The following is a 55,132-nucleotide window of genomic DNA, read 5'->3' as shown; positions in this document are numbered from 1 at the left end:
CCTGATCGAGCTGTTCACCGCGGGAATCCGCGAGGGCCAACAGGATTCGTCGATCCGCGACGGTGACGCCGAGCAGATGGCGACCATGCTGCTGCTGATCGCCCAGTCCGCGGTGCAGTCGGCGGGCACCGTCGCCGCCCTACTCGACGGAGCAGCACTCGACGCCGAATTGACGCACGCTATAGACGGTTACCTTGTTCCACCGGTCGGCTCGGCCGCGGCCGACACCAGCGGTGTCGAATCGTCGGACGCCGCACATGAGCGAGCGGACATGAGCGAGCGGACTTCGGGCAGCACCGCGCTCGCCATCGCCGACGGCAGTCCCCTGACGCCCGATCCGCATCGTCAACGATCGATAACCTCCGCACCGGCGGCAGGTCCGACCTCGGAAAGAGACTGTGATGACCGCTAATTCGGCCACCGTCGGCAACTCCGCCCTGAACGCCGCCCGGCGCTCCCGCGAGCTGGCACAGCTCGGCGATGACACCGAAATCGACGTGCTGGTGATCGGCGGCGGTGTCACCGGTGCGGGCGCCGCACTCGATGCCGCCGCGCGCGGCCTGCGCACGGTGCTGGTCGAACGGCAGGACCTGGCGTTCGGAACCTCACGGTGGAGCTCGAAGCTGGTGCACGGTGGACTGCGCTACTTGGCGAGCGGTCAGGTCGGCATCGCGCACGAGAGCGCCGTCGAGCGCGGCATCCTGATCGGCACCACCGCACCGCATCTCGTACGTCCGCTGCCGCAGCTCGTGCCGCTGCTGCCGGAGATCGGCGTTGCGCAGAGCACGCTGATTCGGGCCGGTTTCGTCGCGGGTGATGTGCTGCGGCGCACCGCAGGCACCCCGGCCGCGATCCTGCCCCGTTCGCGTCGCGTCGCCACCGCGGAAGCGCTGCGGCTGGCGCCGACTGTCCGGCGCGATGGTCTGCGCGGCGGCCTACAGGCCTGGGACGGACAGCTCGTCGACGACGCCCGACTGGTGGTCGCGCTCGCCCGTACCGCGGCGGCCAACGGCGCAACAGTGCTCACCCGGGTGGAAGCCGTTGCTGTCGAAGGTAATTCGGCGACCCTGCGCGACACGCTGACCGGCGAGTCGATGACCATTCGCCCCCGCACCGTCATCAACGCCACTGGCGTCTGGGCCGACCAGGTGGACCCGAGCATCGAGCTACGCCCCAGCCGCGGCACCCACCTGGTGTTCGACGCCGAATCCTTCGGCGGCCTCACCGCCTCCCTGACGGTGCCAATTCCGGGTACCACCAGCCGCTTCGTGTTCGCATTCCCGGCCGCGCACGGCCGGGTGTATCTCGGCCTCACCGACGAGGATGCCCCCGGCCCGGTTCCGGACGAGCCGCAGCCCACCGAGGCCGAGATCTACTTCCTGCTCGACACCATCAACACCGCACTGCGCGAGCCGTTGACCCGCGCGGATATCCGCGGCACCTACGCAGGACTGCGCCCGCTGCTGAAAACCGCGGACAACGCCACCGCCGACATCTCCCGTCAGCACGCGGTCCTGCACTCCCCCACCGGCGTCATCACCATCGTCGGCGGCAAGCTCACCACCTACCGCCAGATGGCCGAGGACGCCGTTGATGCCGCTGTCGCCCACGGCGGCCTCGCCGCGGGGCCCTGCCGCACCAAGCGACTCCCGCTGGTCGGCGCGGTGTCGGGAGCCGCACGCGACCATATCGCCGCCCCACCGGTCCTCGTCGAACGCTACGGCAGCGAAGCGCCCACCGTTCTCGCTGTCGCTCGAGACAATTCGGCCGCGCTCGAGCAGGTCGCCCCTGGCATCGACGTGACTGCCGCGGAATTCGCTTTCGGCATCACCCACGAAGGCGCACTGGACACCGACGACCTCCTCGACCGGCGCACCCGCATCGGCCTGGTCGCCACGGACCGGGCTGCCGCCCTTCCCGCGGCGGAAGCCACCTTCGCCCGGGCTCGCGGTTAGTCGGACACCCAGCCCACCAGCTCCGCGCGCATGCAGGCGCGGGGCCATTGATCCAGCCCGTTGGCCGCCTCGGCGGCGCGGATCTCGCGCAGTCCCCGCGTCTCTTGCGCGGCGGTGAGGTAGCGAAAACCGAGCCGCTCATAGTAAGGGCCGTTCCAGGCGACGTCGGTGAACGTGGTCAGGGTCATGGCAGGCAGCCCTTGCGCTTTCGCCCAGTGCACCGCGTGGTCGATGAGCCGCTTGCCGATTCGGTTGCCGGCATACACGGGATCCACCGACACCTGATCGACATGTGCGTCGCCGTCGACGATTCCGAGAATGAGGTAACCGATCGGGCGGTCGGCGTCATCGGCGTACACCCACGCGCGCCCCGCGTGCAGGAACTCGCGCAGGGTGTCCAATGGCGGCGGATCGTCGTCGGCGACGGCCGTCATGCCGATGTCCGCGAACGGCTTTCCCGCCGCGCGCTCGATATCCTGCAGGACCGGCAGGTCGTTCTCGGTCGCCGGTCGAATTGCTTGCATTGCCGCTCCTCGCGCGGGGCTCACTCGGCCGGGGTAGCCAGGATGCCGTTGATCAGCACCCGCAGCGCCCATACTTCACGGTCGTCGCCGTTGCCGCTCATCATTTCTTCGCCAAGGCCGACAAGCATCGGATACCGGTCGGCAGGCAGTTCCGCGAAGTCCCGCTGGACCTCGGCGACGTAGTCGCTTTCCACGCGCCCTCCAACGTTGTAGGCGCTCTGCTCCGCGGCCTGTGCGGTGATGTGCAGGTAGAGCAGGTCGACGGCCCAGGAATTGGTCCTCTTGTCCAGACCGCCCTCGTCGAGCAGCGTCAGCATCCGTTCGATGAGCAGCAGCGCGTTCGGGCTGGTGGGAATCGAGCCGAGCGCGACCAGCGCCAGACCTTCATGCTTGCTCATGGCCGCCACGGTCGACGCGACAAGGTCGCCGAGCCGTTCGCGCCAGGTGCCACCGGCCGGCTCGGGCACCGTGCCGAGCACATGGTCGAGCATCGCGGCCATCAGATCGTCCCGGTTGGCGACATAGACGTACAGCGACGCCGCACCCGTATCCAGGTCCTGAGCGACGCGACGCATGGTGAGGGCGGACAGGCCGTCGTTGTCGAGGATGCGCAGACCGGTTTCGACGATGACATCACGGCTGAGTGGAGCCTTTGCGGGACGGGCCCGGCGGCTGACAGGTGCGGAGCTCATGACACCGAGCATACGCCGGAACGAACACCGTTTGACACGAACACTGTTCGTCCTCTAAGTTTTCAATCAACCGAACAACGTTCGTCACGATCGATGTTCGATCGATTTCTTCCTCGAAGGGGAACCTCATGTCCACCATCACGCATCCGGAAACGGCGGCAAACACCAAGGTCGGAGCCCGCATGTGGGCGATACTGGCCGTCATCCTCGCAGCCGACGTCCTCGATCTGCTCGACTCGACGATCACCAATATCGCCGCGCCGACCGTCGCGAACGACCTCGGCGGCGGTCAGTCACTGATCCAGTGGCTCGGCGCGGGCTACGCCCTCGCACTCGGCGTTCTACTCGTCGTCGGCGGCAGACTAGGCGACCGGTTCGGCAAACGCCGCCTGTTCCTGATCGGCGTCGCCGGCTTCACCGTGGCCTCGGTCGCCTGCGGCCTCGCCATCGACCCGACCTCGATCGTCACCGCACGACTTGTCCAGGGCGCGTTCGGCGCGCTGCTCATTCCGCAGGGTTTCGGCATCCTCACCCAGGTCTTCCCGCGCGAACAGCTCGGCAAAGCCTTCGGTGTGTTCGGCCCTGCCCTCGGCCTTTCCGCGGTCGGCGGCCCGATCCTCGCGGGCTTCCTGATCGACGCCGACCTGTTCGGCCTCGGCTGGCGAGCCATGTTCCTGATCAATATCGTGCTCGGCTCGCTCGCCTTCGCCGCCGCATACCGCCTGCTGCCCGCCGACGACGGCGATCGCACCGTCGCCATCGACGCGCTCGGCTCGGCCCTGCTCGGCGCGGCCATGTTCGGCTCGCTGTTCGGCCTCATCGAGGGTTCGGCCAACGGCTGGACCGCAGCACCCTTCGGCTATCTCGCCGCAGCCGCGGTGGCCTTCGCACTCTTCGCCCGCCGCCAACTCACCGCGACGAATCCGCTCATCGAGCCGTCACTGTTCGCCAACCGCGGCTTCACCTCGGGCCTGCTGCTGGGCCTGGTGTTCTTCGCCGCGGTGTCCGGTCTGCTCTACGTGCTCTCGCTGTTCATGCAGACCGGCCTCGGCTACACCCCGACCGGGGCCGCACTCGGCCTCGCGCCACTGGCCGCCGGCATCATCGTGGCCTCGGTCGCCGCACATCAACTGCTTGCGAAACTCGGCCGCACCCTCATCCTTATCGGGCTGCTGATCACCCTGGCGGGCACCGGCCTGCTGCTCGCCCTCGCGCTGACCGCCGGAACCGATATCACCGCATGGGTTCTCGCCGTACCCGTCTTCATTCTCGGTGTCGGCATGGGCACCTGCTTCGGCACCATCTTCCAGATCACCATCGGCGATATCGACCCGGCGGAGACCGGCAGCGGCAGCGGTTCCCTCTCGGCCGTGCAGCAACTGGCCAACGCCATCGGTGCGGCCGCCGTCACCACCGTCTATTTCCGCACCGTCGGTTCCGGGCAGGCGCACGCGCTGACCGTCAGCCTCCTCGTCGTCGCCGCGATCACGCTGGTCAGCTGCGGCATTGTCCAGCTGCTTCCGCGGCGAGCACCGGCCGCAGACCACTGATCGGCACGCCGATCGAACATCATCAACCGCACGACCCCACGGAGTTGTCATGATCCTCATCACCGGAGGCCGCGGCGCGGTCGCCACCAACCTGCTGTCCCTGCTGCTCGCCGACGGCCACGCCGTCCGGGTCGGCTCCGGCCGACCCGACCAGCTCGAACTCCCCGACGGGGTATCCGCCGTCACCTGCGACCTGCGGGACCCGACGACTTTCCCCGCCGCGCTGGCCGGCGTCACCTCGGTGTTCCTCTACGCCGAGCCCGCGTACATCACCGAATTCGTCACCACCGCAACCGAAGCCGGGGTCGAGCACATCGTGCTGCTGTCTTCGTCCTCGGTGCTCGACCCTGACGCCGCCACCAATCCGGTCGCGAAGTCGCACCTCGATGCCGAACTCGGACTCGCGGACGCACCGATGGCCGTCAGCGTGTTGCAACCAGGTGCCTTCGCAGGCAATGCCCGTGGCTGGTCGTTCTCGATCAAGACCGACCGCCCGGTCAGCCTGCCTTACCCCAACGCCTACGCCGACCCGATCCACGAACTCGACATCGCCGAGGCCGTCCACGCCCTGCTCACCGAGCCCGAGCACCGTGGCGCGGTCTACCACCTCACGGGCCCACAGACCCTGACCTTCACCGCGCAACTCGACCTGATCGCCGAGCTCACCGGCCGCAGCGTCACCATCGACCACGTCACCCCCGACACCTGGCGGCAGGAGATGGCCGAGTACATCCCCGCCCACTATGCCGATGGCCTGCTCGACTACTGGCGGCGTTGCGACGGGGTGCCCACCGTGATCACCGACACGGTCGCCGCCCTCACCGGCCACCCGGCACGCACCTTCGCCGACTGGATTCGTGACAACGCCGCGATATTCGCCGCCTGAACTGCGAACGCGCGCAGGATGACTCGATAGCGCCACCTCCCACACCACCGACAACAGGGCGGGCACGGACGATTCCGTGCCTGCCCATCGGTTGTTCGCCGCGCCCGTTCCGGGTGTCGTCCACGCTCTATGCTGGGGGCCGTAGTGCGCCGGGAAGGAGGGCACGGGTGCCGAAGGACCCGTCCACCGTTGGAATCGCGCCGGGCGATGGTTTGATCGCACGCTTCGGTGCGGTCGTCGTGTACTTGGCCGGCGAAACGTCTTCCACCGACCGAATACTCGGTGCGATCGAAGCCGTCGCCGATGGCGAGCATCCCGGCGCGGCGATTGTGCAACGCCTGGCCGCGGTGGTGTTCGGCGGTGGGTCGGAGCCACCGCCGTTCGGCGTGGTCGCGCCGACCGGCGATGGCACGGTCATCCTGTTGCGCGGGCCGGTGAGCGCCGAGATCCAGGGCGCGGAGGGGACCAGGCGGCTGGCCGGTGCGCGTGCGTTCACCTGGGTCGACGAGATCGTGCGCGAGCCGGTGCGGCAGATTTCGGTCGGCGCCGACACCGCGCTTCCCTTGACCACGCACCCACGCAGCAATTTGCGCGACGGCGTGGTTCCCGGAGGCGGTTTCGTGTTTCGTGTCGCGGTGCGGAAAACCGGGAAGGCCGCGCGCCCGGCGCCCGCCGCGCCGCAGTCCGCGGCCGGGGACGAGCCACCACCGACGGCTCCGGCCGGCCTGGTCGCGCTGTCGGAATCCGATACCCCGTCGAGCGACGAAGCTCGGGCAGGTGCGGAGATCGGCACCCGGGCGGGGCCACTGGCCTGGTCCGAGACATCGGACGCGACCCGGCCGACCACCTCCTCGCGACCGCAACCTGTTGCGCTGGACAAGGTTCCGACGCAGGGCGGCGCGCGACCGCGGCGCGTGCGTCCCACCGGCAGCGCACCGGCGCCGGCAACCTCGACACTCGGTCCGGCCACCGGCGCGCTCGTCTTCGAGGACGGCGCCGCCTACCCACTCGACCGCCCATACGTCATCGGCCGCAGCCCCATGTCCGACGATTCGGTGCGCACCGCCGCCGCCTCACCTATCGCCGTCCCGCGCGATCGGCATGTCTCGCGCATACACGCCTATGTCTCACTCGAACGCGGCAAGGTCTATGTTCGCGACGCATCCACTCCCGCGGGAACTTTCATCGCGGCGCCCGGCGCCGAGCAGTGGACCCGCGTCGGTACCGCACCCATCGAACTCCCGCCCGGCTGGAGTGTCCGCATCGGTGCGCGAATCGCCACCCATCGCATCGAAGATCGGCGCAAGGACGCCACGGAGATCTCCGGTGAACGCCGCGCTCACGGTTTGTCGTGACCGCCGCCGGAGGCCAGTGCGGAGAGTCGCCCGCGCGAAGGTCGTTCAGTGCGGCGCCGGGAATCTCGATTCGATGCCGCACCGCATGCTGAGCTGCGGCCAGATCGGCGGGGTGATGGCCGAGCACGGTCGCACCGACTGCCCTGCCCTCTGACAAGCCGCAGTCGCACCATCCCACGTACCGCGGCCGATCCGTTGCCGGGTGCCGCGGTCACACGTCACGCGCTGCCCAAGCCGTCCCGCGTGCCGCACTCAGGCCTTTCCACGCGCCCCAGTCGCACCTCCCTGCATACCGGATGCCGGGTCATCTTCTTGCCGCAGTCCGGGGTCATGTCACACGCACGCAATCGGGCCTTCTTGCGTGCCCCGGTTGCGGAGCGGACCTGCGGCGGGTACGCACGATCGGACAGGCTGATCTCGGGCCCCGCCGAGACAGCCTCCCTGCGGAGAGGACAATGACGACCATGCACCGTAATGGGCCGACACGCGACATCGACGAGACCGCGCTGAGCGTGACCGCACCGAAGGAGCAGGCGGCCGGGGTCACGGCCGTCGCCGTCGCACTCAAACGCGCGGTCGAGGAGATGGGCGTGGTCCGCACCGCCCGCACGCTGGCCAGGGTCAACCAGGTACACGGTTTCGACTGTCCCGGCTGTGCCTGGCCCGAGCCGTCCGGCCATCGTCGCCCTGCAGAGTTCTGCGAGAACGGCGCGAAGGCGGTCGCCGAGGAGGCGACGCTGCGCACCGTCACCCCCGAATTCTTCGCCGCGCACTCCATCGAGGAGCTGGCAGACAAGTCGGGCTACTGGCTCGGTCAGCAGGGCAGGCTCACCCATCCGATGGTGCTGCGCCCCGGCGCCACCCACTACTCCCCCATCGAATGGGCCGACGCCTACCAGCTGATCGCGGAGCAGCTGCGTGCCTTGACGACTCCGGACGAGGCGCTTTTCTACACCTCGGGGCGCACTGCCAACGAGACCGCGTTCCTGTATCAGCTGCTGGTACGCAGCTACGGCACCAACAATCTGCCGGACTGCTCGAACATGTGCCACGAATCCTCCGGCGCCGCGCTGACCAGTTCCATCGGCATCGGCAAGGGCTCGGTCTCGATCGACGACTTCGATGCCGCCGACCTCATCATCGTCGCAGGCCAGAACCCGGGCACCAATCATCCGCGGATGCTGAGCGCACTGGCCGGGGCGAAGGCAAAAGGCGCCACGATCATCGCCGTCAATCCGCTGCCGGAGACCGGGTTGCTCGGCTTTCGCGATCCGCAGACCGTCAAGGGCTTCACCAGCGGCGTGTCCATCGCCGACGACTTCCTACAGATCCGCCTCGGCGGTGACATGGCGCTGTTCCAGGGGCTCGGCCGCCTGTTGTTCGAGGCCGAGGACGCCGCGCCGGGAACGGTGGTGGACCGCGAATTCGTCGACGCACATTGCGCGGGCTTCACGGAGTACGAAAAAAAGGTGCGGGCCGTCGATTTCGACACCGTCCACGCGGCAACCGGGCTGACCGACGACGAACTCCGTCGCACCGCCCGGCTGCTGGCCGAATCGCAGAACATCATCATCTGCTGGGCGATGGGCCTCACCCAGCAGAAGCACGGCGTCGCCACCATCGAGGAGGCGACGAACCTGCTGTTGCTGCGCGGCATGATCGGCAAGCCGGGAGCGGGTGTGTGCCCGGTACGCGGCCACTCGAACGTGCAGGGCGATCGCACCATGGGCATCTGGGAGCAGATGCCCGACTCCTTCCTCGACGCGCTCGATCACGAGTTCGGCATCACCAGCCCGCGCAAGCACGGCTGCGACACCGTCGATGCCATCCGCGCCATGCGCGAGGGCACGGCGAAGGTGTTCTTCGGGATGGGCGGCAACTTCGTCTCCGCGACGCCCGATACCGAGGTCACCGAGGCGGCGCTGCGCGGCTGTGCGCTCACCGTGCAGGTCTCCACCAAACTCAACCGCAGCCACGTTGTGCACGGGCAGACCGCGCTGATCCTGCCCACCCTCGGCCGCACCGACGTAGATCTGCAAGACGGCGTGAAACAGCAAGTGTCGGTGGAGGATTCGATGTCGATGGTGCATCTGTCCACCGGACGGCTGAAGCCGGTGAGCGACCAACTGCGCAGCGAGGTCGCCATCGTCTGTGAGCTCGCGCAGAGCCTGTTCGGCGCCGACCACCCGGTGCCGTGGGCGCAGTACCAGCGCAACTACGACAAGATTCGCGACGCGATCGCGCGCGTGGTGCCCGGCTGCGCCGACTACAACGCCCGGGTCCGGCAGCGCAACGGTTTCGTGCTGCCCCATCCGCCGCGCGACTCCCGCGAATTCCGCACCACCACAGGTAAAGCCAACTTCGCGGTGAACGATCTCACCTGGACTCCGGTCCCCGCAGGCAGGCTGATCCTGCAGACGCTGCGCAGCCACGACCAGTACAACACCACCATCTACGGCTTGGACGACCGGTACCGCGGCGTGCACGGGGGCCGCAAGGTGATCCTGGTGAACGCCGAGGACATCGCCGAATTGGGTTTCGCAGACGGCGAATTGGTGGATCTGATCTCCGAGTGGACCGACGGCACCGAACGCAAAGTGACCGGCTTCCGCATCATCGGTTACTCGACCCCACGCGGCAATGCCGCCGCCTACTACCCGGAGACCAATCCGCTGGTTCCGTTGGATCATGTTGCGGCACGGTCGAATACCCCGGTGTCCAAAGCCGTGACCATCCGGCTCGAGCGGCACACGCATGTCGGGCAGCCATCGTGACCGCACAGACCGTCGCCACCGATCGCCTACCGAGAGCAGTGAGGTGCCGTCGTGAGTAGAGTGACCGCGCGCCGTCCGACGATCCGCATCACCTCCCACGGTGAGATCACAAGGCCCGACACCCTCGCGGTGGAGGAGCCGCTCGAAATCCGCCTCGACGGAGAGCAACTCACCGTCACCATGCGCACTCCGGGCAGCGATATCGACCTGGTGCACGGATTTCTGCTGGGCGAGGGCATCATCGGCGCCACCGACGATGTGGTGAGCGCACGCTACTGCGCGGGCACCGACGAAAACGGGCACAACACCTACAACGTCCTCGACGTCCACTTGCGCACGCCGGTCCCGGTGCGCGGCCGCCACGTCCTCACCACCGGCGCCTGCGGGCTCTGCGGCAAGACCGCACTCGATGATGTGCACACCCGCACCCGATTCCCGATACCCGCCGACGGCCTCCTCGTGGACATCGCTACCCTTACCACCCTGCCCGGCGAATTGCGCACCCGCCAAGGCGTTTTCGACGCGACCGGCGGTCTGCACGCGGCGGGGCTTTTCACCGCGGACGGCACCGCCCTCGCTGTCCGCGAGGACATCGGCAGACATAATGCCGTCGACAAGGTGCTCGGCTGGGCACTGCGTGAAAACCGGATCCCGGCCCACGATCTGGTGCTGATCGTCAGTGGCCGAGCCTCCTTCGAATTGGTGCAGAAAGCGGTGATGGCAGGCATCCCGATGCTCGGGGCGGTCTCCGCACCCAGCTCGCTCGCCGTCGACCTGGCAGCCGAATCAGGCCTCACCCTCGTCGGATTCCTGCGCGGTCGGACCATGAACATCTACACCGGCTCGCACCGGCTCGACCGCACGTCGGTCAGCGATGCGCCGATTGTGCCCACCAACGTTGGGACCCGCCCCTGACGGTGCGCCTATTGCCCGTTCCCGATCGTCCGAATTACGGTTGCTTCACCCGATCCAGAGTTCGGATTGAACGGAGCGCCCGATGCGGATTTCGGTGGAAGGCAAGTCCGGCGGCGTGCGCGTGCGCATGCGGTTCGAACAGTTTCGACGGCGGCTGCTGATCGTTCGGATCATGCTGGCGATCCTTGCGGTTCAGGGCGCGATCGTCGGTCTGTGGGCGGTCTTCGCACCGCACTCCTGGTACACCAGCTTCCCCGGTTTCGGCATGCACTGGATCTCGGTGGACGGGCCATACAACCATCACCTCGCAGGTGACGTCGGCGCCTTCTTCCTCGCCTTGACCGCGATCACCATCGCCGCGCTCGTCATCAACGGCACCGCGGTTGCCCGAGTGGCGGGAATCGGCTGGCTGACGTTCGGTCTACCGCACTTCATCTACCACGCCTTCCACAAACCGGCCGAGATGGGCGCGGGCAGCTTCACGCTCAGCCTGCTCGCCGCCGCCGTGCTGGTCATTCTCGGCCTCGGCTGTGTAGTCATCCCGCCGCGTGGCGACATCCCCATGTCCGACCCGGCGCCGATGGACATCCGGTTCCCGCGCCGCCGCCCGCGTTGAACGATCGGCACCACTCGTTTGCGGGCCGTTGTTGCCGAGTAGCCGAACGACTTACGGCGAGCCCCAAGCATCGATGGAGGTGAGGTGGTCCAGGGCCTTGCCGACGGCCGGGGCGCATAAATGATGGTCCGCCGGACCGAGCCACGTCATTTCCGCGATCTCCGCGGCTGGTGCTGGGTTGCCGTGGCCCGGCGCGGTGAAGCAGTGCATTTCGACGAGAGTGCCGGGACGCCCGTGGGCAGGAGCGGTGATGGTCACCACGGGCTCGATCCGATGCGCCTCCAACTCGACGCCGACTTCTTCTCGAACTTCACGAACGAGCGCTCCCGCCAGGGTTTCACCCGGCTCGGGCTTGCCGCCCGGTAGGTAAAAGGCGTCGCGTCCTCTGGTGCGGACCGCAAGCAAGCGGCCGTACTCGACGCACAACCACGCCACCGACGTGAGCGTTCGTTCCTCGATCATGGTTACCTCGACAGTTGAGACGCGATCAGGCGTCCAGTGCCTCGAGCAGTGCGGCACGCTGGCGAGCGCCGAGTCCACCGATGCGGCGGTCCTCGGGAATCTCGGCCTGGTCCAGCAGCTTGGCGGCCTTCACCGGGCCGACGCCGGGCAGGGCCTTGATCACGGCCGCGACCTTGGTCTTCTTGACCAGCTCGTCGCTATCGGCCTTCTTCAGCAAATCGGCAACCGAAACCTTGCCAGCCTTCACTTTGCCGATCAGTTCGGAGCGCGCCTTGCGGACCGCAGCCGCCTTGGCCAGCGCCTCAGTGCGCTGCTCCGCGGTCATGGTAGGCAGTGCCATGTCTCCTCCGCTTTCACTCGTCACTCGAACATCTGGTTGACCGGACCGATTCAACAGCACGTCGCCGACAGCGCAAGTCCGACACACCGGGGCGCGACCGGCGGAAATAGCGATGAGTTTCCCGAGCCCGCGCCGTCGAATCAGGTAAGAGGCCCGCGCACGGCGGGCGGCAAGGGCGAAAGAAACCCCCGCCATGGAGTTGTCATTCACCCAGTTCATCACCCTTGATGGCGTCTATCAAGCGCCTGGCGAACCACAGGAGGACCCGAGCGGCGGGTTCACCCACGGCGGCTGGTCGGCGCCCTACGGCGACGAGGACTTCGGCGCTTCCATGACCGAGGTGTTCCAACAGGTTGACGCCTTCCTGCTCGGTCGGCGCACCTACGAGATCTTGGCGGGCCACTGGCCCAAGGTCACCGACCCGACGGATCCCATTGCCACCACACTGAATTCGCTTCCCAAGTACGTAGTGAGCACCTGGACAGCGCGGGATGGGGCCCCGCCGAGGTGCTGCGCGGCGACCTGGTCAAGGAGGTGACCGCACTCGAGGAAAGCCCGGTCGCGAACGGCAGGTGCACGGGAGCGGCAATCCGGCGCAGGGTCTGCGGGCCGCGGGCCTGATCGACACCATGCACCTGCTCACCTTCCCGGTGCTGCTCGGCACCGGCAAGCGGCTGTTCACCGAGGATGTGCAGCCCACCGGATTCGACCTCACCGATTCCCGCACCACCGCTTCGGGCGTTGTCATCGCGACCCACCGCAATGCGGGTGCCCCGAGGTACGGATCGCTTGAATAAGTGACGGGCGTAACATCGAAGGCCCCGCGTACGACACCATCAACGACAGCACCCGAATGGGACGAAGGTTCAATGGCGAGCCAGGCGGATCAACGGCGATCCCCGACCCCGGGCGCGATCGAACGGCAGCAGCCGGCCGATCGTCACCGTGTCCCCGAAGGTGCTACGCACAGGGAGTTCCGGGGCCGTCGGCGCGCGCGCATCCGCGCGGCGGCCGATCCGGTAGGTATCGAGAGTGCAATCATCGACTCCGGCATCATGGACACTGCTACGCTCCGAATTAGAACATGTTCCAATTCGGCAGGAGTTTCCATGGCACAGCAGATCCGCGATGTGGTCGAGCAGTACGTCGAGCTGGTCGGCTCGGGCCCGACCGAGGAGATCGTCAACCTCTACGCCACCGACGCGACCGTCGAGGATCCCATCGGCTCCGAGGTCAAACAGGGCCACGCTGCCATCCGTGAGTTCTATGACGTGATCGCCAACCTCGATCGGGAAACCGAACTGAAGCCGGAGACCATCCGCATCGGAGGCAATCACGCTGCCTTCATGTTCAGCATCATCACCAAGTTCGGCGACCAGCGCTTCACGCTGACCCCCATCGACGTGATGGAGTTCGACGACGACGGCAAGATCATCAGCATGCGCGCATACTGGAGCCCTGACGATATGCACACCGAAGCGGTGTAGCCCGACGGGGCAATGCGTGCGGTGGATCACACCCGGCTGCCCGTCACATTCCATGATCCCTCCTCGTCCGAGTAGCAGGACAACGTTGGATCGAAGGAGAACCGTGATGGAAACAACCCGTATCCCCGCCGTCACCCCCGAGCAGGCGGGGCCACTCACCAAACTGTTGTACCGCATTGCCGAGCGACGCTTCGGCGCGGTGCCCGAACCGTTCGCGGTTACGGCCAACCACGGAAAGCTGCTGGCCGCCAGCGGTATTCACGAAGTGCTGATGGAACGAGCATGCACAAAATTGCCTGCCGCCATCCGCGAGATCGCCGTATACCGCGTGGCCTGGATCGTCGGCTGCTCATGGTGCATCGACTTCGGCGCCATGCTCATGCGGCATGGCAACCTCGATGTCGACCGCCTCGAGCACATCGCGGAGTACGAAACCTCACCGCTCTACAGCGCCGACGAACGCGCCGCGATCGCCTACGCCGACGCCCTCACCGCGACGCCGACCACCGTCACCGACGATCAGGTCGCCGACCTCGAAAAGCGTTTCGGCCGTGCGGGTGTCATCGAACTGACCTACCAGATCGGCCTGGAGAACATGCGTTCACGCTTCAACTCCGCGCTCGGAATCACGACACAGGGATTCAGCACCGATTCCTGCCGAGTTCCCTGGACCCAGGACTGACCCCCGCGAAACGACCGTGCCGCCCGTCGAACAATGTCGACGGGCGGCACGGGAAAGCCGCTATGCGGCGTCGGCTATCACTTCGGCCAGGCTGGTCACTGTCTGGAAAACCCCCACATCGCCGGCGGCGGCGAGCAATCGATCGACACAGCGTCGGCCGGTGATCAGCACGAGCTTGCCTCCCGCAGGCCCCACCACTGCCTCGGCCTCGATCAATACCCGCAGACCTGCGCTGCCGAAGAACGTCACCCTGGACAGATCGACCACCACCACAGACCCGGCGGTCCCGAGGGATCCGATCAGACTGCTCCGGAAGACATCGGCGCTGTAGTAGTCCACCTCGCCAACGAGGGCACACAGCGTGACCGAATCCGCGGGTGTCATGAGGGTGACCTGCAGGCGGTCGGACGGATCGCGACCGGACGGCCACGGCTGCGCGAAGTGAGTGGCGGATTGGCTGGAAGTAGCAACAACAGTCGACATATGGACCTCGGTCCGGTCGCGCGCGGCATGCTCGAAACACTGCCGGCGTTGAATTTCGCCCGGATGCCTCAGCTCCAGGACTGGGCTGGTTGCTCAACCCTGGATAAGGATTACCCCAACAGACAGGTCTGTACACCTCTGATATGACCTGATGTCCACAATGGGCGAGGACACGTCGCCTCTACTACCGCTGGCCTCGACTACGACGACGCAGCATGGCGTAGTAGATGTACTGCATCCCGAGCGGGTTGGTGAAAACGCTCACCAGCTCGAACCCGAAGTGTTCGTCGAGCCATTCGACACACGTTGTCAGCCTCGCCAGCAGGCCCTGCTGATCCGGGCCCGGGTCCCGGAGCATGCCGCCCTCAGTGCGCGAGAAGACCACGAGATGTGTGTGTTGATAGGTCCGCATGTCGACGGTGCCACTGAGCACGCCGCGCACATCCAGCAGCTGACCCGGCCCCGCCGGATGCAGCAGTGGCTGCGGTTGCACCCCGAATCCCCCTGCCGTTAAGCGACTACGCCGACTTCTCGCGCCGCTCGGTGCGCTGCGCCTTGCGCGGCACGATGGTGGGCAGCACGTTGTCGTTGACCGTGTCGGCGTCGACGACCACCTTGGCGACATCATCGCGGCTGGGGATGTCGTACATCACCGGCAGCAGGACCTCTTCCATGATGGCGCGCAGACCGCGTGCGCCGGTGCCACGCAGGATGGCCTGATCGGCGATCGCCTCCAGCGCGTCCGTGGTGAACTCGAGGTCGACGCCGTCCATCTCGAACAGTCGGATGTACTGCTTGACCAGCGCGTTCTTCGGTTCGGAGAGGATCTTGACCAGGGATTCCTTGTCGAGATTGGTCACCGAGGCGACGACCGGAAGACGGCCGATGAACTCGGGGATCAGACCGAACTTGATCAGGTCCTCCGGCATCACCTCGGCGAAGTGATCCGAGGTGTCGACCTCCGCCTTGGAGCGCACCTCTGCGCCGAAGCCGATGCCGCGGTGTCCGGTGCGGTCGGAGACGATCTTCTCCAGCCCGGCGAACGCACCCGCCACGATGAACAGCACGTTGGTGGTGTCGATCTGGATGAATTCCTGGTGCGGGTGCTTGCGTCCACCCTGCGGCGGCACGCTGGCCTGGGTGCCCTCCAGGATCTTCAGCAGCGCCTGCTGCACGCCCTCGCCGGAGACATCGCGGGTGATCGAAGGGTTCTCGCTCTTGCGAGCGATCTTGTCCACCTCGTCGATGTAGATGATGCCGGTCTCGGCCCGCTTCACGTCGTAGTCGGCGGCCTGGATCAGCTTCAGCAGGATGTTCTCGACGTCCTCGCCGACATACCCGGCTTCGGTCAGTGCGGTGGCATCGGCGATCGCGAAGGGCACATTGAGCATCTTGGCCAGGGTCTGCGCGAGGTAGGTCTTGCCGCAACCGGTCGGCCCGAGCATCAGGATGTTCGACTTGGCGAGCTCGACCGTCTCGCCACGGCTGTCGCGACCCTTGTCGCCGGCCTGGATGCGCTTGTAGTGGTTGTAGACAGCCACCGCGAGCGTGCGCTTGGCCGTGTCCTGCCCGATCACGTAGTTCTCCAGGAAGTCCCGGATCTCGGCAGGTTTGGGCAGCTCATCGAGTTTGACCTCGCTGGACTCGGCCAGCTCTTCCTCGATGATCTCGTTGCATAGATCGATGCACTCGTCGCAGATGTACACCCCTGGTCCCGCAATGAGCTTCTTGACCTGCTTCTGGCTCTTTCCGCAGAACGAGCACTTGAGCAGATCGCCGCCGTCTCCGATGCGCGCCATCTCGTGGGTCCCTACTTCCTTGTCCGCGTGCAACCGTCCGTCCAGGTTGCCAGCAATCCGCCACCCTCGGGTGTAATCACGAACACCTCGAGCGTTCCGGCGGGTCGAGCACTGCCGTCAACCGGGAGCAAAGGCCCCTAGGTTGACCGTACCCGGTGTGCGCGACGGAGGTCGACAACTCGAGCATGTTTCTCGCCGGGGTTGCGCGAGTTCTCACGGCACTAGAACACGTTCTCCCCGAGCTGCGGCCGAAACCAGGTCCGGCCGCCTGCCTCGTGGCCTATCCCGCCGGACACCCTTCCGGTCGGTCGGTTCCATCGAAGCAATCCGGCCGGAACGGATGCCGAGCGGCACCTGTCCCGGCCGGATTTACCTGACTAACAGCAACATACGAGCGACCGGCGCAACCCGCATCCCAGGCGTACCCAGAATCGCTGCCTGACACCTGATCGCGCGCGGAGATTACTTCTGTGCGCTGAGCTTGCGGTAGTCGAACACCGTGTCGATGATCCCGTAGTCCTTGGCCTCCGCGGCCGTCAGGATCTTGTCGCGGTCAGTGTCCTTGCGGATGGTGTCCGCGTCCTTGCCGGTGTGGTAGGCCAGCGTCGTCTCCATCAGGCGACGCATGCGCTCGATCTCGGCGGCCTGGATCTCCAGGTCCGAAACCTGCCCCTGGATGCCACCCTCCAGCGACGGCTGGTGGATCAGCACACGGGCGTTGGGCAGGCAGGCACGCTTGCCGGGGGTGCCCGCGGCGAGCAGCACGGCGGCCGCGGAGGCCGCCTGACCGAGGCAGACCGTCGCGACGTCGGCACGCACGTACTGCATGGTGTCGTAGATGGCCATCAGCGACGTGAACGAGCCACCGGGCGAGTTGATGTACATGGTGATGTCGCGGTCGGGATCGAGCGATTCCAGCACCAGCAGCTGCGCCATGATGTCGTTGGCCGAGGCGTCGTCCACCTGCACGCCGAGGAAGATGATGCGCTCCTCGAACAGCTTGTTGTACGGGTTGGACTCCTTGACACCGAAGCTCGAGTGCTCGATGAACGACGGCAGGATGTAGCGCGCCTGCGGGCTCTGCGGTGCGATACCGCCGAGGCCGGCGCGTGGGTCGATCAGGTTGGCCATCTTCGTCTCCAAAGTCTGAGTGGGTGAGCGGTTCTCAGCCGTTGCGACTGGTTGCAGGTCGCTCGAAATGGTCGGCTACTTCGCGCCGTTCCCCGCCTGATTCGCGTGGCTGATCACGTGGTCGATGAAGCCGTACTCGAGCGCCTGCGTCGCGGTGAACCACCGGTCGCGATCGGCGTCGATGGTGACCTGCTCGACCGACTTGCCGGTGTGCTGCGCCTGCAACTCGTTCAGCTCACGCTTGGTGTGCGCGAACTGCTCGGCCATGATCGCGATGTCGGCCGCGGAACCACCGATGCCTGCCGAAGGCTGGTGCATCATGATGCGCGCGTGCGGCAGCGCGTAGCGCTTGCCCTTGGTGCCCGCGGTGAGCAGGAACTGCCCCATCGAGGCCGCCAGACCCATGCCGTAGGTGGCGATGTCGCACTCGGCGAACTGCATCGTGTCGTAGATGGCCATACCCGCGGTCACCGAACCGCCGGGCGAGTTGATGTAGAGCGAAATGTCCTTGACCGGATCCTCCGCCGAGAGCAGCAGGATCTGGGCGCACAGCTTGTTCGCGATGTCGTCGTCGACCTGAGTGCCGAGGAAGATGATGCGCTCACGCAGCAGGCGCTCGTACACCGAATCACTGAGGTTGAGACCAGCAGTAGCGGCTGTCATGACCCCTGCCTGGTTGATTGTCACGGATACCTGCCTTCTCTTCTCACCGGCTTGTCACTGAAACCTACACAGCGCTGATTGCTACAGAGCCATCACCGTTCGCTGTCACAAACATTAACGAAACAGGGCGGCACCGAACTCCCGGCACCGCCCTTATTCGCTCACAGCACAATCACACAACCACTCGGCCGTCGACCACGCTGGCATTCCATGGAATTATTCGGCGCTCGCGGCGGCGGTTTCTTCGGCGTCGGCCTCGGCCGCGGAACCCTCAGGGGCGCCGAACATTTCGGCGGTGTCCACCGAGTTGCCCTCGGAGTCGGTGACCTTCACCTGGCCGACGACACCGGCGAGCGCCTTGCCGCGGCGCACATCGGCGAACACCGCACCGAGCTGGCCCGCCTGCTGCACCTGCTGGATGAACTGTTCCGGCGACAGGCCGTAACGCTGCGCCTGGAACAGGATCCGCTCGGTGAGCTCCTCCTGGCCGACCTGGGTGTTCTCCGCCTCGGCGATGGCGTCCAGCAGCAGCTGGGTCTTCACCGACTTCTCGGCGGACTCCTTGGTGTCGTTGTCGAACTCTTCACGGGTGCTGCCCTGCGCCTCGAGCGCGGCAGCGAAGGCGTCCTCGTCGTGGTCGAAGCCGTGCACGGCGTCGTGCAGCACGGCGTCGATCTCGGCCTTGACGACGGCCTCCGGCAGCGGCACCTCGACCTGCTCCAGCAGCGCCTCGAGCACCTTGTCGCGGATCTCGCCTGCCTGCTCGACCTTCTTGACCCGCTCGACGCGGGTGCGCAGGTCGGCCTTCAGCTCTTCGAGGGTGTCGAATTCACTGGCCAGCTGAGCGAAGTCGTCGTCGGCCTCGGGCAGCTCGCGCTCCTTGACCGAACCGACGGTGACGGTGATGACCGCTTCCTTGCCCGCGTGCTCGCCGGCGACCAGCGTGGAGGTGAACTCGGCGGACTCGCCGGCCGACAAGCCGGTCAGCGCCTCGTCGAGACCCTCGATCAGCTGGCCGGAACCGACCTCGTGGGACAGGCCGGTGGTGGCGGCTTCCGGCACATCCGCACCATCGACGGTGGCCGACAGGTCGATGGACACGAAGTCGCCGTCCTCGACCGGACGCTCGACACCGGTCAGGGTGCCGAAGCGCTGGCGCAGCGACTGCAGCTGCTCCTCGATGTCCTCGTCACCGATGCTGAACGCGTCGACCGACACCTCGATGCCGTCGTAGGCGGGCAGGGTGATCTCGGGACGCACGTCGACCTCGGCGGTGAACGCGAGCTCCAGGCCGTCCTCGATCTTGGTGATCTCGATCTCGGGCTGACCGATGACCTTCACCTCGGAGGTGGTGACGGCCTCGCTGTAGCGCGCGGGCAGCACATCGTTGACGACCTGCTCCAGGATCGCGCCACGGCCGACACGGGCCTCGATCAGCTTGGCCGGAGCCTTGCCCGGGCGGAAGCCGGGGATACGGACCTGGTTCGCCAGTGCCTTGTACGCCTTGTCGAAGTCGGGCTTCAGTTCCTCGAAGGGCACCTCGACGTTGATCCGGACCCGGGTCGGGCTCAGCTGCTCGACGGTGCTCTTCACGGACATGCTCCTTGTTCGTTGGTGGTTCTGGTCGACTTGCTTCTCATCGACATGGGCGCCTTGCTCTCATGGACATGGACGCAGCGCGCCCACGCGCACGCATCCCGACAAGGTTAGTTGACCGGTCGCGGCGGGTTGCGGGCAGCACCGTCCTAGACCGTCCCAGCGGCTGCTTGCGAGTCGCAGGCGAAAGATCAGCTCTTGGGAACGGTGACCGCGTCGGTGACGAAAACGAGAGTCTCGTTCGGCTTGATGCCGTTGCCACCCGCGCCGTATCCGAGGTCCGGCGGGATGATCAGCAGCCGCCGCGTACCCTGCTGGACACCGACCAAGCCCTGGTCCCAGCCGGGAATGACCTGCCCGGCGCCGAGGGGCAGCTGGAACGGCTTGCCCCGGTCGAAGGAACTGTCGAGCTTCTTCTTGTCCGACCAGGTGACCAGCGAATAGTTCATGGTGAGTTGCTGGCCCGCGACCGCGCCCGGTCCGCTGCCCTCGACCAGGTCCTTGACGATCAGCTGCTTGGGCGGGTCGCAATCGTCGGGGATGGTGATCTTCGGATTGGCGCCGAACCCACCGTCGACCTTGATGTCGTCGGCGGTGCATTCGCGCCCCTTGCTCTGCGGCGCGCCCGCCACGGACGAGGCCGTCTTCGCCGCCGCGGTGGTCGTCGCGGACGCCGAGTTGTTGTCGTCCCCCGACCCACACGCGGTCAGTGCGAACGCAGCCGCGGCGATGGCGCCGAGGCCGATGATCCTGCCGAGTATTTGCATGCGGCGCACCCTAATCCACGCGCGGCCACCGGCATCGTGCCGCCCTGACCACACGGCGGGTCGAACGCTCGATAGTCACGCAAGGACAAAGCCCGCAGTTTGGGCGGCTCCGGCGGGCACCGGAGCCGATGCCGTGCACAAACCCCTGACTTGCCGTCCGGCTGCCGGTAGCCTGACGAGGAATTCTCCATCCGGTGTTGTCGATCGTTCTTCGACAACCCTGCAGGACCCGGCGACAGCGGTTGCTCCGGTACCGCTCCCGATGCCCCGAGCGTGAGGAGAGTCGGCGTATGACGCAGATGGCCAATGCCGGGGGCGATACCTCGGCCGACAATGTCGACAGCAGTGGCGGTGCGACGATCGCGCCGCGGCCCTATCGGCTGGCGCAAGTGCCCGGTCCGCTCGACCGCGGCGAACTGGAGTCGATCGACGCGTGGTGGCGGGCGGCGAACTATCTCGCGGTCGGCCAGATTTATCTGATGAGCAATCCGCTGCTGCGGGAACCGTTGCGGGCCGAGCACGTCAAACCGCGGCTGCTCGGACATTTCGGCACCGTGCCCGGCTTGAATCTGGTCTGGGCACACGCCAATAGGGCCATCCAGCAGCGCGATCTGAACGCGGTGTTCGTCGCGGGGCCCGGGCACGGCGGGCCGGGCCCGAATGCGTGTGCCTGGCTGGAGGGCACGTATTCCGAGCTCTACAGCCATGTGCCACAGGACGGTTCGGGGATGGGTGCGCTGTTCGCGCAGTTTTCCTTTCCCGGCGGCGTGCCGAGTCACTGCGCGCCCGAAACGCCTGGCTCCTTTCACGAGGGCGGCGAACTCGGCTATTCGCTGCTGCATGCCTTCGGCGCGGCGCTCGACAATCCGGATCTCACCGTTTTCTGCGTGGTGGGCGACGGCGAGGCGGAGACGGGTCCGCTGGCCACCAGCTGGCACGCCGATAAGTTCCTCAACCCGGGCCGCGACGGCGCGGTGCTGCCGATCCTCGCGCTGAACCAGTACAAGATCGCCAATCCGACGGTCCTGGCACGCATTCCGGAATCCGAGCTGCTGATGCTGCTGCGTGGGTACGGCTACGAACCGATCGTCGTCTCGGGGGACGATCCAGCGGCCGTGCATCAGGCGATGGCCGCCGCCATGGACGACTGCTTGGACCGTATCCGGCAGATCCAGCATGCCGCGCGCGCGGGTGCCGACGGGGTGCGCCCGATCTGGCCGATGATCGTGCTGCGCACACCGAAGGGCTGGACCTGCCCACCGGTGGTCGACGGCAATCAGGTCGAGGGCACGTTTCGCGCACATCAGGTGCCGTTGCCCGCCGCGCGTACCGACGACCGGCACCGAGCGGTGCTCGAACAGTGGCTGCGCTCCTATCGACCGGCAGAGTTGTTCGACGAAGCGGGCCGACCGGTGGCGGTGCTCGGCGAGCTGGTGCCGCGCGGCGATCGACGGATGAGCGCCAATCCAATTGCCAACGGCAGCACGCTCGTTCGCGATCTTCGGCTCCCGGACTGGCGCGACTACGGCGTCGAGGTCGGGTCACCCGGCGCGAGCAGTCACGAAGCGACCCGAGTGCTCGGCGGCTGGTTGCGCGACGTCACCGTGGGCAATACAGACAACTTCCTCACCTTCGCGCCCGACGAACTGGCCAGCAATCGGCTGCAGGACATCCTGGAGGTCACCGGGCGCAATTGGCAGGCGGAGGTGGGCGAATTCGACGTCGACCTCGACCGGTTCGGCCGGGTGATCGAGGTGCTGTCCGAGCACATGTGTCAGGGCCTACTCGAGGGCTATCTGCTCACCGGCAGGCACGGAGTTTTCACCTGCTACGAGGCGTTCATCCATATCGTCGACGCAATGTTCAACCAGCACGCCAAATGGCTCGACGCCAGTGCGGAAGTTCCGTGGCGACGTCCCATCGCCAGCCTCAATTACCTTTTGTCGTCGCATGTTTGGCGTCAGGACCACAACGGATTCACTCATCAGGACCCCGGATTCCTCGACGTGGTGCTGAACAAGAAGCCATCGATCGTGCGCGTGTATCTGCCACCGGACGCGAATACGCTGCTGTCTACCTTCGACCACTGTCTACGCTCGCGGCACTACGTCAATGTGGTGGTGGCGGGCAAACAGCCACAGGCGGACTGGCTTTCGGTGCCCGATGCCGCCGTGCACTGCGCCCGCGGCGCAGGCATCTGGGACTGGGCCGGGCACAACGACGATCCCGGCACCACACCGGATGTCGTGCTCGCCTGCGCAGGCGACGTGCCGACCTTGGAAACCCTTGCTGCCGCGGCCATCCTGCGCGAGCGGCTGCCCGAGCTGCGCATCCGGGTGGTGAATGTGGTCGACCTGATGCGGCTGCAGCCGCCCGACGCACATCCACACGGCCTGCCCGATAGCGAATTCGACACCCTGTTCACTCGCGACCGTCCGGTGATCTTCGCCTTCCACGGCTATCCCTGGCTGATCCACCGCCTCACCTACCGTCGCGCGAACCATGACGAAATGCACGTGCGTGGATACAAGGAAAAAGGCACCACGACAACTCCTTTCGATATGGTCATGCTCAACGACCTCGATCGGTACCACCTGGTGATGGATGTCGTCGATCGGGTGCCGACACTGCGGGACAAGGCAGCGGGCCTGCGTCAGGAGATGGTCGACGCCCGCTGGAATGCGCGTGCATGGACCCGCGAACACGGCGAGGACATCCCTGCTGTCGCCGACTGGACCTGGCCGAAGCTCAGCCTCTGACACAGAATACGGCCGCCGGGACCGCGAAACTTCCTCGCGGCGCCTGCCCGGTTGGGCCACGATCGCAGGATGCTCTTGACGATCACCTGCACAGCACCGGAGGACGCCGCGTGGCCGGCGACCGACCTGGGCTTCTTGCTGCACAAGAACCCCGACAGGGTGCAGGCGTTCGAGCAGTCCTATGGCGTTGCGCATGTGCTGTACCCACAGGCCGACGCCGCACGGCGGCACTGGTGCTCGAGGTCGACCCGATCCGGATGGTGCGCGGACGCTCGCGCAGCACACCGGATTTCAGCCTCGGACAGTACGTCAACGATCGGCCGTACGCCGCGTCGTCGCTGCTGTCGGTCGCGCTCGGCGCGGTGTTCCGCACCGCATTGCACGGGCGCTGCGACCAGCGCCCCGAACTGGTTCGCACCGCGCTGCCGTTACGCATCGAACTGCCCGCCGTGCCGTGCAAGCTCAACAGTCAATGGCTCCTGCTGGACACCGAGTTGATGCCGTGGTCGGCCAAGGCGGTCGGCCTGCTGCGCAACCAATATGCGGCGGTAGGCGCGGCGGCACGGGCCTCGCTCGGCGCGGCCACCGAATTGCTGGCCGCAGCGGCAGGCCGTGGCCTCGACATTGCCGACCTCGCGGATCGCACTAGCGCCCGCAAGTCGGACACGGACGCATTCACCACCGCCTACGGCCGGTACTGCTGGCCGGTCGACGGGCTGGCCGGACTCCGGCTCGCCCCGTTCCAGGTCCTGGCCGCCGACGGCGTCAACTACGCGGTGCGCGACCATGATTGGCACCTGGAGCGGGTCGACCGACTGGTCGCGGCGGATAGCGATCTGTTCGCCGCGACCGCACGGATGATCGTCGACCTCGCACAGCCCGACTGCGAAGCGGCGGCCATTGCGTGGTGGTCGGAGCTGACCGCTGCGGGCGGTGAGGGCATGGTCGTCAAGCCGGTCGAGGCGCTGGTGCGCACCGCGGCGGACCGGCTGGTCCAGCCGGGCGTGAAATGCCGTGGACCCGAGTACCTTCGGATCATCTACGGCCCGGAGTACTTGCGCGAGGACAACCTTCGACACATACGCACTCGAGGCCTCGGCCGCAAGCGGTCGATGGCGCTGCGCGAGTATGCACTCGGCTTGGAGGCGCTGGATCGTTTCGTCGCGGGCGAACCGCTGTGGCGTGTCCACGAAGCCGTCTTCGCGGTCCTCGCCCTCGAAACCGAGCCGGTCGATCCTCGGCTCTGACCGCCGAAAACAAGCCGGTCGCTACCCGGTGAAGCCGGGTAGCGACCGGAATCAGTCGCTGGTCGCCGCAGCGGGGGACATCACTTCTTCTTGCGGAACACGCCCTTGACACTGTCGACGATGCGCAGGAGGCCGCGCATGGCCATCGGGAAGAAGGCCGCCTTCATGAATTCGAAGTAGTTCGGGTTATAGCGGGCGACATACGAGATCGCCGGGTCGACGGATTCGACCTGGTGCCACCAGAACATCGGGATGTAGAGAATGTCACCGGTCTCCAGAACCACGTCGTAGTACGACGCGTGCCGCAGCTTCTCGAAGCTGTTGCGATCCGGCTCGAACTCGTCGGGCAGCCCGGTGTAGGGATCCGAGGCTTTGAACGGCACCTTGCCGTACACATTGCGGTATTCGTTCGGTGGGAACAACCGGACCCGCTTGCGGCCGTGCAACTGGATCAGCAGGCCGTGCCACGGATCGTTGTGCAGCGGAGTCAGGTTGCCCTGCTGCCCGATCCACACGCTGCTGGCCGCCGTGCTCTGCGCGCGGGTGCCGACGCGCGCGGGCAGCTGATCGGCCAGGGGACGCGGATCCGCCGCGGAGCGCGAGTAGTAGTTCTTGCCCGGCTTCGGCTGGTCGAAGACGGAGTCCATGACCTCGCGGTACTCGAGCACCTCGACCGGCGAGGTTTCCTGAGTGAACACGTTGGTCGTGCTGGTCAGCGCGGCCACCTTCTCACTGCCGTACTTGCTGCGCAGCTCCTGGGGCTGGTAGTCCTCGAAGACCGACCAGGTCTTGGCGACACCACGGAAGACGACCGGGGTCTGCTTGTCGAAGACCTCCTCGAGCTGGAAGTCCTTGGCAGGCACCTCGATATTCTGTTGACCGCCCGTGGACGGCTGCACAGCATCTCGGACGCTGCGACCGAGCCAGAACGCAAAACTGGCGAAGAAAATCGGTGCCAGCGTCGCCGGCCTCTCGTCGTAACCCTTGGTCATGTCCCAATCTTCCAACAAAATCAGGTGCCCACCGCCTGTCGGCCGGCTGCTCGACGCGACTATCGGCACGCCCTCGGCCGATGCTACATCCGCTGCAGCGACGAGGACTGCGGGAAAGCCCCACTGGTGAGGACAGCAAACGCGTGATTACTCCGTGCCGGGGCGCGCGGCATCGTGCCACCGGGCGGCAGCGGTCTCGACCGCGGTTGAGCAAGCGACCATTGCCGCCCGTAAGTGACACCCGTTGCAGTTTGTGTCAGCACGCTGCTTGCACGCCAACGACGGCATGGTCGGCCACCGCCGCCTGCTGCGGCCCGAGACCACCCGCCGCATCGCCGAGATGCCGCCGAACGGCCGCTACGACTACGTCCTCGGCGCCGCACCCCATTTCGCCCTCGGCTACCACCGCGCCATCGTCGGCGCCAAACTCACCAGGCATGCGTTGGGCCACTTCGGCATCGGCGGCTCCGGCGGCATCGCCGTACCTCGACTCGGCCTATCGATCGGCTTCGTCACCAACCACCTCGGCAACCACGCCATGTCACTCGGCGACGCCCGCCTGCCCATGCTCGCCGCCATGTCCGAGCGCGCCGCCCGCTCGGCAGACACCGACAGCGCCTCCGGTCGCTTCGGCACCACCGCGGCGGCGAGCTGACCGGTCCGAGCCCGCCGCCCGCTCGGCAGACACCGAGCGCCTCCGGTCACCTCGACACCACCGCGGCGGCGAGCTGACCGGTCCGACCGTCGGCAACGACAGGACGCTGCTCGGCGTGGATACACGGTCTGCTGCGGAGGCCCCCTCCTGCGGTCGACGGCCGGTCAGGTCGGCTGTTTCGGCAGCGTGAGGCCGAGAGAGCGCACAAGGTGGCCGATTTCGTTGCGGTAGAGCTTGTCCGGGGCGTTTGTTTGTGAGCGCAGGTGGCCGAGGATCTCCAAGGAAACCAGGCCGTGCAGGTGGCCCCAGATGCGTAGCGCGATCGCGATGGCGGCCGGGGGCAATCCCGGGAAGTCCTGCGCGACCTCGCCGACGAGTTCGTCGTCGAAGTCCGACCACTCGAAGCCGCTGTCCGCGTACAGCTTTTCAGCATGCGGCCAAGCGCCTGCCGCCAGGCCGGTGAGACCCGCGCACACCCGATGCTCGGCCTCGGGGGCCGCACCGCCCGCCGGTGGCTGATAGCCGGGCACCGGATCGCCGTAGATGAGGCGGAAACCCTCGGAATTGGCCAAAGCCCATTCGCGGAAGGCGCAGGCCCAGGCCAGGATTCGGCCTGCCGGGTCGGCCGGCGGGCAGGCGTCTCGCGCCGCTTCTACGGTGTCGGCGAGTTCGCTGTACACGTCGTTGATGAGCGCGGTGACCAGGTCATCGCGGGTGGCGAAGTAGCTGTAGACCGCGTTGGCGGTCATGCCCATCTCGCGGGCGATCGCCCGCAGCGTGATCGCGCCGGGTCCGCCGTCGGCCATCAGGCGCAGGGCAACCTGCTTGATCTCGGTTGTCGTCTCGGAACGTCGCAGTTCCCGCCTACTCGGCGCCGCAGTGGCCACGGAGCCACTTTACAGCGGCGTGCAGAAACTATACGTTGCATAGAAATTTCACGGCGTATAGTTTTTACACGCCGTACCAAACAGCTCGAGGAGAACCATGTTCATCGGAATCATCGGCGCGACCGGCACTATCGGCAGGCGGGTGCACGCCGAAGCCGTAGCCCGCGGCCATCACGTCACCGCGTTCAGCAGAGATGCGAGTGGACAGGCAGCCGATCAGCCGAACGTCGCCTGGCGCAGCCTCGACGTGTTCGACAGCGCCGCCGTCGCGGCCGCCCTGCCCGGGATGGACGTGCTGATCAGCTGCTATCAGCCAGGCAACGCCGCAACGGATTTCGCGGGCACGGTGGCGACATCGATCGCCGACCCGACCGTTTACGCGACCGCGGCGCGCTCGCTGGTCCAGGCGCTCGGCAGCCATCCACGCACCCGCCTGATCGTCGTGGGCGGCGCGGGCAGCCTGGAATTCGCGCCGGGCCGGGTCACCGCCGACGACGACCAGCGCCTCACCGACACCCTCGACAGCGTCGGCCTGCCCCGGGAGTACGCGGCGGCGGTGCGCGGCCACCGTGACGCACTGACCGTGCTGCGTAGTTCGAACCGGTGGTGGACCTACTTCAGCCCCGCCGAACTGATCGCACCGGGCGAACGCACCGGCCGCTACCGCGTCGGCGGCGATCAGCCGGTGCTCGATGCCGACGGTCACAGCCGCATTTCGATCGAGGACGCCGCCATCGCGCTGCTCGATGAGGCCGAGCTGCCACGATTCGTGCAGCGACGCTTCACGATCGGCTACTGACCCAACTCCTGCGCCTTCAGCTTTCGCCACCCACCGGCGCGGTTGTTGGCGATGATCTGGCGGACCATGGTCAACAGCGCCGGAGCATTGAGGGTTTCCCCCTCGCGGATCGCCACCGTGCGCGCGGTCTTGTTGTCGTGACCTGCGGTGATGATGCCCTCGGGGTCCGGCACGATGGCGCCGTCGTAGAGGAACACATTGACGTGCAGTCTCGCCGCGAGCAGCGCGCAGATATTGCCATCCAGCACGAAGTACGGCTGGACGGTCCGCTTGACCGTCTCGACGACCTCCGGGTCCGCCTCGTGCACCAGTTCGCGAACCTCGAGACAGATCCGCTGCTGCCACTCGGGTAGCGCGTCGATATAAGCGTCGACGCGTGGGTCGGCCTTATAGGACATGCGAATAATCCAAACACAGACACCCGCCGGCGCGTGCTGTGTTGCGGCAGGCGACGGCGGGTGTTCGCGCTCAGTAGTTGTGGCAGGTGGCGGCCACGGTCTGCATCTTGTCGCGCATTTCGGTGAAGCGCGGGTCGTTGCGGCGTTCCTCGATCTTCCCGCGGTGCTCCTCGATGCGCTCCTTGACCTTGGGATCGTCGAGACGCTGCTGGATGGCGGCCTTGCGCTGCTCGGGCGGCAGATTCAGCAACTGCTCCAGCTTCGCCTTGCGCTCCGGGTTGGCGTCGAGGCGGGCAGCGAATTCGGGGGCCGCCGCGTGCAGCGCGGCATCCACCTGAGCGAAGGAGCACGTCGTTTCGGCGAGCAGGTGGCCCGGCCCGCCCGGCGCTGCCGCGGCGATTCCGGGAACCAACAGCACCGCCGATGCACCGACGGCGAACACGCCGCCCGCCACGGCGATCCGGATACGACTCGATGTGGACCTCATGTTCGAAACCTCTCCCAGTGGGTGAATCCGATGTCGATCAACGACACCTGGGATCGAACCCGCGAATTCTAAGACCAGCCTGGGAACCAGCTGCGAGCCACATCCGTATCGAACCCGAGGTCGGTAACAGATAGCTCGGGACGCCGAATACACCGGCCGCTACCGCACCGCTTCTTCTCAGCACGCCCGACAGCTACAACCGAGGGGGTGGAGTGACCCGCTGCCGGAACCGGGCGGGGTGGCCGATCACGGCAACGCCACGGCCGACAGGCCGGAGAACATTGCTGTCGAACTGTTGTCGGGGTGACAGGATTTGAACCTGCGACCCTCCGCTCCCAAAGCGGATGCGCTACCAAGCTGCGCTACACCCCGTTGCCCTCGCGGCGGTATCGGCCGCCGCGGAGGATGAATAACCCTGTGTGGAGCGGGTGACGGGAATCGAACCCGCACCATCAGCTTGGAAGGCTGAGGTTCTACCATTGAACTACACCCGCAGGCATACGACATCAATGGGATCGCCACGATGCCGTGTGCGTACCGACTGTACCGAACGTCGCTTCGGAAACGCTAATCGCCCCACGCGGACCGGTGCGCCGCAATCGTTCTCGCCGGTACGGCCCCGCGTTGACCACCGGTTGTAGGTCGCGGCTATGGCCGACGAGTAGGGTGGGTTCGCCCCTACTTCGGACCCGCTCCGGCGCGCCGTCGGCGTGTCGGTTCGCGACTTCCCAGCGAACGAGATTCGTGTGTAACGTCCGAGCAACGATGGCGATGACATATCCGATCGCCATTCGTATGGGTTCGGGAACACGTTGTAAAACAGCGTTTTTCGAAGCCGGGTGGCTTGCTAGGATCCTTTTTGCCGGACGGGGGTATCTGGAAAGGGGGCGGTGAGCGTGCACCAGGCAAGGTGGACACAGCCGCATGGCAGTGGGAACGATCGGGGTGAGGCCGGCGCCGGTGTGGGTTCAACACACTGCGCTACCGACTCGAGCTGTGCCGGGTGAGTGCGATGGCGACCGACATCGAGCCCCCGGTAGCCGCCATGGCCCGAGCCTGGGCGCGTGCTGTCTGCGCCGAGCCGGGTTCGCACGCCGCACCCAGGCAACTGGAGCCGGTATTGATCGAGATCATCGAACGACTGCTGCAACTGGCCAAGTCCGAGCCGTTCCCTGTGCCAGAGGCGCGGATGCTCGGCGCCCGGCTGGTCGAGGCCCCGTTCGAAAGGACCAGGATGCTGGCGCAGGCCACCAGGTGGCTGCTCGGCTTCCCGGCGGGCGCACCGGGATCGTTGGTCGCCACGCGCTGGCCGTTGGTCGCCAGCCAAGCCATCGACAGCTATGCCCAGGCTCTACAGGAGCGCGCACTCGCGCAGCAGGAACAACATATTTCGGCCGCGGTGTCGCTGCGGGTGCAGGAAATTGCCGCGTTGCAGCATCGGCTGCGCCACGAGGCGACCCACGATGCGCTGACCGATCTGGCCAACCGCACACTGCTGCAGGACCAGGTCCGGCTGATGGCGGCCGATCCGACCCGCGGCGTCGGCCTGCTGCTGATCGACCTGGACCGCTTCAAGCAGATCAACGATGGCTTCGGCCACGCGGTCGGTGACGAGGTGCTCGTCGAGCTCGCGCGCAGGCTGCGTGAGATCTGTCCGCCGGACACCGTGATCTGCCGCTACGGCGGCGACGAATTCGTGCTCGCCACCAATCCACATCACAACACCCTCGGCGATCTCGCGCACCAGATCGTCGGTGCGCTGCGCGACCCGGTGTGGTCGACGGCCGGGCCGGTGCCGGTCTCGGCCAGCGTCGGCACCGCCTACTGCGCACCGGGCAGCCCCTGCGATTTCACCGACCTGCTGCGCCGGGCAGATCGCGCGATGTACTCGGCGAAGACCGCGGGCGGCAAGCGGTTCGCACTCGCCGAATCCGACGAACCGGAGATCAAGACGGCCGTCGCAGGCTGAGGACGACCCGCACAGCGTTTCTACATCCGCACCGCGGCTGTGGGTCAGCCTGCTTGGCAGCTGGGGCACCAGAACAGGTTTCGCGTCTCCAGCACGGCATGCCGGATCGGAGTGCCGCAGACACGGCATGCCGAGCCGGGACGGCGGTAGACGTAGGTCCGTGGCCGGTCGACCGCGTAGGACGGTTCACCGTGGTCGTGTTCGGGCCGGACGACGACCATCTTGCCGACCCGCACACCGACCCGCATCAGCGCGACCAGATCGGTCCACATCGCGGCCCACTCGTCGGCGCTCAGCGCAGTCCCCGGCCGCTGTGGCGAAATGCCGTGCCGGAATAGCAGTTCCGCCCGGTAGACGTTGCCGACACCGGCGAGCACCTGCTGATCCATCAGCAATGCGCCGATCGGCCTGCGCGAGCGGTGGATTCGCTGCCAGGCCCGATCCGGGTCGGCGCCGCGCCGCAGCGGGTCGGGACCGAGCCGATCGGTCAGCGCCGCCACCTCGGCGTCGGTGTACACCTCGCAGGCAGTGGGGCCCCGCAGGTCGGTGCCGAAGCCGGGCTGCTCGCCCGATCCGCTCCCGAACATCCGCATCCGTACCTGCCCGACCGGCTCCCCCATCGGCACCGGCGCCTCGGTGAACTTCCCGTACAGTCCGAGATGCACGTGCACGACGAGCCCCGACTCGTAGTGGTGCAGTAGGTGTTTGCCCCACGCCTCGGCCCGCACCAGCAGCTGGCCATCGACCCGCGCGGCCCCGGCCGCGAACTTCCCCTGCGGGCTCGACACCCGCACCACACCGCCCGCGAGGCGCCGCTGATGCAGCTTCGCGAGACGGTGCAGCGTATGTCCCTCAGGCACAGTTGATGACGACCGCGCCCGGGTCAGTACGCGGGAACGGCCGGTGCGACACCGGTCTTTTCGTACTCGGCGAGGATGTCGATGCGGCGCTGGTGGCGCTCTTCATCGGACCACTCGGCCGCGAGGAAGGCATCGACGATGGCGAGTGCTTCCTCGGTGGAATGCATGCGGCCGCCGATGCCGATCAGCTGAGCATTGTTGTGCTCACGCGCCAGCTTCGCGGTCTCGACGCTCCACGCCAGAGCGCAGCGGGCGCCGGGCACCTTGTTCGCGGCGATCTGCTCACCGTTGCCGCTGCCGCCGAAGACGAGCCCGAGGCTGCCGGGGTCGGCGACGGTGCGGCGGGCCGCCTCGATGCAGAACGCGGGGTAGTCGTCGACAGCGTCGTACTCGAGGGCGCCGCAATCGACGGCCTCGTGGCCCGCCTGCTCCAGATGGGCCTTGACGAGATTCTTCAGTTCGAAACCGGCATGGTCGGCACCCAGGTATACGCGCATGGCAGCGATTGTGTCAGGCCGCTTCGGCGGGGTCGCGAGAGGGATCGGGAGACGACACGGCACGGATCAACACCCGCACCGCCCTCACGAAACCAATTCGTGCACGATGCGCGCCAGCGCCGATGGGCGCCCGACACCGCATCCGGCAAGCCCATCCGGCCGACTGGACAGAGTGGCTTCCCATGCCCAACGATCCTCGGCCACAGGCTGATCCAGCGCCCGAGCCGAGCCGGCCACCGATCGAAGCCGACCGGTCGACAGAGCCGATGGCCGGACCCGCCGACCGGATTCTGAATAGAGTTCTTCCCATGCAGCCGCACGAACCCCAGCAGGCAGGCCCGCCGGACGACCCCTACACCCCGCAGCAGGCCGGGTGGGCACAGGCTCAGGACGCGACCGCGGCACCCTACGGCTCGACGCAGTATCCGCCGCTGCCCAATCCCTATCCGGGCGTGCCCTACCCCACCGGTCCTTATCCCACGGCTCCCTACGGCCCCGCACCGTACGGCGGGGCGCCGATGCCGCCCGCAGTGCCGCCGCAACAGCAGCCGCGCGGGCTGTCGCCCTTCGGGATGCCGGCTCGGCACAGCTGGGAGATTCCGCTGCTGGTCGTCGTCGTCATGCTCACCGTTGTCACGTTCATGTTCGCGATCCTGTTCGCGGCGCTCGGCACCATCAACCAGTACATCCTGTTGTTTCTCGCCGCGCCGCTACTGGTGTGGCTGGTGCGCGGTCAGACCTTCGCGAGTCTGCGGGTCAACGGCGTCAAGATGTCGCCGACCCAATTTCCCGAGGGCTATCGGATGGTGGTCGAGGCGGCAGCCAGATTCGGTATGAAGAAGGTGCCCGACGCCTACGTGCTGCTCGGCAACGGCCAGATCAACGCCTTCGCCTCCGGGCACGGATTTCGCCGCTTCGTCACGGTCTACAGCGATCTCTTCGAAGTCGGCGGGGCGGCGCGGGAACCCGATGCGCTGGCCTTCATCATCGGCCATGAGGTCGGGCATATCGCCGCGGGCCATGTGTCCTATTGGCGGCAGCTCGGCATGTACCTGGTGCCGTTCCTGCCGATCCTCGGCAGCTCGCTGATCCGCGCACAGGAGTACACCGCCGACAATCACGGCTACTGCTACCGGCATCTCGGCGCGCCGACGGCCATGGGCACCCTCGCCGCGGGCAAGTACATGAACACCCTCGTCGGCTACGACGAGATGGCCGACCGGGCGGCGGTCGAGAAGGGCTTCTTCCTCTGGATCGTCAACGCCATGTCCTCGCACCCGGTGTTGACCTGGCGCATGTGGGCGCTGCGTGATCGCAGCAGGCACGGCAATATGTTCCTGCGTCCGAGTCGACCCGCGGGTGCTCCCCCGGCGGGCAACTACCCGAGCAGCTACGGCGAAGTCCCGGCGCTACCGCCGAAACCCGTGCCGTAACCGGGTGCGATCGGTGGCATCGCATGCTGCGCTGCCACCGATCGACGGCGAGCAGCTCGTCTAGTCGAAGGCGGGGTCTTCGGTGCGGGTGCGCTTGAGCTCGAAGAAGTGCGGGTAGGACGCCAACGCGACCGCGCCGTCCCAGAGCTTGCCCGCCTCCTCGCCGCGCGGGATCCGGGAAAGCACCGGGCCGAAGAAGGCGTTGCCGTTGATGTGAATCGTCGGGGTGCCGACGTCGGGGCCGACCTTGTCCATGCCCTCGTGGTGGCTCTTGCGCAGCGCCTCGTCGTAATCGGTGCTTTCTGCGGCCTCGGCCAGCTCGGCGGGCAGGCCGACCTCGGCGAGCGAATCGGCGATCACGGCGGCGAGGAATTCCGCCTGCGATTCCCGCTCGTACTCCGCGCGCCGGTTGTGGATGCGTGATCCCATGGCGGCATAGAGCGGCGCGAGCACCTTGTCGCCGTGCTCCTGCGCCGCGGCAATCGCCACCCGGACCGGGCCCCAGCCGGTGGCGAGCATTTCCTTGTACTGCTCCGGCAAACCATCCCGGCCCTCGTTCAGCACCGACAGACTCATGACGTGGAATCGGACCTCGATATCGCGCACCTGCTCGACCTCGAGGATCCAGCGCGAGGTGATCCAGCACCATGGGCACAGCGGGTCGAACCAGAAGTCGGCAACATCCTTTTCGGCGCTCACAGGTCGCTTCCTCTCGATCACATGCTCGTAGCGCGGCGGAAATTCGCCTCGCCGCCATTTGGGCCAACCACCCGATCGCGCGATTCGTTCCCGACTTCGGGTCCATTTTTCCGGTGGGTCGTTTTCGAGAACGACGACGACCTGTCCCAGTAGGGTGAAAGCGCAGGAGTCCGGTTCCCTCTCGACAAGGAGTCCGCAATGACCTCTGATCGGCGTTTCGTCATCGTCGGCGGCGGGCTGGCCGCGGCCAAGCTCGCGGAAGCGCTGCGAGACAACGATTTCGACGGGGCCGTCACAGTGATCGCCGCCGAGGAGCACCTGCCTTACGAACGACCACCGCTGTCGAAAGAACATCTGGCAGGCAAGAAAGCGCTCGCCGATTTCACCGTGGATCCGGCGCAGTGGTACCGCGACCACCACATCGATCTGCGGCTCGGCACCACCGTCACCGCGATCGATCCGGTGGCGAAGACCGTCACGCTGCCGGACGATTCGACACTGCCCTACACCAAGCTGGCATTGGCGACCGGTTCGACGCCACGTCGGGTGGCGATTCCGGGGGCCGAAGCCCCCAACGTCCACACATTGCGCACCATCGCCGACTCCGACACCCTCATCGACCTCTTCGGCAAGGCCCGCAGGATTGTGATCATCGGTGCGGGCTGGATCGGGCTGGAGGTGGCCGCCGCGGCACGCGCGGCCCAGGTCGAGGTGACGATTGTCGAAACCGCCGAGTTGCCGTTGCTCGGGGCGCTCGGACCGGAGATGGGCGCGGCGTTCGCGGATCTGCACCGGGCGCACGGAGTCGATTTTCGCTTCGACACTCAGGTCACCGAGATCGTCACGCACGACGAGACAGCCACGGGGGTACGGCTCGGCGACGGCAGCGTTGTGGATGCCGACGCGGTGCTGGTCGCGGTCGGCGCCCGGCCGAACATCGAACTGGCCGCCGATGCCGGGCTCGCCGTCGACGGCGGGGTGCTCGTCGATGCGAGCCTCGCCACCAGCGACCCGGATATCGTCGCCGTCGGTGATATCGCCGAGCAGCAGCACCCTGTGCTCGGGCGCCGAATTCGGGTGGAGCACTGGGCGACTGCGCTCAACCAGCCCGCCGTCGCGGCCGCGACCATGCTCGGCAAGTCCGCGTCCTACGACCGCATGCCCTACTTCTTCACCGATCAATACGACCTCGGCATGGAGTACACCGGGTACGCCGCACCTGGCGACTATGTGCGCGTGGTGGTGCGCGGCGATCTGGCGAAGCGCGAGTTCGTCGCGTTCTGGCTCGATGCCGACAACCGGGTGCTCGCCGGGATGAACGTCAATGTCTGGGATGTGACCGAACGGATCAAGGACCTGATCGGCGAACAGGTCGACCCGAAACGGCTCGCCGACACCTCCACACCCCTCTGACCAATTCTTGTGATGTGAATCATATTTCGAACATCCAGAATATGTCGAACCGGAACCGCGGGCTCCGACCTCACCGCGAAAGCGTCGCATGGACGCACCGAACGGCAAGGAGCCGTGCCATGAAGTACATGCTGCTGAAGACCTACAGCCCCGCCGCCCACTGCGACACCCCGATCACCGAGTGGACGCCCGAGGAGATCCAGGCGCACATCGACTTCCAGCGAATGCTCGGCGAGGAGCTGGCCAAGTCCGGCGAGCTCGTCGACGCGCAGGGCCTGGCCGGACCCGACCAGGCGCAGCTGGTCAGCTCGGACGGGCGGTCCGCGCCGGTGATCACTGACGGACCGTTCCCGGAGACCAAGGAGTTCCTGGCCGGGTATTGGATTGTCGACGTGGACAGCCCCGAACGCGCAGTGGAGATCGCCGCAAAGGCATCGGCAGCCCCCGGCCCCGGAGGCAAGCCGATCGGCGAGCACATCGAGGTGCGTGCGGTGATGGGCGCTCCCGCCGGCGAACAGTGACCGGACCCGGCGCGGCGGACGTCCGGATCAGCGTTGCACTAGAACCCCGCGGCGCAGACGGCACCACCCAGCGCCGAAACCGAACAACCCGACGCCAGGACCGCACGACGGGCCGAGCCGGCGACACCACTGAAAACCTCGACGCCAGGACCGCATAACCAGCCGAGCCGGGAACACCCCGCTCGGCTCACCACAGCGACTGCCGAGGGCACTTCACACCGTTGCGCACCTACCGAGCTGACAGGTGGGCTGTGATCTTGTCCCACATCGTCGCGTCGCGGACAATCGCACAGTGACCGGGACGCTGCCTGTCGGCACGGAGGATCTGTTGCACGAACTCGCACCGCAGGTCCTCGGCGTCCTGGTGCGCCGATTCGGTGACTTCGACACTGCTGAGGACGCGCTGCAGGAGGCCATGATCGCGGCGGCGACGCAATGGCCGACCGAGGGACTGCCGGACAACCCGCGCGGCTGGCTCATCCAGGTGGCACAGCGCCGGATGGCCGACGTGGTGCGCGCCGAGGTGGCCCGGCGGCGCAGGGAGACAACGGTTTTCGAGCGAGATGTGTCCGGCGCGGAAGCAGTCGATCGCGATGACACGCTTGCCATGTTCTTCCTGTGCTGCCATCCGGCACTATCCTCGGCGAGCGCGATCGCCCTGACGCTGCGCGCCGTCGGGGGTCTCACAACGAGCGAGATCGCCCACGCCTTCCTGTTGCCGGAGACCACTATGGCGCAACGTATCTCGCGCGCCAAGAAGCGGTTGTCCACTCTCGATCGTCCCTTCGCGCGACCGGGCGACGCCGAATGGCGGGAACGGCTCGGCGTGGTGCTGCACGTGCTCTATCTGATCTTCAGCGAAGGCCACACCACCAGCTCGGGTCCGCATCTGCATCGCACCGATCTGTCCACCGAGGCGATTCGCCTGAGCAGGTCCATCCACCGGCTGCTGCCCGAGGACACCGAGGTCACCGGCCTACTCGCGCTGATGTTGCTCACCGACGCCCGCCGCGCCGCGCGCACCGGGGCGCATGGCGAACTGATTCCCCTCGCCGAGCAGAATCGCGCGCTGTGGGACCGCGCGGCGATCACCGAAGGTATGACGCTGACGACCAGCACCCTCGCACGTGGCCTCACGGGCCCCTACCAACTCCAGGCCGCGATTGCCGTCCTGCACGCCGAGGCCTTACGCCCCGAGGACACCGACTGGCCCCGAATCCTCGTGCTCTACAACATGATCGAACGCATGGCCCCGAATCCGATGGTGACCCTCAACCGCGCCGTCGCGACCGCCATGGTGAACGGCCCCACCGCCGGTCTCGAACTGGCCGACACCCTCGACGACCAACTGGCGGGCAACCACCGGCTCGACGCCGTCCGTGGCCACCTCTACGAAATGGCAGGCGATGTCGACGCCGCCATCACCTCGTACACCGCCGCAGCGGGCCGCACCACCAGCACCCCCGAGCGCGACTACCTGACCATCCGCGCCGCCCGACTCCGTCGCATGCCTCCAGAGCACTGACCGGCCGAACTCGTCGGCATCACGAGCGGCCCGTCGACTTCCCGCCTCTCGATGCGGAGGGCGCAACCGCCGTGTCCGTTCGGGACGTCCCGACAGTGCACGGCAGACTGCTTGCTGTGGCAGGCAAATACAGCGCGGGAATTCTCTTGTTCCGTCGGACCTCGGGCGATACCGAGGTCCTCATCGGGCATATGGGTGGACCGTTCTGGGCGCGTAAAGACAACGGCGCCTGGTCGATTCCGAAAGGCGAGTACGCACCCGACACCGAGGACGCCGCTGCTGCGGCGCGGCGCGAGTTCACCGAGGAGCTCGGCCTGCCTGTGCCGGACGGTGAGTGGATACCGCTGGGTGAAGTGCGCTACGGCAGCGGCAAGAGCGCAAAGAACCTCACCGTCTGGGCGATCGAGGCGGACCTGGATCCGGCACAGGTGGTGCCGGGAACATTCGAGATGGACTGGCCACCACGTTCCGGTCGGATGGCGCTGTTCCCGGAAATCGACCGCGCGGCATGGTTCGACCTTGCCACCGCACAGGACAAACTGGGCACCGGCCAGCGGCCGTATGTGGACCGCCTTGCCGAACATCTCACCGGCCCACCGGCCTGAGCAGACACCTGCACACCCATCCCACCGTTCACCACGGAACTGAACGGTGCCCGCCCGCCCCGCAACTGCGCGCTACGCGCTCCAGGTCTTTCCGGTGATCAACTCGTAGGCCTGCATATAGCGCTGCCGGGTCGCTTCGACGATGTCGGCGGGGATTTCCGGGCCGGGTGGCTCCTTGTCCCAGCCGGTCGAGGTGGACCAGTCCCGGACGAACTGCTTGTCGAAGGAGCGCTGCGGTCGGCCCGGCTCCCACTCGTCGGCAGGCCAGAAGCGCGACGAGTCCGACGTGAGCACCTCGTCGCCGAGCGTCAGCGTTTCACCGTCCCAGCCGAATTCGACCTTGGTATCGGCGACGATGACACCGCGCTCGGCCGCGTGCGCCGCGCCGCGGGAGTACAGGTCCAGGGTCAGATCGCGCAGCCGCTCGGCGACCTCGCGGCCCTCCTGATTCACGACATCGTCGAAGGTCATGAACTCGTCGTGACCGGTATCGGAAATCTTGGTGGTCGGAGTGAAGATCGGCTCGGGCAGCTTGTCGCCCTCGCGCAGACCCGCGGGCAGCCGCACGCCGGAAACCGCGCCGTCACGCTGGTACTCACGCAGCCCCATGCCGACCAGGTAGCCGCGTGCGATGCATTCGACCTGCACCATCTTCAACGGCTTGACCCGGATGGCACGACCTGCGAATTCGGTGGGCACATCGGTGGTGGACAGAACATGGTTGGGGATGTCGGCGAAGAACTCGAACCACCAGTTCGACAGCTGGGTCAGCAGCTTGCCCTTGTCCGGGATGGGGGTGGGCAGCGACACGTCGTACACCGACACCCGGTCGGTGGCCACGAGCAGCAGGGTATCGCCGTCCTCGTAGAGGTCGCGCACCTTTCCCGCGTGGATGTGCTTCACGTCGCAGCTCCGATCCTGATCGATAGGGTTTATGTGAAAAAGTTCCGCGCGGGCAACCTTACCGAGGTGGCATTGTGGTCACTGTCGTGCCTGCCCGGGCACAGTTCTTCGACCAACGAAGGAGACTCATGTCTGCACCCAACCTGACTCGTGACCAGGCGATCGAACGCGCCTCGACAGTGTCGGTCGAGAATTACCGCATCGAACTCGACCTGACCGACGGGGCGGGCAAACCGGGCGAGCAGACGTTCTCCTCCCGCACCACGGTCACCTTCACCGCCACCCCCGGTGCGAGCACCTTCATCGATATCGTGGCGCGCGGGGTCGGCTCGGCCGTCCTCAACGGCCGGCCGGTCGATGTCGCCGACTACGACGAGTCCACCGGGATCACGCTGACCGACCTCGCCGAGCACAACGAGCTCGTGGTGGAGGCGGACTGCGAGTACTCCAACACCGGTGAGGGCCTGCACCGCTTCGTCGATCCGACCGACGACACCGTCTACCTGTACTCACAGTTCGAGACCGCCGACGCCAAGCGCATGTTCGCCTGCTTCGACCAGCCGGATCTCAAGGCCACCTTCGACATCTCGGTCACCGCGCCTGTCGACTGGAAGGTCATCTCCAACAGCGCTGTCGTGGAAACCCTTGCCGCCGACCCCGGTAAGCACATCTTCCGCACCACCCCGAAGATGAGCACCTACTTGGTGGCGCTGATCGCCGGACCGTACACAGCGTGGACCGATGTCTACACCGACGACCACGGCGCCATCCCGCTCGGCATCTACTGCCGCGCCTCGCTGGCCGAGTACATGGACGCCGACCGGCTCTTCACCGAGACCAAGCAGGGATTCGGCTTCTACCACAAGAACTTCGGCGTGCCGTATGCCTTCGGCAAGTACGACCAGCTGTTCGTGCCCGAATTCAACGCGGGCGCCATGGAGAACGCCGGCGCGGTGACCTTCCTGGAGGACTACGTCTTCCGGTCCAAGGTCACCCGCGCCTCCTACGAGCGGCGCGCGGAGACAGTGCTGCACGAAATGGCGCACATGTGGTTCGGCGACCTGGTCACCATGAAGTGGTGGGACGACCTGTGGCTCAACGAGTCGTTCGCGACCTTCGCCTCGGTGCTGTGCCAGTCCGACGCCACCGAATACACCAGTGCCTGGACCACGTTCGCGAATGTGGAGAAGTCCTGGGCCTACCGGCAGGACCAGCTGCCCTCCACCCACCCGATCGCCGCGGACATCCCCGATCTGGCGGCGGTCGAGGTGAACTTCGACGGCATCACCTACGCCAAGGGCGCGAGCGTGCTCAAGCAGCTCGTCGCCTACGTCGGCCTCGAGCCGTTCCTGGCCGGGCTGCGCGCGTACTTCGCCGAACATGCCTACGGCAATGCCACTTTCGACGACCTGCTGAGGGCACTGGAGAAGTCGTCCGGCCGTAACCTGTCGACCTGGGGCACCCAGTGGCTCAAGACCACCGGCCTCAATATCCTGCGCCCGGACTTCGAAGTGGCCGCCGACGGTGCGTTCTCCTCGTTCGCGGTCGTCCAGGAAGGCGCGGCGCCCGGCGCGGGCGAGCGGCGCGTGCACCGTCTGGCCATCGGCGTCTACGACGACCAGGACGGAAAGCTGGTCCGCACCGAGCGCATCGAAATCGACCTGGATGCCGCCGAGCGCACCGAGGTTCCCCAACTCGTCGGCGTTGCGCGCGGCAAGCTGGTGCTGGTCAACGACGACGACCTCACCTACTGCTCGGTGCGCCTCGACCCCGATTCGCTCGACGTGCTGGTGAACCGCATCGGCGATATCGCACAGCCACTCCCCCGCACCCTGGCGTGGTCGGCCGCGTGGGAAATGACACGGCAGGCCGAGATGCGGGCGCGCGACTTCGTCGCACTCGTCCAGCGCGGCATCGGCGCGGAGACCGAAATCGGTGTGGTGCAAAGGCTGCTGATGCAGGCCAACACCGCCATCGGCAGCTACGCCGATCCCACCTGGGCCGCGACCACCGGCTGGCCCGAGTTCGCCAACCGTCTGCTCGAGCTCGCCCGCGAGGCCGAGCCGGGCTCCGACCATCAACTCGCCTTCGTCAACGCACTCACCGGCGCCAAACTGTCCGCCTGGCATACCGAGGTGCTGGGCGAGGTGCTCGACGGCGATCCCGCCGAGGTCGACCTCCCCGGCCTGACCGTCGACACCGACCTGCGCTGGCGGATCGTCACCGCACTCGCGGCCGCGGGCGAAATCGACGCCGACGGCACGGGCACCCCGGTGATCGACCAGGAACTGGCCAACGACCCGACCGCAGCAGGCAAGCGGCAGGCCGCCGCCGCCGCGACGGCGCGACCGATCGCCGAGGTGAAAGAGCAGGCCTGGGCGACGGTGATGGGCGACGATTCGGTCGCCAACATCACCGCTCGCTCGATTGTCGGCGGCTTCGCACCGGCCGGTCAGGACGAGCTGCTGACGCCCTATGTGGACCGGTACTTCGCCGAGGTCCCCGGTGTCTGGGAGCGGCGCTCCAGCGAGGTGGCGCAAACCGTGGTGATCGGCCTCTACCCGGCCTGGGCGATCAGTGCGGACGCCGTCGCCGCGGCCGATAAATTCCTTGCGGGCGATCACCCGCCCGCACTGCGCCGCCTGGTCACCGAAGGCAAAGCAGGCATCGAGCGCTCGCTGCGCGCCCGCGCGTTCGACGTCGAGTCGTAGAGACCAACGGCGGATCGGCGAAACGAGGCGTGCTCGTCCACCACAGCGGTGGGCGAGCACGCTCGTCGGGAGCAGCGTGGAGCTTCGCGAAATCGAGATATTTTTGGTCCTGGCCGATGAACTGCACTTCGGCAGGACAGCAGAGCGGCTCGGGGTATCCCCGGGACGCATCAGCCAGGTGATCAAACAACTGGAAAGCCGGGTCGGCGCACCGTTGTTCGTGCGCACCAGCCGTCAGGTGACACCCACGCCGGTCGGACGTCAGCTGCGTGACGATCTGGCCCCCGGCTACCAGCAGATCAAACAGGCGATCGCCAAAGCGACCGCGAACGGGCACGGCATCACCGGGGTCTTGCGGGTCGGCTTCTCCGGCGCCTGGTGCGGCAACCTGATCGTCGTGGCGGGTGATCTGTTCCAGACGCGCTACCCCGGATGCAAAATCCAGATCCAAGAGGCGGTGCTCAACGACCGCTTCGGGCCGTTGCGTACCCGTGAGCTCGACCTTCAGCTCACCGAATTTCCTGCCGACGAACCTGATGTCACGACCGGCCCCGTCATCTTCTCTTATCCGCGCGCACTCACCGTTCCGGCGGCGCATCCCCTTGCCGGTCGCGAATCGGTGTCGCTCGAGGACCTTGCGGACTACCCCCTGATCACGATCGACGGGCCGCCGCAGTATTTTCTCGACTTCCACCTGCCGCGCCGCACTCCCTTGGGCCGCCCCATCCCGCGGGGCCCGGCGACCACGGCATGGCAGGAAGTCCTCTCCCTCGTGAGCGCGGGTAAAGCGGTTTGCCCCACCTCCATTCGCTCGGCCGACTACTACAGCCGCCCCGAACTCGCCTTCGTCCCTTTTCACGACGCCCCGACCATAGACTTCGGACTCACCTGGCTCACGTCGGCCGAGAACGTCTACATCCGAACCTTCGTTCAGACGATCCTGGAGGTCGCCGCGGACCTTCCCGGCGCGGTCGGCGCCGGACAGATCGTCAGCGGAACAGGTGGGCGTTAGCGGCTGCCCACCGAGCGAAGGTAGTGGCGGGAGCCCCGGTGATGTCGGCGACCGCGGTGGTCGGCTGTTGCGGATGCTCGACCATCATCTCGAGGCCGTCGACATACCATTCGGCGTACTCGCCCGTGGTCGGCGTCAGCCGCTGGATCGCTTCTGCGCGTGACACTTTCACGAAGTCGATCGGGCCGCCGATGGCTTCGGCGAGCTGCCGGACCCGGTCGGCTCTGGTCAGGGTTTCCGGGCCCGTGAGGTGGTGGATTCGGCCTTCGTGTCCGTCGGACAGCACTGTTCGCAGGTTGCCGGGCATCGCGCAAGGGGGACTTTCGCGGGTAGATACCGGGGCGTGCCCACCCCTCGTGATGAGCACGCCCCGTTCGTCTTTCGGCTCAGCCGAGCTTGCGGCCGAGGAAGTCGCGGATCAGCGCGGCGATCTCGGGGCCGTGCGTCTCCAGTGCGAAGTGGCCCGCGTCCAGCAGGTGCAGTTCGGCATCGGGCAGGTCACGCAGGAAAGCGCGGGCGCCGTCGGGACCGAAGATCTCGTCGTGCTCGCCCCAGGTGATCAGGACCGGCGGCCGGTGTTCGGCGAAGTACTTCTGGAAATCCGGGTAGCCGTCGAGGTTGAGCTTGTAATCCGCGAACAGCTGGAGCTGGATCTCCTTGTTGCCGGGGCGATCCAGGTAGTGCTGATCCAGAGTCCAGGTGTCGGGGCTGACCAGCGCCAGCCGGTCGGCCGGAACACCATGCGTGTACTGCCATTTCGTCGCGTCGAGATCGAGCAGCTTGCGCACGGCGGGTTCGTGGGTGGCCCGGTCGTTGGCGTGCGCGAAGAGCACCTCCCAGAACGGCGTGAAACCCTCCAGGTAGGCATTGCCGCTCTGGGTGATGATCGCGGTGACGCGCGCGGGGTTGCGGGAGGCGATCCGCAGCCCGATCGGAGCGCCGTAGTCCTGGATGTAGAGGGCGAACCGCTGGATGCCCAAGGTGTCCAGCAGTTCCAGGGTGATCTCGGTCAGCTTCTCGAAGCTGTAATCGAAGGCGAGCACCGACGGCATTGCCGACTGGCCGAAGCCGATATGGTCCGGCGCGATCAGATGGTAATCCGCAGCCAACTCGGGCAGCAGGTTGCGGAACATGGCCGAGCTGGTCGGAAAGCCGTGCAGCAGAACAAGTGTCGGCTTGGAAGGGTCGCCCGCTTCGCGGTAGAAGACCGGCAGGCCCTGGATCTCGACGGTGTTGTGGCGAACGTTGGTCATGTCATTCTCCTGTTGGCGTGAACTGTTTCTGATCGGGAAGGGTCTATCGGTGGGTCAGCGGGTCTCGACGACCTCGAGCCGCGTGACCGGGTGCTCGGCGGCGCATTGGCCTCGGTGGCACTCATGGATTTCCTCGGGTTCCGGCCGTCATGCCGCGCTGGCGACCAGTTCGATTTCGGGTTTCCTGGTGGGGGTGAGCAGTAATGCCGCGGCCACGCTGAAGGCCAGCCCGAGTGCGAAATAGCCTCGGTAGCTGTCGGTTCGGGCGTGAATGAGACCGGCGACCGCTAGTCCCGCGGCGGCGGCGAGTTGGTGGATCACCCAGGCGGGTGACAGTGTCCGTCCCATTCGAGCGGGGTCGAGACCACGTGAGATGACGGCCATCGTCAGTGGAACGATCGGGAAGGAGGCCGCACCGAACAGTGCGGCAACCGCAATGAGCGCGGCGGGTGCGGTGGACGAAACAGCAAGTGTCAGTGCGACTATGCGCACGAGATAGAGACTGCGGAGTAGGGTCTCCTGCGGGTGTCGACGTTGCAGCCGAACCATGGCCGCGGAGGTGATCCCGGCGGCGAGCGCGGCCAAGGCCACCAGGCGTCCGGCCCCGACCACCGACCAGCCCGCCTCGACGGCGTGCTTGGGCAGCATCAAGATCACCACGTACAGGGTTGCCGAGTGCAGTCCGAACGACATCAGCACCTTGCCCCGGCCGGCCAGTGACTCCCCGCGCCTGGCAACGGCATTGGTGACTCGATCGGCGGGCAGGATGGCCCACAGGATTCCGGTGACCGCGAGCCCGACCGCACCGAGCAGGGCATAGGTCGCTCGGACGCCGACGGGTTCGAACAGTGCGGTCGCCGCCCATGGCCCGATCAGCTGACCCAGGTTGATGCCGACCGCCGCGCGGGTGAGGGCGGGCCCCACCTGGTTTCCGTGCGATCGCCCGATCAGCGTGGTGACCGTCAACGTGGACGAGGCCGCGAAGCCGAGCCCGCCGAGCAGCATGTAGGCGACCACGAATTCCCAGGTCTCACGCACTACCGCAAGTGCGAGGTAGCTGCCCGAGATGAGCATGAGTCCGCCGATCAACACCACTGTGGAACCGACACGGTCGAGCAGCCGGCCGACGAACGGCTGAGCGAACCCTGTCACCGTGGTCCCCAATGCGGCAGCGATCGCCAGCACCGATGCGCTCACCCCGTAGGAGGCTGCGGTCGGCGCGAAGAACACACCCATCGAGAAGTTCAAGCCGAACGACACGGTCATTGCCGCCAACCCGGCCCAAGCGACCTGTTCGTGTCGCATGCTCACCACTTCCTAACTATCTAAACATTGTTTAACGGTTATGCCAAGTGGTGCGAGACCACTTGTGCGGCAATATCAATACCCTCGTGACCGCCGCGTCACAGAACGCCAGGGCCGATGCGTGCCACGCCGCAGCTCAGCGCGGCCCAGTTCGGACGCGGCGGTCCATCACTCGCAGCCGATACTCCCCCGCAGCTTCGCGTTCTCCCGTTCGAGCTCCGCGATCCGGTCCCGCAGCGATTGGACAGCGTCCAGAACTTCTTCGCGCGGATACAGCTCAGGGATGTGCTGACGACAGTTCCAGTCGAACGCCTCGACCTGGATCAACACCGCTCGCTCCACGCGCGCCTGGTAGCCGTCGACAGCCAGCGCCGCCATCAGCTCCGGATCATCCACCGCCTCGACAGCTTTGGCCCGTCCGAAGATCTTCATCCGAGCCTTGGCCGAGTAGTCCATCAGGAACAGCGCCACCCGGTCGTCATGATCGAGATTGCCGCGACTGATGTACTGCCGGTTGCCACGGAAGTCGGCAAACCCGAGCGTCGATGAGTCGATGACCTTCAGAAACCCCCTCGGACCGCCCCGATGCTGGATATAGGGCCAGCCCGTCTCGCCGACCGTGGCCAGGTAGAAGCTGTCGCGCTCCCCGATGAACCACGCCTCGTCCTGACCGATCCGGTCGGCCACCGCGGGCACCTCGGCCATCCGCTCGTAACTGCGCAGGCTGCCGTGCTTGCGCTGATGCTCACGGACGGCCGGAGTGAACGCCACCTGTGCGTAATGCCCGGTCATCTCGACGACTTTCGCTGCGGACGAATCTTTGACATGTCCGGATTCCCTTCTCGGAAGCGGTTATTCGCGCGCGTTCAGCACGGACTCGCCGCAGCGGCCGACGCTAGCTCGCGCGCTCGATCTTGACGGCGAGTGCGGTGAGCAGGCCCTGCAGCAGCTCGATGGTGGTCTCGTCGACGAGGTTGCCCTCGTCGTCGAAACGCTCGTGTGAGCGGAAGGCGATCACCTCGGGCTTCACCACGACGTCGCTCTCGGTCCACACGAACACCTGACGCAGCGCGAGTTGCGCACGCACCGAACCGAAGTTGGTCGGCGCAGCCCCGAGGATCGCGACCGGCTTGCGCAGCAGCGGCAGCCCCTCGGTCTTGGTCCAGTCGGTGCTGACCCAGTCGATGGCGTTCTTCAGCACACCGGGGATGGAGTAATTGAACTCCGGTGTGGCGATCAGCAGACCATCCGCCTCGTTGATCCGCCTGCGCAGATCCGCGACCACGGCGGGCCGGTTCTGCGGACCGTCCAGATCCATGTCGTACGGCGGGATTTCACGAAGCCCCTCGTAGATTTCGATATCCAGGCCGGTGTTGAACTTCTGCGCCGCGCGCAGCAGCGCGGTGTTGTGCGAGTCGGCGCGCAGGCTGCCGGAGATGGCAAGGATCTTGAAGGCGGTCATTGTCATTCCTTGTTCGTCGTACTTGGTCGAAAACAGCAGGCGCGCTGGGTCTCGCCTCGTGAGCAAGGTCCAGCGGGCCGATGGTCAGTGCTGGTGGTGGCGCACGACCGGCCAGTCGATATCGGTGTCGACGGCCTTGTTCAGGTAGTTGGTGAACACATTGAGCGCAACGCCTGCGATGACTTCGGTGATCTCACCATCGGTCAGACCGGCGGCCGTCGCGGATTTCAGGTCGGCCTCGTCGACACCGCCGCGGGTGCGGACCACCGCGGTGGCGAAGGCCAGCACGGCTTCGGCTTTCGGATCGGCGGACCGGCCACGCCTGCTGCGCTCGATCTCTTCGGCGTCGAGCTTGGCGATGTTGGCGCCGATGTAGGTGTGCGCCGAGAGGCAGTAGTCACAGCCGTTTTCCTCGGCCACCAGCAGCGCGATCCGCTCCCGGGTCGCGGCGGAGAGCGCACCGCCGGCCAGTGCGCTGGAGAAACCGAGGTATGCCTCGAGGACGGCGGGGCTGTTGACCATCGCCCTGGTCATGTTCGGAGTGACACCGAGCGCCTGCTGCACGCGTGCGAGCAGGGTGGCGGCCGCGCCGGCGGCGACATCGGACTGGATGAGCGGCAAACGGGACATGAGGAAACCTTTCGTCGAAGCAGAGACAGGGCGATGACCGGTTGAGCAACCAACGCAGGCTAACCACTCATAGTCATATTAAAGGTTAGAACCATCTCGTTGATTCCCATTCCGTAGAAGTTTTTTCGCACTTGCGACCGTTCGGCCGACATCCATGAATCTAGGGCTCACAGCGACCCCGCCCTGCGGACCCGAGACGCCGCGATGCGGACCGAACGCGACACGGGGCACCGAGCAGAACGCCATACGACCCCGCAACCCCAGGGCAGGTCCGGACCGAAGCGGACCCGACCGGGATGCGGACTTTTCACGCCAGATATCCCGGATCAGTTGCCCCGACGGGGCCGGATATGCTCACGCCGGTGATAGCCGGCACGGTGTCGACCCAGTTGACTCGACTGCTTCGAACGACTGCCTTGCAGGCCGGTGTCGCACCGGAAGAACTCGCCCACCTGCCGGGGCTGACCCCGGAGCTGCTCGGTGATGACCTGATGCGGGTGCCGGTCGAAACAGCATTCCGGATCTGGGAGCTGATCAGCGCCCGCACCGGGCGGGGTTCCGGTTTGCGGGTAGCGGCAGGCGCGAACATCGGCAGCCTGCACGTCTGGGACTACCTGTTCACGTCGGGGGCCACCCTCGGCGCTGGCATCCAGGCCGCATTCGACTTCCACGCCGCGATCACCGATCCCGCCGTCGGCGTGGAGGTGATCGATACCGGTCGGTTGCTCACCATCCGCTACACCGGGATCGATCCCGACTACATCGTCGCGTCGACAGAAGAGTTCGTCCTTTCTTTGCTGCTGCGGCGGATCCGCGAGGCCACCGGCCGACCGCTCGTTCCCGTCCAGGTGACCTTCGGCCATCAGGCGGACGGGAGATACCAGCACCTCATCGACGCATTCGATACCGGCCGTATCGACTTCGGCGCACAGCACACCGAACTCACGTTCCTCGACGCCGGATCACTGCCCACCGGAGCCGACCCCCATCTCGGCCGCATCATTCGACAGCACGCCGAGCTGACCATCGCCGCCGCCAAGACCGCGCCCGGCTGGCACGACAAGCTCCGCGCCGCCATGACCGACGCCCTGATCCGCGACCAGCTGAGCCTTGACGTCGTCGCGCACCGGCTGGCCATGAGCCCGCGCACGCTGCAACGCCGCCTCGGTGAGCAAGCCACCAGCTGGCGTGCAGAGGTCGAGGCCGTCCGGCACGCACACGCCACCGCACTGCTGCGCGATACCGGATTACCGATTCAGTCGGTGGCTGCCCGGCTCGGCTACACCGATGCCCGCGCGCTGCGCCGCGCCTTCCACCGGTGGACCGGTCGGAGTCCCGACGCCTTTCGCCGAGCGATCGCGACCACCGCCGACGCCTGACCGAGGGCGAGATCAGCCGGAGGCGCGCCCATCCCAGCTCCACAGAGCTCGGCGCAGGCGCGCTGGCCTCGTAGTCGACGCGCGAGGTGCCGAGACAACTCGACGAGTCTGCGATGTTCGCACGTGCGGACGCAGATCCGGCGGCTCGGCGAACCGACCTCTGTCCATCCCGAGATCTCGCGCTACGCCGAGCACCTGACGCGCCGAGCTGGAGGCGACCGTGCCGTCATTCGCCGCGCGGGCCGCGGCGCGGGTCACGAGAATCGAACGTTCCGTGTCGGCGCGGAACGGGTGAGTCGTTCCGCGCCTTCAGGATTCAGCGACCGATGGCCGCGGCCATGACGCGGACCGCGGAGACGAGACCGTCGATGAGCTCGCCCTGGCGGAAGGAGCTCAGCGCTGCGGTCACGCCGAGCTGGCAGACGCGATCGTTGGCACGGTCGGCGACATCGCTGCCGGAACGGACCTCGATCGCGCGATCGTTGGGCGAGACAGCGATGAGCACCGAAAGCGCCGCCTCGGGAGTCGTGGGGAAGATCGCGTCCACGCCTGCGGCCGGGTCCTCGCCCAGATCGCCGATGTAGACGTTGAAGCGGACCTTGGTCGCCCTGGTCGCCTCGGTGAGCACGTTGTCCACCGTCAGCCGCTCGTCATCGCTGAACGGTGCTTCCTTGAATACATCGCCCGCCTCGTGCACGCCGGAAACCCGGCCGCTCGTGGTGATGACGTACCCGTGCGGTAGATCGGCCTCGACCACCGCGGGCCAATTAGAACTTGCCACTTGCCCGGCCTCCGATCAGCTCCGCCTGTGCGGATTCGATAGCCGCATGGGAGCCATGCGGGGTCTCAGCGTGGTGACCCTGGGTGGTCACCTCGTCGGTAGCACTCCACAGCACCGGCGGCTGTGTCCACTTCTGACCGAGGTCGTAGTGGGCCGGCTTCTCGCCGGCCAGTGGCTTACCGAGAAACGACAATCCGGCGATCGCGCCGTAGATCACCAGCGGGATGCCGACGAAGATCAACACTGTCTCGAGAATGCTCACGGACCAACGGTAGACGATCGCGTGTAGTAGATCGCCTTCTGGTCGACACCGCCTGCCGTTCGTGTCGAAGTCAGACCAGCCAGGCCGCGGCGTTGGGGGGCAGCTGTCCGTTCTCCGGTGGCGCGCTCGCGAGAAGTACGTCGCCGGGCGGCAACGAGATCGGGACGGCCGAGGCGTTCAGCACACAGACCAGCCCACCAGGTCGCCGGAAGGCGAGGCAACCCGCAGGGCTGCCGTACCACTCGATCCGCGGGCCCGCGAATTCCGGTCGCACGCCGCGCAATTCGATCGCCATCCGGTAGAGCGACAGGGTGGAACCCAGTTCTTCCAGCTGCGCCTCCACCGTCAGCGCCGCCCACTGGGGTGGGATCGGCAGCCAGGATGTCGCGGCGGTGGTGAATCCGAACGGCGGTGCGCTCCCCTCCCACGGCAGCGGCACCCGGCAGCCGTCGCGACCGCGTTCGGTATGCCCGGAGCGTTCCCAGACCGGGTCCTGCAGCACCGCCTCGGGCAGATTGTCCACATTGGGCAGGCCGAGCTCGGACCCGTTGTAGATGAACACCGCACCGGGCAGCGCGAGTTCCACCATGAACATCGCCCTGGCCCGCGCCACGCCTTCGAAACCACCGCCGTAGCGGGTGACCTCGCGGGCGATGTCGTGGTTGGACAGGGTCCAGGTGGGCGCTGCGCCGACCGGCGCGACCGCGGCAAGGGAATTGTCGATCGCCACACGCACGGCATCGGCCGTGAACAGGGTCTGAGCGAGCCGGAAGTTGAAGGCCAGATGCAGTTCGTCCGCACGCACGTATTCACCGAAGCGGATGTTGTCGTCCACCCACACCTCGCCGATGGACACCGCGTCCGGATATTCGTCGAGCACCTTGCGGATGCGGCGGTGAATATCGTGCACACTCGGATTGTTGAAACGCGGGTCGCTATCGTCGTTGACCAGCAGTTTGGTCTGGATGAGCGCCATGTCCGGCAGTCCATCCGGCTTGGCCATCCCGTGCGCGACATCGAGCCGGAAACCGTCGACGCCCCGATCGAGCCAGAACCGCAGCGTCTCCTCGAAGTCGGCGGCCACCTCCGGGTTTTCCCAGTTCAGGTCCGGCTGCTCGGCCGCAAAGATGTGCAGATACCACTCGCCTGGCATACCGTCGGCCTCGATGACCCGAGTCCAGGCCGGCCCACCGAAGATGCTCGGCCAATTGTTAGGCGGCTGCGCGCCATCGAGACCTCGACCGGGACGGAAGATGTAGCGGGCGCGCTCCCGACTGCCGGGCGCGGCGGCGAGTGCCGCGATGAACCAGGGATGTTGGTTGCTGGTGTGGTTCGGCACCAGATCCATGGTGACCTTGAGGTGGCGGCCGTGCGCCTCGGCGATCAGCGCGTCCATCGCCGCGATGCCGCCGAACAACGCGTCGATATCGCGCGGATCGGCCACGTCGTAGCCGCCGTCGGCCATCGGCGAGCGCATCACCGGACATATCCACAGCGCGTCGACGCCGAGTAGTTCCAGATAGCCGAGCCGCTCACGGACACCGCCGAGATCACCGATGCCGTCACCGTCGGAGTCCGCGAAGGATCTGGGATAAACCTGGTAGAACACGGCCGACCGCCACCATGGTTGCGTGGTGCGATCCACCGGCGCCGGAACGGCTGGTGTATCAGTCACACCCGCAATAGTGCCAAAACTATGCGGCAAAATCGCTCAGGCGGAGCAGTGTCCTCGACATCGGGCAAATCACCAGCATTCACCAACGCGGGTCGAAAACCCTGCCGCCATCCTCATACTCGACAGGAACCGCCTCAGAAGGTGGCGTTCATCAGCGAATTCGCCGCCATCTCCAAGTAATCGAGCAGCGCCTTGCGATGCTCGTCGTCGAGCGTCGCGGGCTCTATCTCCGCCACGCCGATGTGCATGCAGCGCAGCCATGCGTCGCGTTCCACCGGACCGATGGTGAAGGGCATGTGCCGCATCCGCAGCCGCGGGTGCCCGCGTTCCTCGGAGTAGGTGCGTGGACCGCCCCAGTACTGCTCGAGGAACATCCGTAGTCGCCGCTCGGCCGGACCGAGGTCCTCTTCCGGGTACAGCGGGCGCAGCACCTCATCGGTCGCCACCTCGCGGTAGAACGCGGCGAGGATCCGCTGGAACGTCTCCGCACCACCGACCGCCTCGTAGAACGACTGTTGTGCCGTTTTCTGACCCGCCGCTTGCTCGCCGGAAGTCATCAGGTCCTCTCGATCGGTCCGAATCCACCGCAGTCCATTGTGCCCGCGTCACGAATACGCGGCCCTTCAACCACAGTTCATCCGACATTGTGCGAAATCACCGTGCAATAGCCGTCGTTCCATGGTCAACTGGGTGGCAGTGTCTGCCGAGATACCACATGATCTTGAAATCGACGAAATCGGGGTCCCCATGAAGCAGCGGCACGGCCGATCACACGAGGCCAGGACGCACCGACAACTCCAGCCCGCCGACGTCCACAATCGTGGGTCGGGGGCTACTCCGCTGCACATTTTGTCCGATCACTATCCGGGTGCACATCGCACCGATGAGATTCCTCATCACGGTGACCCCTCCCATCACGGTGAGCATGGTCACTATCTCGCCTCCGTCCCGAGCGACGGCACCAACTGGTTGAAGCGCCGGGTGCTGCTTCTGAACGCCACCTACGAGCCGCTCACCGCCCTGTCTGCACGCCGCGCCGTCGTCCTGCTGATCTGCGCCAAGGCAGACACCGTCCACCACGATCCCGAGGGCTCTGTAGTCCACTCCGCCGAAGCTGCCGTCAGCATTCCGTCGGTGATCCGGCTGCGCAGCTACGTGCACGTGCCCTATCGAGCCCGAGTTCCGATGACCCGCGCCGCCCTCATGCACCGCGACCGCTACCGCTGCGGCTATTGCGGCGGCAAAGCGGAGACCATCGACCACGTCATCCCGCGCAGTCGCGGCGGCGAGCATTCCTGGGAGAACTGCGTCGCCAGCTGCGCACCGTGCAATCACCGCAAGGCCGACAAGTTGCTCAGCGAACTGGGTTGGACGCTGCGCTCACCGCTGGTCTCACCGAAGGGTCCGCACTGGCGGCTGCTGTCGACCACCGCCGATCTCGACCCGGTGTGGTTGCAGTATCTCGGCGAAGGCGCGGCCTGAGCGGGAGCCGCTCGGCTCAGGTGTACTCGGCCACCAGAATTGCCCAGGTGCCCGGTTCGAGTGCCTCGAAAACGTGCGGGACATCGCCCGGGTAGGAGATGTAGTCGCCGGGATGCAGTTCCACCGGCGCGTCGATGAGGCCGACGAGCGCCCGGCCGGTGGCGAGCAACACGTGTTCGACGACACCGGGAATGTGCGGGTCGGATCGGCGTGCATGCCCCGGCTCGGCCGTGATCCGGAACAGGTCGCGGCGGGAACTGATCGGCGCCGCCGCGAGCAGAGTGGCGCGGTAGTCGGATTGTTCGGCGACCACCACCGGCCCCTCCCCCGCACGAATCACCTGAACGTTGGGGCGCGGCGGGTCGAGCAGGCGCGAGAAGGGCATATCCAATGCGACACACAACGCCCAGAGCGTCTCCAGACTCGGATTGCCGGTGCCCGATTCCAGTTGGGACAGTGTCGATTTCGCGATGCCCGCCCGGCTCGCCACCTCGGTGAGCGACAGGCCGGCCCGCGTGCGTTCCCGGCGCAACGAGGCGGCGATCACCGCCTGCGGCGTCGCCACCGTCGATTCTTCCTGCACCATGCCCGCTCCTGTCGAGTAGAAGACCGCCCAACAGAAAACCATATTGACGAACCGCTCGACCATGTTCAGTATAAGAAACATGCGTTCGATATGGCGAACACTCGATCGGGGCACGCTCTCCGGCATCGCGGCGGTGTGCGTTGCGGTCGCACTGATCGGTGTTTCCTACGGCGCAACGGCCGTGACCTCAGGTTTTCCACTCTGGCTTCCCATTGTGCTCGGTGTGCTGATTCTCGCGGGCGGCTCGGAATTCCTGTTCATCGGCATCGTCGCCGCGGGCGGCAGTCCGATCGCAGCGGCATTGGCCGGGCTGCTCGTGAATGCCAGGCATGTGCCCTACGGCTTATCGATTCCGGACGTGGTCGGCACCGGCTGGCGGCGGCCGATCGGCGTGCATGTGATGAACGACGAATCCGTCGCGCTGGCCATGGCACAGCCCGACGTCGCCCGCAGGCGGGCCGCGTATTGGATCAGCGGGCTCGGCGTGCTCTTGGCCTGGCCCAGTGGCGCCGCGATCGGCGCGGTGATCGGGACTGTGGTTCCCGACACCTCGGTGATCGGACTGGATGCGGTATTCCCCGCAGTGCTGCTTGCACTGGTCGTTCCTGCGCTGCGGGCCAGAGCGGCGACCATGCGCGCGGCATTGTTCGGTGCGGCTGCCGCCGTGCTCAGCTCGTTGTTTCTGCCCGCGGGCATGCCGGTACTCGTCGCACTGATCGGCGTCGTCTTCGCCGCGTGGGACCGGGGCGAAGCCGACGCGCCGGAACCGAGCATCGAATGAGTGCACCTTCGGCACACTCGCGTTCGACCCGAACCTGTTGGATAACAATAGCTTTCGACAGCGCGCGGCTCGATAGGCGGATGTGCACATGATGTCGCCGTTATTGCTTGCTGCCGCACTCGTGCTCGCGGTGGGAACCTACGCGTTCCGGTGGGCCGGGCCTGCGTTGCGGACTCGGATCCGATTCCCCGCTCGGGCAACGGCATTGCTCGATACGGGCGCGGTTGTTCTGCTCACCGCACTGGTGGCGATCACCACCCTGCCCGTCGGATCCGGCCACCTCGGGTTCGCCCTGCCCGCAGGGGTTCTCGTCGGTGGCCTGCTGGCCTGGCGCAGCCAACCCATGCTCGTGGTCATCCTCGCGGCGGCGGGCACAACCGCCCTGCTTCGCTTGGTGGGCGTCGGCTGATATGAGTCAGCTGGGGGTGAGCGGGATGGCGCCGCCCATGCGACGGGCGACCGAGCCATAGCGGGCATCGATCCGCAA

The 55,132-nt window shown here is 66.6% G+C and carries 58 protein-coding genes, 2 tRNA genes and 2 pseudogenes (2 of these 62 only partly in view); 29 read left to right on the top strand and 33 right to left on the bottom strand.

The window, feature by feature from the left end; translation table 11 throughout:
• Both ACLMAL_RS14660 and ACLMAL_RS14655 read left to right on the top strand, forming a co-directional pair.
• Positions 1 to 196: pseudogene (locus tag ACLMAL_RS14660) on the top strand (TetR/AcrR family transcriptional regulator) (its annotated part extends 386 nt beyond the left edge of the window); the annotation flags it as partial.
• Between the two features lie 205 nt (positions 197 to 401).
• Positions 402 to 1,955: a glycerol-3-phosphate dehydrogenase/oxidase gene (locus ACLMAL_RS14655; protein ID WP_411999566.1), complete on the top strand. Its 1,554-nt coding sequence runs from the start codon at positions 402 to 404 to the stop codon at positions 1,953 to 1,955.
• On the opposite strand, the gene ACLMAL_RS14650 is transcribed toward ACLMAL_RS14655, so the two are convergent.
• Both ACLMAL_RS14650 and ACLMAL_RS14645 read right to left on the bottom strand, forming a co-directional pair.
• Positions 1,952 to 2,479 carry a GNAT family N-acetyltransferase gene (locus ACLMAL_RS14650; protein WP_411999565.1) on the bottom strand — a complete coding sequence of 176 codons (528 nt, stop codon included), beginning with the start codon at positions 2,477 to 2,479 and terminating at the stop codon, positions 1,952 to 1,954. The two genes, ACLMAL_RS14655 and ACLMAL_RS14650, sit on opposite strands and share 4 nt — an antisense overlap.
• Positions 2,480 to 2,499: 20 nt before the next feature.
• Positions 2,500 to 3,171 carry a TetR/AcrR family transcriptional regulator gene (locus tag ACLMAL_RS14645; protein WP_328410447.1) on the bottom strand — a complete coding sequence of 224 codons (672 nt, stop codon included), beginning with the start codon at positions 3,169 to 3,171 and terminating at the stop codon, positions 2,500 to 2,502.
• A gap of 128 nt (positions 3,172 to 3,299) precedes the next feature.
• On the opposite strand from ACLMAL_RS14645, the gene ACLMAL_RS14640 reads away from it, so the two are divergent.
• The 6 genes from ACLMAL_RS14640 to ACLMAL_RS14615 all read left to right on the top strand — a co-directional run bounded on the left by ACLMAL_RS14640 (position 3,300) and on the right by ACLMAL_RS14615 (position 11,267).
• Positions 3,300 to 4,721 (top strand): DHA2 family efflux MFS transporter permease subunit, encoded by a 1,422-nt coding sequence (locus tag ACLMAL_RS14640; protein ID WP_411999564.1) that lies wholly within the window; start codon positions 3,300 to 3,302, stop codon positions 4,719 to 4,721.
• Between the two features lie 49 nt (positions 4,722 to 4,770).
• The gene (locus ACLMAL_RS14635; RefSeq protein ID WP_411999563.1) at positions 4,771 to 5,607 is read left to right on the top strand and encodes an SDR family oxidoreductase; all 837 of its coding nucleotides are present in this window, start codon (positions 4,771 to 4,773) and stop codon (positions 5,605 to 5,607) included.
• A 167-nt stretch (positions 5,608 to 5,774) separates the two neighbouring features.
• Positions 5,775 to 6,962, top strand: coding sequence for an FHA domain-containing protein (locus ACLMAL_RS14630; RefSeq protein ID WP_411999562.1), 1,188 nt, complete (start codon positions 5,775 to 5,777; stop codon positions 6,960 to 6,962).
• A gap of 464 nt (positions 6,963 to 7,426) precedes the next feature.
• A complete protein-coding gene (locus ACLMAL_RS14625; protein WP_411999709.1) occupies positions 7,427 to 9,736 on the top strand; it encodes an FdhF/YdeP family oxidoreductase in 2,310 nt (769 codons plus the stop codon).
• A 51-nt stretch (positions 9,737 to 9,787) separates the two neighbouring features.
• The gene (gene fdhD, locus ACLMAL_RS14620; RefSeq protein WP_411999561.1) at positions 9,788 to 10,651 is read left to right on the top strand and encodes a formate dehydrogenase accessory sulfurtransferase FdhD; all 864 of its coding nucleotides are present in this window, start codon (positions 9,788 to 9,790) and stop codon (positions 10,649 to 10,651) included.
• A gap of 82 nt (positions 10,652 to 10,733) precedes the next feature.
• A complete protein-coding gene (locus tag ACLMAL_RS14615) occupies positions 10,734 to 11,267 on the top strand; it encodes a hypothetical protein (protein WP_328410436.1) in 534 nt (177 codons plus the stop codon).
• Positions 11,268 to 11,318: 51 nt separating this feature from the next.
• On the opposite strand, the gene ACLMAL_RS14610 is transcribed toward ACLMAL_RS14615, so the two are convergent.
• Positions 11,319 to 11,729: an NUDIX domain-containing protein gene (locus ACLMAL_RS14610; RefSeq protein ID WP_328410434.1), complete on the bottom strand. Its 411-nt coding sequence runs from the start codon at positions 11,727 to 11,729 to the stop codon at positions 11,319 to 11,321.
• Between the two features lie 25 nt (positions 11,730 to 11,754).
• Positions 11,755 to 12,069, bottom strand: a complete 315-nt coding sequence (gene mihF / locus ACLMAL_RS14605; protein ID WP_328410432.1) for an integration host factor, actinobacterial type — start codon at positions 12,067 to 12,069, stop codon at positions 11,755 to 11,757.
• A gap of 193 nt (positions 12,070 to 12,262) precedes the next feature.
• On the opposite strand from mihF, the gene ACLMAL_RS14600 reads away from it, so the two are divergent.
• The 4 genes from ACLMAL_RS14600 to ACLMAL_RS14585 all read left to right on the top strand — a co-directional run bounded on the left by ACLMAL_RS14600 (position 12,263) and on the right by ACLMAL_RS14585 (position 14,238).
• A complete protein-coding gene (locus ACLMAL_RS14600) occupies positions 12,263 to 12,607 on the top strand; it encodes a dihydrofolate reductase family protein (RefSeq protein WP_411999560.1) in 345 nt (114 codons plus the stop codon).
• Positions 12,608 to 12,641: 34 nt separating this feature from the next.
• A complete protein-coding gene (locus ACLMAL_RS14595) occupies positions 12,642 to 12,866 on the top strand; it encodes a dihydrofolate reductase family protein (protein ID WP_411999559.1) in 225 nt (74 codons plus the stop codon).
• Between the two features lie 312 nt (positions 12,867 to 13,178).
• Complete coding sequence (locus ACLMAL_RS14590) at positions 13,179 to 13,556, top strand: nuclear transport factor 2 family protein (RefSeq protein WP_411999558.1); 378 nt, start codon at positions 13,179 to 13,181, stop codon at positions 13,554 to 13,556.
• A gap of 106 nt (positions 13,557 to 13,662) precedes the next feature.
• Positions 13,663 to 14,238, top strand: coding sequence for a carboxymuconolactone decarboxylase family protein (locus tag ACLMAL_RS14585; RefSeq protein WP_328410428.1), 576 nt, complete (start codon positions 13,663 to 13,665; stop codon positions 14,236 to 14,238).
• 60 nt (positions 14,239 to 14,298) lie between these two features.
• On the opposite strand, the gene ACLMAL_RS14580 is transcribed toward ACLMAL_RS14585, so the two are convergent.
• The 7 genes from ACLMAL_RS14580 to ACLMAL_RS14550 all read right to left on the bottom strand — a co-directional run bounded on the left by ACLMAL_RS14580 (position 14,299) and on the right by ACLMAL_RS14550 (position 20,677).
• Entirely contained in the window at positions 14,299 to 14,721 is a 423-nt protein-coding gene (locus ACLMAL_RS14580; protein WP_411999557.1) for an STAS domain-containing protein, read from the bottom strand.
• 184 nt (positions 14,722 to 14,905) lie between these two features.
• Positions 14,906 to 15,214, bottom strand: coding sequence for a hypothetical protein (locus ACLMAL_RS14575; protein ID WP_411999556.1), 309 nt, complete (start codon positions 15,212 to 15,214; stop codon positions 14,906 to 14,908).
• A 25-nt stretch (positions 15,215 to 15,239) separates the two neighbouring features.
• A complete protein-coding gene (gene clpX / locus ACLMAL_RS14570; protein WP_328410422.1) occupies positions 15,240 to 16,520 on the bottom strand; it encodes an ATP-dependent Clp protease ATP-binding subunit ClpX in 1,281 nt (426 codons plus the stop codon).
• A gap of 462 nt (positions 16,521 to 16,982) precedes the next feature.
• Positions 16,983 to 17,651 carry an ATP-dependent Clp protease proteolytic subunit gene (locus ACLMAL_RS14565; RefSeq protein ID WP_328410420.1) on the bottom strand — a complete coding sequence of 223 codons (669 nt, stop codon included), beginning with the start codon at positions 17,649 to 17,651 and terminating at the stop codon, positions 16,983 to 16,985.
• A gap of 75 nt (positions 17,652 to 17,726) precedes the next feature.
• A complete protein-coding gene (locus ACLMAL_RS14560) occupies positions 17,727 to 18,314 on the bottom strand; it encodes an ATP-dependent Clp protease proteolytic subunit (RefSeq protein WP_366528059.1) in 588 nt (195 codons plus the stop codon).
• Positions 18,315 to 18,530: 216 nt separating this feature from the next.
• Positions 18,531 to 19,907, bottom strand: coding sequence for a trigger factor (gene tig, locus ACLMAL_RS14555; RefSeq protein ID WP_411999555.1), 1,377 nt, complete (start codon positions 19,905 to 19,907; stop codon positions 18,531 to 18,533).
• A gap of 194 nt (positions 19,908 to 20,101) precedes the next feature.
• Positions 20,102 to 20,677 carry an FKBP-type peptidyl-prolyl cis-trans isomerase gene (locus ACLMAL_RS14550; protein WP_411999554.1) on the bottom strand — a complete coding sequence of 192 codons (576 nt, stop codon included), beginning with the start codon at positions 20,675 to 20,677 and terminating at the stop codon, positions 20,102 to 20,104.
• A 290-nt stretch (positions 20,678 to 20,967) separates the two neighbouring features.
• Here ACLMAL_RS14550 and ACLMAL_RS14545 point away from each other — a divergent pair, with 290 nt between their 5' ends.
• From ACLMAL_RS14545 to ACLMAL_RS14535, 3 genes and pseudogenes are all read left to right on the top strand, one after another.
• Positions 20,968 to 23,436 carry a phosphoketolase gene (locus tag ACLMAL_RS14545; protein WP_411999553.1) on the top strand — a complete coding sequence of 823 codons (2,469 nt, stop codon included), beginning with the start codon at positions 20,968 to 20,970 and terminating at the stop codon, positions 23,434 to 23,436.
• Positions 23,437 to 23,505: 69 nt separating this feature from the next.
• Positions 23,506 to 23,852 (top strand): annotated as a pseudogene (locus ACLMAL_RS14540) (3' terminal RNA ribose 2'-O-methyltransferase Hen1); the annotation flags it as partial.
• A gap of 81 nt (positions 23,853 to 23,933) precedes the next feature.
• Positions 23,934 to 24,683 (top strand): hypothetical protein, encoded by a 750-nt coding sequence (locus tag ACLMAL_RS14535; RefSeq protein WP_411999708.1) that lies wholly within the window; start codon positions 23,934 to 23,936, stop codon positions 24,681 to 24,683.
• An 80-nt stretch (positions 24,684 to 24,763) separates the two neighbouring features.
• On the opposite strand, the gene ACLMAL_RS14530 is transcribed toward ACLMAL_RS14535, so the two are convergent.
• Complete coding sequence (locus tag ACLMAL_RS14530) at positions 24,764 to 25,675, bottom strand: cupin-like domain-containing protein (RefSeq protein WP_411999552.1); 912 nt, start codon at positions 25,673 to 25,675, stop codon at positions 24,764 to 24,766.
• A 244-nt stretch (positions 25,676 to 25,919) separates the two neighbouring features.
• Between ACLMAL_RS14530 and ACLMAL_RS14525 the strand changes: the two genes are divergently transcribed.
• Entirely contained in the window at positions 25,920 to 26,330 is a 411-nt protein-coding gene (locus ACLMAL_RS14525; protein ID WP_411999551.1) for a hypothetical protein, read from the top strand.
• A gap of 164 nt (positions 26,331 to 26,494) precedes the next feature.
• Here ACLMAL_RS14525 and ACLMAL_RS14520 read toward each other — a convergent pair whose 3' ends face one another.
• Positions 26,495 to 27,217 carry a TetR/AcrR family transcriptional regulator gene (locus ACLMAL_RS14520; RefSeq protein ID WP_411999550.1) on the bottom strand — a complete coding sequence of 241 codons (723 nt, stop codon included), beginning with the start codon at positions 27,215 to 27,217 and terminating at the stop codon, positions 26,495 to 26,497.
• A 97-nt stretch (positions 27,218 to 27,314) separates the two neighbouring features.
• Here ACLMAL_RS14520 and ACLMAL_RS14515 point away from each other — a divergent pair, with 97 nt between their 5' ends.
• The gene (locus ACLMAL_RS14515) at positions 27,315 to 28,016 is read left to right on the top strand and encodes an NAD(P)-dependent oxidoreductase (RefSeq protein WP_328410407.1); all 702 of its coding nucleotides are present in this window, start codon (positions 27,315 to 27,317) and stop codon (positions 28,014 to 28,016) included.
• Here the strand turns inward: ACLMAL_RS14515 and ACLMAL_RS14510 are convergent.
• From ACLMAL_RS14510 to ACLMAL_RS14495, 4 genes are all read right to left on the bottom strand, one after another.
• Complete coding sequence (locus ACLMAL_RS14510; protein WP_411999549.1) at positions 28,010 to 28,414, bottom strand: DUF1801 domain-containing protein; 405 nt, start codon at positions 28,412 to 28,414, stop codon at positions 28,010 to 28,012. The two genes, ACLMAL_RS14515 and ACLMAL_RS14510, sit on opposite strands and share 7 nt — an antisense overlap.
• A gap of 70 nt (positions 28,415 to 28,484) precedes the next feature.
• Complete coding sequence (locus tag ACLMAL_RS14505; protein WP_411999548.1) at positions 28,485 to 28,901, bottom strand: hemophore-related protein; 417 nt, start codon at positions 28,899 to 28,901, stop codon at positions 28,485 to 28,487.
• Positions 28,902 to 29,199: 298 nt separating this feature from the next.
• Positions 29,200 to 29,273 (bottom strand) — tRNA-Pro (locus ACLMAL_RS14500).
• Between the two features lie 48 nt (positions 29,274 to 29,321).
• Positions 29,322 to 29,395, bottom strand: a tRNA-Gly gene (locus ACLMAL_RS14495).
• A 518-nt stretch (positions 29,396 to 29,913) separates the two neighbouring features.
• Between ACLMAL_RS14495 and ACLMAL_RS14490 the strand changes: the two genes are divergently transcribed.
• Positions 29,914 to 30,870 carry a GGDEF domain-containing protein gene (locus ACLMAL_RS14490; protein WP_328410401.1) on the top strand — a complete coding sequence of 319 codons (957 nt, stop codon included), beginning with the start codon at positions 29,914 to 29,916 and terminating at the stop codon, positions 30,868 to 30,870.
• 44 nt (positions 30,871 to 30,914) lie between these two features.
• Here ACLMAL_RS14490 and ACLMAL_RS14485 read toward each other — a convergent pair whose 3' ends face one another.
• The gene (locus tag ACLMAL_RS14485; RefSeq protein WP_411999547.1) at positions 30,915 to 31,730 is read right to left on the bottom strand and encodes an Fpg/Nei family DNA glycosylase; all 816 of its coding nucleotides are present in this window, start codon (positions 31,728 to 31,730) and stop codon (positions 30,915 to 30,917) included.
• A 23-nt stretch (positions 31,731 to 31,753) separates the two neighbouring features.
• Positions 31,754 to 32,227, bottom strand: coding sequence for a ribose-5-phosphate isomerase (locus tag ACLMAL_RS14480; protein ID WP_328410397.1), 474 nt, complete (start codon positions 32,225 to 32,227; stop codon positions 31,754 to 31,756).
• 308 nt (positions 32,228 to 32,535) lie between these two features.
• On the opposite strand from ACLMAL_RS14480, the gene ACLMAL_RS14475 reads away from it, so the two are divergent.
• Complete coding sequence (locus ACLMAL_RS14475; protein WP_411999546.1) at positions 32,536 to 33,660, top strand: M48 family metalloprotease; 1,125 nt, start codon at positions 32,536 to 32,538, stop codon at positions 33,658 to 33,660.
• A 60-nt stretch (positions 33,661 to 33,720) separates the two neighbouring features.
• On the opposite strand, the gene ACLMAL_RS14470 is transcribed toward ACLMAL_RS14475, so the two are convergent.
• The gene (locus ACLMAL_RS14470; RefSeq protein ID WP_411999545.1) at positions 33,721 to 34,359 is read right to left on the bottom strand and encodes a DsbA family protein; all 639 of its coding nucleotides are present in this window, start codon (positions 34,357 to 34,359) and stop codon (positions 33,721 to 33,723) included.
• 198 nt (positions 34,360 to 34,557) lie between these two features.
• On the opposite strand from ACLMAL_RS14470, the gene ACLMAL_RS14465 reads away from it, so the two are divergent.
• The 4 genes from ACLMAL_RS14465 to ACLMAL_RS14450 all read left to right on the top strand — a co-directional run bounded on the left by ACLMAL_RS14465 (position 34,558) and on the right by ACLMAL_RS14450 (position 38,423).
• Positions 34,558 to 35,772, top strand: coding sequence for an NAD(P)/FAD-dependent oxidoreductase (locus tag ACLMAL_RS14465; protein ID WP_411999544.1), 1,215 nt, complete (start codon positions 34,558 to 34,560; stop codon positions 35,770 to 35,772).
• Between the two features lie 119 nt (positions 35,773 to 35,891).
• Positions 35,892 to 36,293, top strand: coding sequence for a YciI family protein (locus ACLMAL_RS14460; protein WP_411999543.1), 402 nt, complete (start codon positions 35,892 to 35,894; stop codon positions 36,291 to 36,293).
• 292 nt (positions 36,294 to 36,585) lie between these two features.
• Positions 36,586 to 37,818, top strand: a complete 1,233-nt coding sequence (locus ACLMAL_RS14455; protein ID WP_411999542.1) for an RNA polymerase sigma factor — start codon at positions 36,586 to 36,588, stop codon at positions 37,816 to 37,818.
• 71 nt (positions 37,819 to 37,889) lie between these two features.
• A complete protein-coding gene (locus ACLMAL_RS14450) occupies positions 37,890 to 38,423 on the top strand; it encodes an NUDIX domain-containing protein (protein WP_411999541.1) in 534 nt (177 codons plus the stop codon).
• Positions 38,424 to 38,495: 72 nt separating this feature from the next.
• On the opposite strand, the gene ACLMAL_RS14445 is transcribed toward ACLMAL_RS14450, so the two are convergent.
• Positions 38,496 to 39,326, bottom strand: a complete 831-nt coding sequence (locus ACLMAL_RS14445) for a phosphoribosylaminoimidazolesuccinocarboxamide synthase (protein WP_411999540.1) — start codon at positions 39,324 to 39,326, stop codon at positions 38,496 to 38,498.
• A gap of 128 nt (positions 39,327 to 39,454) precedes the next feature.
• Between ACLMAL_RS14445 and pepN the strand changes: the two genes are divergently transcribed.
• On the top strand, positions 39,455 to 42,037 hold the full coding sequence (gene pepN, locus ACLMAL_RS14440; protein ID WP_411999539.1) for an aminopeptidase N: 2,583 nt from the start codon (positions 39,455 to 39,457) through the stop codon (positions 42,035 to 42,037).
• Positions 42,038 to 42,113: 76 nt separating this feature from the next.
• The gene (locus ACLMAL_RS14435; RefSeq protein ID WP_411999538.1) at positions 42,114 to 43,049 is read left to right on the top strand and encodes a LysR family transcriptional regulator; all 936 of its coding nucleotides are present in this window, start codon (positions 42,114 to 42,116) and stop codon (positions 43,047 to 43,049) included.
• Here ACLMAL_RS14435 and ACLMAL_RS14430 read toward each other — a convergent pair.
• The 6 genes from ACLMAL_RS14430 to ACLMAL_RS14405 form a co-directional block, all read right to left on the bottom strand.
• On the bottom strand, positions 43,027 to 43,356 hold the full coding sequence (locus ACLMAL_RS14430; protein WP_411999537.1) for a hypothetical protein: 330 nt from the start codon (positions 43,354 to 43,356) through the stop codon (positions 43,027 to 43,029). The genes ACLMAL_RS14435 and ACLMAL_RS14430 overlap by 23 nt on opposite strands.
• A 79-nt stretch (positions 43,357 to 43,435) precedes the next feature.
• Complete coding sequence (locus ACLMAL_RS14425) at positions 43,436 to 44,302, bottom strand: alpha/beta fold hydrolase (RefSeq protein ID WP_411999536.1); 867 nt, start codon at positions 44,300 to 44,302, stop codon at positions 43,436 to 43,438.
• A gap of 147 nt (positions 44,303 to 44,449) precedes the next feature.
• Positions 44,450 to 45,607, bottom strand: a complete 1,158-nt coding sequence (locus ACLMAL_RS14420; protein ID WP_411999535.1) for an MFS transporter — start codon at positions 45,605 to 45,607, stop codon at positions 44,450 to 44,452.
• 168 nt (positions 45,608 to 45,775) lie between these two features.
• Positions 45,776 to 46,399: a pyridoxamine 5'-phosphate oxidase family protein gene (locus tag ACLMAL_RS14415; protein ID WP_411999534.1), complete on the bottom strand. Its 624-nt coding sequence runs from the start codon at positions 46,397 to 46,399 to the stop codon at positions 45,776 to 45,778.
• Positions 46,400 to 46,502: 103 nt separating this feature from the next.
• Positions 46,503 to 47,069, bottom strand: coding sequence for an NADPH-dependent FMN reductase (locus ACLMAL_RS14410; RefSeq protein WP_328410374.1), 567 nt, complete (start codon positions 47,067 to 47,069; stop codon positions 46,503 to 46,505).
• 84 nt (positions 47,070 to 47,153) lie between these two features.
• Positions 47,154 to 47,699 (bottom strand): carboxymuconolactone decarboxylase family protein, encoded by a 546-nt coding sequence (locus ACLMAL_RS14405; protein ID WP_411999533.1) that lies wholly within the window; start codon positions 47,697 to 47,699, stop codon positions 47,154 to 47,156.
• 362 nt (positions 47,700 to 48,061) lie between these two features.
• Between ACLMAL_RS14405 and ACLMAL_RS14400 the strand changes: the two genes are divergently transcribed.
• Positions 48,062 to 49,078 (top strand): helix-turn-helix domain-containing protein, encoded by a 1,017-nt coding sequence (locus ACLMAL_RS14400; RefSeq protein WP_411999532.1) that lies wholly within the window; start codon positions 48,062 to 48,064, stop codon positions 49,076 to 49,078.
• Between the two features lie 316 nt (positions 49,079 to 49,394).
• Here ACLMAL_RS14400 and ACLMAL_RS14395 read toward each other — a convergent pair whose 3' ends face one another.
• From ACLMAL_RS14395 to ACLMAL_RS14380, 4 genes are all read right to left on the bottom strand, one after another.
• Positions 49,395 to 49,859, bottom strand: coding sequence for a DUF5130 domain-containing protein (locus ACLMAL_RS14395; RefSeq protein ID WP_328410369.1), 465 nt, complete (start codon positions 49,857 to 49,859; stop codon positions 49,395 to 49,397).
• Positions 49,846 to 50,121 (bottom strand): hypothetical protein, encoded by a 276-nt coding sequence (locus tag ACLMAL_RS14390; RefSeq protein WP_328410368.1) that lies wholly within the window; start codon positions 50,119 to 50,121, stop codon positions 49,846 to 49,848. The genes ACLMAL_RS14395 and ACLMAL_RS14390 overlap by 14 nt, the downstream gene beginning before the upstream one ends.
• 70 nt (positions 50,122 to 50,191) lie before the next feature.
• Complete coding sequence (locus tag ACLMAL_RS14385) at positions 50,192 to 51,796, bottom strand: alpha-amylase family glycosyl hydrolase (RefSeq protein WP_411999531.1); 1,605 nt, start codon at positions 51,794 to 51,796, stop codon at positions 50,192 to 50,194.
• A gap of 134 nt (positions 51,797 to 51,930) precedes the next feature.
• Positions 51,931 to 52,353 carry a globin gene (locus tag ACLMAL_RS14380; RefSeq protein ID WP_328410364.1) on the bottom strand — a complete coding sequence of 141 codons (423 nt, stop codon included), beginning with the start codon at positions 52,351 to 52,353 and terminating at the stop codon, positions 51,931 to 51,933.
• Between the two features lie 190 nt (positions 52,354 to 52,543).
• Here ACLMAL_RS14380 and ACLMAL_RS14375 point away from each other — a divergent pair, with 190 nt between their 5' ends.
• A complete protein-coding gene (locus tag ACLMAL_RS14375) occupies positions 52,544 to 53,278 on the top strand; it encodes an HNH endonuclease (protein ID WP_328412803.1) in 735 nt (244 codons plus the stop codon).
• A 16-nt stretch (positions 53,279 to 53,294) separates the two neighbouring features.
• On the opposite strand, the gene ACLMAL_RS14370 is transcribed toward ACLMAL_RS14375, so the two are convergent.
• Complete coding sequence (locus tag ACLMAL_RS14370; RefSeq protein WP_411999707.1) at positions 53,295 to 53,864, bottom strand: helix-turn-helix domain-containing protein; 570 nt, start codon at positions 53,862 to 53,864, stop codon at positions 53,295 to 53,297.
• A 79-nt stretch (positions 53,865 to 53,943) separates the two neighbouring features.
• Between ACLMAL_RS14370 and ACLMAL_RS14365 the strand changes: the two genes are divergently transcribed.
• Positions 53,944 to 54,645, top strand: coding sequence for an AzlC family ABC transporter permease (locus ACLMAL_RS14365; RefSeq protein WP_411999530.1), 702 nt, complete (start codon positions 53,944 to 53,946; stop codon positions 54,643 to 54,645).
• Between the two features lie 88 nt (positions 54,646 to 54,733).
• A complete protein-coding gene (locus tag ACLMAL_RS14360) occupies positions 54,734 to 55,054 on the top strand; it encodes an AzlD domain-containing protein (protein ID WP_411999529.1) in 321 nt (106 codons plus the stop codon).
• A 6-nt stretch (positions 55,055 to 55,060) separates the two neighbouring features.
• Here ACLMAL_RS14360 and ACLMAL_RS14355 read toward each other — a convergent pair whose 3' ends face one another.
• Positions 55,061 to 55,132 carry the 3' end of a hypothetical protein gene (locus tag ACLMAL_RS14355; protein WP_411999528.1) on the bottom strand. The gene runs 594 nt beyond the window's last position, so 72 of the gene's 666 nt are visible here — the last part of the coding sequence; the start codon falls outside the window, past its right edge; the stop codon is at positions 55,061 to 55,063.

It is taken from the genome of Nocardia sp. CWNU-33, from assembly GCF_046764895.1.
Taxonomy (GTDB): Bacteria; Actinomycetota; Actinomycetes; order Mycobacteriales; family Mycobacteriaceae; genus Nocardia.
This window is presented reverse-complemented; position numbering and strand designations above follow the sequence as displayed.

Excerpts from the sequence above, each read along its gene's own strand:
- ACLMAL_RS14360 (WP_411999529.1), top strand. The coding sequence starts at position 54,734 with ATGATGTCGCCGTTATTGCTTGCTGCCGCACTCGTGCTCGCGGTGGGA.
- ACLMAL_RS14505 (WP_411999548.1), bottom strand. The coding sequence starts at position 28,901 with ATGAGGTCCACATCGAGTCGTATCCGGATCGCCGTGGCGGGCGGCGTG.
- ACLMAL_RS14635 (WP_411999563.1), top strand. The coding sequence starts at position 4,771 with ATGATCCTCATCACCGGAGGCCGCGGCGCGGTCGCCACCAACCTGCTG.
- ACLMAL_RS14590 (WP_411999558.1), top strand. The coding sequence starts at position 13,179 with ATGGCACAGCAGATCCGCGATGTGGTCGAGCAGTACGTCGAGCTGGTC.
- ACLMAL_RS14600 (WP_411999560.1), top strand. The coding sequence starts at position 12,263 with ATGGAGTTGTCATTCACCCAGTTCATCACCCTTGATGGCGTCTATCAA.
- ACLMAL_RS14615 (WP_328410436.1), top strand. The coding sequence starts at position 10,734 with ATGCGGATTTCGGTGGAAGGCAAGTCCGGCGGCGTGCGCGTGCGCATG.
- ACLMAL_RS14380 (WP_328410364.1), bottom strand. The coding sequence starts at position 52,353 with ATGACTTCCGGCGAGCAAGCGGCGGGTCAGAAAACGGCACAACAGTCG.
- ACLMAL_RS14460 (WP_411999543.1), top strand. The coding sequence starts at position 35,892 with ATGAAGTACATGCTGCTGAAGACCTACAGCCCCGCCGCCCACTGCGAC.
- ACLMAL_RS14475 (WP_411999546.1), top strand. The coding sequence starts at position 32,536 with ATGCAGCCGCACGAACCCCAGCAGGCAGGCCCGCCGGACGACCCCTAC.
- ACLMAL_RS14530 (WP_411999552.1), bottom strand. The coding sequence starts at position 25,675 with ATGACCAAGGGTTACGACGAGAGGCCGGCGACGCTGGCACCGATTTTC.
- ACLMAL_RS14410 (WP_328410374.1), bottom strand. The coding sequence starts at position 47,069 with ATGACCGCCTTCAAGATCCTTGCCATCTCCGGCAGCCTGCGCGCCGAC.
- ACLMAL_RS14365 (WP_411999530.1), top strand. The coding sequence starts at position 53,944 with ATGCGTTCGATATGGCGAACACTCGATCGGGGCACGCTCTCCGGCATC.
- pepN (WP_411999539.1), top strand. The coding sequence starts at position 39,455 with ATGTCTGCACCCAACCTGACTCGTGACCAGGCGATCGAACGCGCCTCG.
- ACLMAL_RS14490 (WP_328410401.1), top strand. The coding sequence starts at position 29,914 with ATGGCGACCGACATCGAGCCCCCGGTAGCCGCCATGGCCCGAGCCTGG.
- ACLMAL_RS14375 (WP_328412803.1), top strand. The coding sequence starts at position 52,544 with ATGAAGCAGCGGCACGGCCGATCACACGAGGCCAGGACGCACCGACAA.
- ACLMAL_RS14545 (WP_411999553.1), top strand. The coding sequence starts at position 20,968 with ATGACGCAGATGGCCAATGCCGGGGGCGATACCTCGGCCGACAATGTC.
- ACLMAL_RS14415 (WP_411999534.1), bottom strand. The coding sequence starts at position 46,399 with ATGACCGGGCATTACGCACAGGTGGCGTTCACTCCGGCCGTCCGTGAG.
- ACLMAL_RS14560 (WP_366528059.1), bottom strand. The coding sequence starts at position 18,314 with ATGACAGCCGCTACTGCTGGTCTCAACCTCAGTGATTCGGTGTACGAG.
- ACLMAL_RS14370 (WP_411999707.1), bottom strand. The coding sequence starts at position 53,864 with ATGGTGCAGGAAGAATCGACGGTGGCGACGCCGCAGGCGGTGATCGCC.
- ACLMAL_RS14515 (WP_328410407.1), top strand. The coding sequence starts at position 27,315 with ATGTTCATCGGAATCATCGGCGCGACCGGCACTATCGGCAGGCGGGTG.
- ACLMAL_RS14650 (WP_411999565.1), bottom strand. The coding sequence starts at position 2,479 with ATGCAAGCAATTCGACCGGCGACCGAGAACGACCTGCCGGTCCTGCAG.
- ACLMAL_RS14580 (WP_411999557.1), bottom strand. The coding sequence starts at position 14,721 with ATGTCGACTGTTGTTGCTACTTCCAGCCAATCCGCCACTCACTTCGCG.
- mihF (WP_328410432.1), bottom strand. The coding sequence starts at position 12,069 with ATGGCACTGCCTACCATGACCGCGGAGCAGCGCACTGAGGCGCTGGCC.
- ACLMAL_RS14655 (WP_411999566.1), top strand. The coding sequence starts at position 402 with ATGACCGCTAATTCGGCCACCGTCGGCAACTCCGCCCTGAACGCCGCC.
- ACLMAL_RS14425 (WP_411999536.1), bottom strand. The coding sequence starts at position 44,302 with ATGACCAACGTTCGCCACAACACCGTCGAGATCCAGGGCCTGCCGGTC.
- ACLMAL_RS14585 (WP_328410428.1), top strand. The coding sequence starts at position 13,663 with ATGGAAACAACCCGTATCCCCGCCGTCACCCCCGAGCAGGCGGGGCCA.
- ACLMAL_RS14625 (WP_411999709.1), top strand. The coding sequence starts at position 7,427 with ATGCACCGTAATGGGCCGACACGCGACATCGACGAGACCGCGCTGAGC.
- ACLMAL_RS14535 (WP_411999708.1), top strand. The coding sequence starts at position 23,934 with ATGCCGTGGTCGGCCAAGGCGGTCGGCCTGCTGCGCAACCAATATGCG.
- ACLMAL_RS14565 (WP_328410420.1), bottom strand. The coding sequence starts at position 17,651 with ATGGCCAACCTGATCGACCCACGCGCCGGCCTCGGCGGTATCGCACCG.
- ACLMAL_RS14645 (WP_328410447.1), bottom strand. The coding sequence starts at position 3,171 with ATGAGCTCCGCACCTGTCAGCCGCCGGGCCCGTCCCGCAAAGGCTCCA.
- clpX (WP_328410422.1), bottom strand. The coding sequence starts at position 16,520 with ATGGCGCGCATCGGAGACGGCGGCGATCTGCTCAAGTGCTCGTTCTGC.
- ACLMAL_RS14510 (WP_411999549.1), bottom strand. The coding sequence starts at position 28,414 with ATGTCCTATAAGGCCGACCCACGCGTCGACGCTTATATCGACGCGCTA.
- ACLMAL_RS14405 (WP_411999533.1), bottom strand. The coding sequence starts at position 47,699 with ATGTCCCGTTTGCCGCTCATCCAGTCCGATGTCGCCGCCGGCGCGGCC.
- ACLMAL_RS14640 (WP_411999564.1), top strand. The coding sequence starts at position 3,300 with ATGTCCACCATCACGCATCCGGAAACGGCGGCAAACACCAAGGTCGGA.
- ACLMAL_RS14550 (WP_411999554.1), bottom strand. The coding sequence starts at position 20,677 with ATGCAAATACTCGGCAGGATCATCGGCCTCGGCGCCATCGCCGCGGCT.
- ACLMAL_RS14430 (WP_411999537.1), bottom strand. The coding sequence starts at position 43,356 with ATGCCCGGCAACCTGCGAACAGTGCTGTCCGACGGACACGAAGGCCGA.
- ACLMAL_RS14480 (WP_328410397.1), bottom strand. The coding sequence starts at position 32,227 with ATGCGCGTATACCTGGGTGCCGACCATGCCGGTTTCGAACTGAAGAAT.
- ACLMAL_RS14465 (WP_411999544.1), top strand. The coding sequence starts at position 34,558 with ATGACCTCTGATCGGCGTTTCGTCATCGTCGGCGGCGGGCTGGCCGCG.
- ACLMAL_RS14610 (WP_328410434.1), bottom strand. The coding sequence starts at position 11,729 with ATGATCGAGGAACGAACGCTCACGTCGGTGGCGTGGTTGTGCGTCGAG.
- ACLMAL_RS14420 (WP_411999535.1), bottom strand. The coding sequence starts at position 45,607 with ATGCGACACGAACAGGTCGCTTGGGCCGGGTTGGCGGCAATGACCGTG.